Annotated in this window: 39 protein-coding genes (2 of these 39 running past the window's edge); 19 read left to right on the forward strand and 20 right to left on the reverse strand. The window is 43.3% G+C overall.

The window, feature by feature from the left end; translation table 11 throughout:
• The 4 genes from BSR11_RS13160 to sstT all read left to right on the forward strand — a co-directional run.
• Positions 1-294: the final stretch of a GGDEF domain-containing protein gene (locus tag BSR11_RS13160; RefSeq protein ID WP_072670802.1), read on the forward strand. The gene continues 1287 nt to the left of window position 1, outside the view; 294 of the gene's 1581 nt are visible here — the last part of the coding sequence; its start codon lies beyond the left edge, outside the window; it ends in the stop codon at positions 292-294.
• Between the two features lie 284 nt (positions 295-578).
• The gene (locus BSR11_RS13170; RefSeq protein ID WP_240004076.1) at positions 579-1232 is read left to right on the forward strand and encodes a flagellar brake protein; all 654 of its coding nucleotides are present in this window, start codon (positions 579-581) and stop codon (positions 1230-1232) included.
• A gap of 392 nt (positions 1233-1624) precedes the next feature.
• Positions 1625-2548 (forward strand): polyprenyl-phosphate transporter, encoded by a 924-nt coding sequence (locus BSR11_RS13175; RefSeq protein ID WP_072670804.1) that lies wholly within the window; start codon positions 1625-1627, stop codon positions 2546-2548.
• A 370-nt stretch (positions 2549-2918) separates the two neighbouring features.
• On the forward strand, positions 2919-4133 hold the full coding sequence (gene sstT / locus BSR11_RS13180; protein ID WP_072670805.1) for a serine/threonine transporter SstT: 1215 nt from the start codon (positions 2919-2921) through the stop codon (positions 4131-4133).
• Positions 4134-4270: 137 nt separating this feature from the next.
• Here the strand turns inward: sstT and BSR11_RS13185 are convergent, their stop codons facing one another.
• The 3 genes from BSR11_RS13185 to BSR11_RS13195 form a co-directional block, all read right to left on the reverse strand.
• The gene (locus tag BSR11_RS13185; protein WP_072670806.1) at positions 4271-5446 is read right to left on the reverse strand and encodes a tetratricopeptide repeat protein; all 1176 of its coding nucleotides are present in this window, start codon (positions 5444-5446) and stop codon (positions 4271-4273) included.
• A gap of 268 nt (positions 5447-5714) precedes the next feature.
• Complete coding sequence (locus BSR11_RS13190) at positions 5715-6536, reverse strand: MalM family protein (RefSeq protein WP_072671207.1); 822 nt, start codon at positions 6534-6536, stop codon at positions 5715-5717.
• A gap of 98 nt (positions 6537-6634) precedes the next feature.
• Positions 6635-7921, reverse strand: a complete 1287-nt coding sequence (locus BSR11_RS13195) for a maltoporin (RefSeq protein WP_072670807.1) — start codon at positions 7919-7921, stop codon at positions 6635-6637.
• Positions 7922-8367: 446 nt separating this feature from the next.
• Between BSR11_RS13195 and glgX the strand changes: the two genes are divergently transcribed.
• From glgX to BSR11_RS13210, 3 genes are all read left to right on the forward strand, one after another.
• Positions 8368-10341 (forward strand): glycogen debranching protein GlgX, encoded by a 1974-nt coding sequence (glgX, locus tag BSR11_RS13200; RefSeq protein WP_072670808.1) that lies wholly within the window; start codon positions 8368-8370, stop codon positions 10339-10341.
• Positions 10342-10508: 167 nt separating this feature from the next.
• The gene (locus BSR11_RS13205) at positions 10509-12371 is read left to right on the forward strand and encodes an ABC transporter ATP-binding protein (RefSeq protein WP_072670809.1); all 1863 of its coding nucleotides are present in this window, start codon (positions 10509-10511) and stop codon (positions 12369-12371) included.
• Between the two features lie 140 nt (positions 12372-12511).
• A complete protein-coding gene (locus BSR11_RS13210) occupies positions 12512-13216 on the forward strand; it encodes a DUF445 domain-containing protein (RefSeq protein ID WP_072670810.1) in 705 nt (234 codons plus the stop codon).
• Positions 13217-13254: 38 nt separating this feature from the next.
• On the opposite strand, the gene BSR11_RS13215 is transcribed toward BSR11_RS13210, so the two are convergent.
• The 3 genes from BSR11_RS13215 to BSR11_RS13225 form a co-directional block, all read right to left on the reverse strand.
• A complete protein-coding gene (locus tag BSR11_RS13215; RefSeq protein WP_083545001.1) occupies positions 13255-14007 on the reverse strand; it encodes a phosphatase PAP2 family protein in 753 nt (250 codons plus the stop codon).
• 172 nt (positions 14008-14179) lie between these two features.
• A complete protein-coding gene (locus BSR11_RS13220) occupies positions 14180-15010 on the reverse strand; it encodes an arginase family protein (protein ID WP_072670811.1) in 831 nt (276 codons plus the stop codon).
• A gap of 6 nt (positions 15011-15016) precedes the next feature.
• Entirely contained in the window at positions 15017-15751 is a 735-nt protein-coding gene (locus tag BSR11_RS13225; protein WP_004396815.1) for an IclR family transcriptional regulator, read from the reverse strand.
• Between the two features lie 251 nt (positions 15752-16002).
• On the opposite strand from BSR11_RS13225, the gene BSR11_RS13230 reads away from it, so the two are divergent.
• On the forward strand, positions 16003-17370 hold the full coding sequence (locus BSR11_RS13230) for a Na+/H+ antiporter NhaC family protein (RefSeq protein WP_072670812.1): 1368 nt from the start codon (positions 16003-16005) through the stop codon (positions 17368-17370).
• 112 nt (positions 17371-17482) lie between these two features.
• Here BSR11_RS13230 and BSR11_RS13235 read toward each other — a convergent pair whose 3' ends face one another.
• Both BSR11_RS13235 and BSR11_RS13240 read right to left on the reverse strand, forming a co-directional pair.
• Entirely contained in the window at positions 17483-19369 is a 1887-nt protein-coding gene (locus BSR11_RS13235) for a methyl-accepting chemotaxis protein (RefSeq protein WP_072670813.1), read from the reverse strand.
• A 306-nt stretch (positions 19370-19675) separates the two neighbouring features.
• On the reverse strand, positions 19676-22222 hold the full coding sequence (locus BSR11_RS13240) for a glycosyl hydrolase family 18 protein (RefSeq protein WP_072670814.1): 2547 nt from the start codon (positions 22220-22222) through the stop codon (positions 19676-19678).
• A gap of 371 nt (positions 22223-22593) precedes the next feature.
• Here BSR11_RS13240 and BSR11_RS13245 point away from each other — a divergent pair, with 371 nt between their 5' ends.
• Positions 22594-23217: a DUF2057 family protein gene (locus BSR11_RS13245; RefSeq protein ID WP_072670815.1), complete on the forward strand. Its 624-nt coding sequence runs from the start codon at positions 22594-22596 to the stop codon at positions 23215-23217.
• Positions 23218-23312: 95 nt separating this feature from the next.
• Here BSR11_RS13245 and BSR11_RS13250 read toward each other — a convergent pair whose 3' ends face one another.
• Positions 23313-24701: an SLC13 family permease gene (locus BSR11_RS13250; RefSeq protein WP_072670816.1), complete on the reverse strand. Its 1389-nt coding sequence runs from the start codon at positions 24699-24701 to the stop codon at positions 23313-23315.
• 288 nt (positions 24702-24989) lie between these two features.
• On the opposite strand from BSR11_RS13250, the gene BSR11_RS13255 reads away from it, so the two are divergent.
• Positions 24990-25946: an AEC family transporter gene (locus BSR11_RS13255; protein WP_072670817.1), complete on the forward strand. Its 957-nt coding sequence runs from the start codon at positions 24990-24992 to the stop codon at positions 25944-25946.
• A 271-nt stretch (positions 25947-26217) separates the two neighbouring features.
• Here the strand turns inward: BSR11_RS13255 and glgB are convergent, their stop codons facing one another.
• The 3 genes from glgB to BSR11_RS13275 all read right to left on the reverse strand — a co-directional run bounded on the left by glgB (position 26218) and on the right by BSR11_RS13275 (position 33446).
• Complete coding sequence (gene glgB, locus BSR11_RS13265; protein WP_306331145.1) at positions 26218-28416, reverse strand: 1,4-alpha-glucan branching protein GlgB; 2199 nt, start codon at positions 28414-28416, stop codon at positions 26218-26220.
• 297 nt (positions 28417-28713) lie between these two features.
• Positions 28714-30894 (reverse strand): 4-alpha-glucanotransferase, encoded by a 2181-nt coding sequence (gene malQ / locus BSR11_RS13270; protein ID WP_072670819.1) that lies wholly within the window; start codon positions 30892-30894, stop codon positions 28714-28716.
• Positions 30895-30992: 98 nt separating this feature from the next.
• The gene (locus BSR11_RS13275) at positions 30993-33446 is read right to left on the reverse strand and encodes a glycogen/starch/alpha-glucan phosphorylase (protein WP_072670820.1); all 2454 of its coding nucleotides are present in this window, start codon (positions 33444-33446) and stop codon (positions 30993-30995) included.
• 493 nt (positions 33447-33939) lie between these two features.
• Here BSR11_RS13275 and malT point away from each other — a divergent pair, with 493 nt between their 5' ends.
• Positions 33940-36648 carry an HTH-type transcriptional regulator MalT gene (gene malT / locus BSR11_RS13280; RefSeq protein ID WP_072670821.1) on the forward strand — a complete coding sequence of 903 codons (2709 nt, stop codon included), beginning with the start codon at positions 33940-33942 and terminating at the stop codon, positions 36646-36648.
• Positions 36649-36696: 48 nt separating this feature from the next.
• On the opposite strand, the gene BSR11_RS13285 is transcribed toward malT, so the two are convergent.
• Positions 36697-37053 carry a YibL family ribosome-associated protein gene (locus tag BSR11_RS13285; protein ID WP_072670822.1) on the reverse strand — a complete coding sequence of 119 codons (357 nt, stop codon included), beginning with the start codon at positions 37051-37053 and terminating at the stop codon, positions 36697-36699.
• A gap of 373 nt (positions 37054-37426) precedes the next feature.
• On the opposite strand from BSR11_RS13285, the gene BSR11_RS13290 reads away from it, so the two are divergent.
• Together BSR11_RS13290 and BSR11_RS13295 are read left to right on the forward strand one after the other, a co-directional pair.
• Positions 37427-39088 carry a methyl-accepting chemotaxis protein gene (locus BSR11_RS13290; RefSeq protein WP_072670823.1) on the forward strand — a complete coding sequence of 554 codons (1662 nt, stop codon included), beginning with the start codon at positions 37427-37429 and terminating at the stop codon, positions 39086-39088.
• Positions 39089-39508: 420 nt separating this feature from the next.
• Positions 39509-40756, forward strand: coding sequence for a GGDEF domain-containing response regulator (locus tag BSR11_RS13295; protein WP_072670824.1), 1248 nt, complete (start codon positions 39509-39511; stop codon positions 40754-40756).
• Between the two features lie 91 nt (positions 40757-40847).
• Here the strand turns inward: BSR11_RS13295 and BSR11_RS13300 are convergent, their stop codons facing one another.
• The 3 genes from BSR11_RS13300 to BSR11_RS13310 all read right to left on the reverse strand — a co-directional run bounded on the left by BSR11_RS13300 (position 40848) and on the right by BSR11_RS13310 (position 43538).
• Positions 40848-41156 (reverse strand): YkgJ family cysteine cluster protein, encoded by a 309-nt coding sequence (locus tag BSR11_RS13300; RefSeq protein ID WP_072671210.1) that lies wholly within the window; start codon positions 41154-41156, stop codon positions 40848-40850.
• Between the two features lie 130 nt (positions 41157-41286).
• Positions 41287-41994 carry an SDR family oxidoreductase gene (locus BSR11_RS13305; protein WP_072670825.1) on the reverse strand — a complete coding sequence of 236 codons (708 nt, stop codon included), beginning with the start codon at positions 41992-41994 and terminating at the stop codon, positions 41287-41289.
• Positions 41994-43538: a cryptochrome/photolyase family protein gene (locus BSR11_RS13310; protein WP_072670826.1), complete on the reverse strand. Its 1545-nt coding sequence runs from the start codon at positions 43536-43538 to the stop codon at positions 41994-41996. The genes BSR11_RS13305 and BSR11_RS13310 overlap by 1 nt, the downstream gene beginning before the upstream one ends.
• A gap of 231 nt (positions 43539-43769) precedes the next feature.
• On the opposite strand from BSR11_RS13310, the gene BSR11_RS13315 reads away from it, so the two are divergent.
• The gene (locus BSR11_RS13315; RefSeq protein ID WP_072670827.1) at positions 43770-45713 is read left to right on the forward strand and encodes a methyl-accepting chemotaxis protein; all 1944 of its coding nucleotides are present in this window, start codon (positions 43770-43772) and stop codon (positions 45711-45713) included.
• 81 nt (positions 45714-45794) lie between these two features.
• Here the strand turns inward: BSR11_RS13315 and BSR11_RS13320 are convergent, their stop codons facing one another.
• Both BSR11_RS13320 and BSR11_RS13325 read right to left on the reverse strand, forming a co-directional pair.
• Positions 45795-47108: an FAD-dependent oxidoreductase gene (locus BSR11_RS13320; RefSeq protein WP_072670828.1), complete on the reverse strand. Its 1314-nt coding sequence runs from the start codon at positions 47106-47108 to the stop codon at positions 45795-45797.
• Between the two features lie 334 nt (positions 47109-47442).
• Positions 47443-49482 carry a tRNA(Met) cytidine acetyltransferase TmcA gene (locus BSR11_RS13325; protein ID WP_072670829.1) on the reverse strand — a complete coding sequence of 680 codons (2040 nt, stop codon included), beginning with the start codon at positions 49480-49482 and terminating at the stop codon, positions 47443-47445.
• 224 nt (positions 49483-49706) lie between these two features.
• Here BSR11_RS13325 and BSR11_RS13330 point away from each other — a divergent pair, with 224 nt between their 5' ends.
• Positions 49707-50741, forward strand: a complete 1035-nt coding sequence (locus BSR11_RS13330; protein ID WP_072670830.1) for an ABC transporter substrate-binding protein — start codon at positions 49707-49709, stop codon at positions 50739-50741.
• Between the two features lie 78 nt (positions 50742-50819).
• On the opposite strand, the gene BSR11_RS13335 is transcribed toward BSR11_RS13330, so the two are convergent.
• Positions 50820-51791, reverse strand: coding sequence for a ParB/RepB/Spo0J family partition protein (locus BSR11_RS13335; RefSeq protein WP_072670831.1), 972 nt, complete (start codon positions 51789-51791; stop codon positions 50820-50822).
• 7 nt (positions 51792-51798) lie between these two features.
• Complete coding sequence (locus BSR11_RS13340) at positions 51799-53016, reverse strand: ParA family protein (RefSeq protein ID WP_040905504.1); 1218 nt, start codon at positions 53014-53016, stop codon at positions 51799-51801.
• A 1452-nt stretch (positions 53017-54468) separates the two neighbouring features.
• On the opposite strand from BSR11_RS13340, the gene BSR11_RS13345 reads away from it, so the two are divergent.
• The 4 genes from BSR11_RS13345 to BSR11_RS13360 form a co-directional block, all read left to right on the forward strand.
• Entirely contained in the window at positions 54469-56445 is a 1977-nt protein-coding gene (locus BSR11_RS13345) for a replication initiator protein RctB domain-containing protein (protein WP_072671211.1), read from the forward strand.
• Between the two features lie 327 nt (positions 56446-56772).
• Positions 56773-56976 (forward strand): hypothetical protein, encoded by a 204-nt coding sequence (locus BSR11_RS13350; protein WP_072670832.1) that lies wholly within the window; start codon positions 56773-56775, stop codon positions 56974-56976.
• A gap of 221 nt (positions 56977-57197) precedes the next feature.
• A complete protein-coding gene (locus BSR11_RS13355; protein WP_072670833.1) occupies positions 57198-57407 on the forward strand; it encodes a DUF3283 family protein in 210 nt (69 codons plus the stop codon).
• Positions 57408-57484: 77 nt separating this feature from the next.
• Positions 57485-57671, forward strand: partial view of a YebC/PmpR family DNA-binding transcriptional regulator gene (locus BSR11_RS13360; RefSeq protein WP_072670834.1) — the 5' end (the start) only. The gene runs 533 nt beyond the window's last position; the window shows 187 of its 720 coding nt (coding positions 1-187); its start codon is at positions 57485-57487; its stop codon lies beyond the right edge, outside the window.

Below are 57671 nucleotides of genomic sequence, written 5' to 3' on the forward strand. Positions count from 1 at the left end.
CTTGCCGACTATTTTAAGTTTCGTGGCGCCTCCTGTGTACGCTTTGGTGGGGAAGAGTTTTTAGTCATACTCGAGGGCTGCTCATTAGACCAAGTCATTATGCACGCCGATACCTTTCGTGAACGCATCGTCCATTATGATTGGCAAACCATATTAGGCGAACGAGGGCTTACCGTTAGTATTGGCGTCACCCTCCACCGCGAGGGTGAAAATACTCAACGCACTTTCTACCGCGCCGACAAAGCGCTTTATAGAGCGAAAGCCAATGGCCGCAATCAAGTTTGTAGTGAATAGCTAAACACAACAAACTTGATCTAAAACGCTTAATTTTTGCTTAAACTGCTTGGAAAAGGCCCCGAATCCACCTAGGATCGGGCCTTGAACATTTTTATAAATTTCACAAAAAGCGAATTCAGACCCCGTAAAAAATCGACAAAGCAACGATTGCACCCAAAAAGTCTGAACGCGGAGCATTTATGCATACAACGTCATTAATCAATCATGAAAAACTGGCTCACCCGAAACCACAATCAGCGGCCGATATCGTCACCACGGTCAACAGCATTGATGCTTTAGCGATGGTCGAACATGGCAGTGAGTTAACGTTGAGTATTACCACACCGGTAGGAACAAAATTTCTTTGCAAAACAGCGTTCATTGGTACTCATTCAGACACTTATTTACTGATTGAAACGCCTAAGATCTCAACCGATGACTTGAATTATTACTTCCAGCAAGGTTTTTGGATCCATATTCGCGCCATTTCGTCACGCGGTGAAGGTGCAAAAATTCATTTCCGCAGCCAACTGCTGCATACGATTCAAGATCCTTTAGCCCTCTTGGTGCTTTCTATCCCCAATACCATGCAGGTAACACAATTACGTCAAGAACCCCGTTATGAGGTTAAATTAGCAGCTCGTGTGATTTGTGAAAACCAACGTTCTGAATGTGAAGTGAGAGACTTATCGAAAAATGGTTGCCGTTTCATCACGCCGCCATTAAGCCGCCATTGGCAAGTTGGCGATCATGTCAGTATTGATATCTCGACTGAGCGGCAACATAGTCAAAGTTTTTCACCTCTAACTGGACGAATTTGTAATCTACAGCGCTCGATTCACCACGTTCGGTATGGTTTGAAATTTGACGAGTCAGGAAGAGAAAGTGCGAAAACACTGCTCGGACAGTTGAAATTCAATGGCACCAAACTGATGCTGACGACATTACCTCAATAAAGCATGTCGTTACTAAGGACAAAAAATAGCCAGTCGCAACACAGCGACTGGCTTGTATTGGGTGAACAAATTGTCGTTCACTAACAACGTCAGTTGATTAAAACGGTCCTCGGCTTAAGAAGGGCCGCAACAAATTATGCACTAGGTTTAATTATATTTAAAGTTGCAATCAGTGACTGGCGTTATATTTACTAATATTTTCATTCGGTTAATTGCAAAAAAGCATCATTAAACTCAGAAAAACAAGGTTTAGATCACACTCAAACACGATAGCGATGAAAGCATTACCGGTCCGTGATACATCGCCGTTAACAATAACAATAGTAGGATGGGCAAACGAATTTAACTATACTTCTCTGCCGCTCAATCTCCACCACCTTCAGGTCAGTATAATGAATTATCTCAGCACATTTTTAAAAGGGATCGCTATGGGAGCAGCGGATGTTGTTCCTGGTGTTTCTGGTGGCACCATCGCTTTTATCACTGGTATTTATGATACGTTACTAGAAAGTATTCGACGCATTAACCCTCACTTGATTCAACATTGGCGACAACATGGCTTTATCGCGACTTTTCGGCATATCAATGGCGGATTTTTATTGGTTTTATTCAGTGGCATTTTCACCAGCATACTTACCTTAGCGAAATTCATTTCTTGGCTCTTAAGCAGCCATCCTATTCCAACATGGTCGTTTTTTTTCGGATTAATTATGGTCTCGGTGTGGCATATGCTGCAGCAAATAGAAAAACGACAGGTTTCTCGTTTACTGGCTTTGGTCGTCGGTGGTGTCTTCGCTTATACCATCACCATGATTAACCCTATTCAACTCGATGTGACAACATTCAATGTCGTGCTAGCAGGCAGCATTGCGATTTGTGCAATGATTTTACCTGGCATTTCAGGCAGCTTTATTCTTCTATTACTCGGCATGTATACCCCGATCCTCAATGCCGTCAAGACGTTACAAATTGATATGCTGAGTTTATTTATGTTTGGCTGTATCCTAGGCATCACCAGCTTTTCCCATCTTTTATCATGGCTACTCAAACGTTATCGAGATGTCACTCTGACTTTTTTAACGGGTTTGATGATGGGGACACTACCTAAAATTTGGCCGTGGAAAGAAACGGTGACGTGGCGAACCAATTCCAGTGGCCAAGAAGTTCCGGTATTACAGCACAACCTATTGCCTTGGGATTACGAGCAACTCACCACTCAACCAGCACAATTAGGCATCGCCATACTATGCATGTTAAGTGCGGTGATCGTAGTCCTAGGACTCGAAAAAATTGCTCAGCAAGAAAAAAGTGATTGAAGTACGCTCGAAAATCCAAACTCTACGCAACACACCAAAAACAAATTCGACACAAGCCGACAACATAAAGCCAATGCAATTACTTTCATTTTACATTGATATTTTTCATGATTGTGAGTAATTAAACCTAGACAGCAGATATCGGGTGATTATCATTGGCTACCTTCATTGAATCATCACTGAAGTAAATAGCACGGATTGATTTTTCGAACAAAAGTCGCTGCAGCTAACAATGCCTTGAAACGGATGATGACAGCCCTATAGGTTCGTTTAAGCCTCTTATCCATCGTTAAACACCGATAAGAGACATCCATGGATTCCGTTTCAAGGTTCGATACTCTAATAATTACATTTAAACACAGGGATAATTATGCAAAGCAACTCTCTCCTTGCCCGTTTTGCTCGTGGAAATCTGGTATTACAAATTTTAGCTGGGATTGTGCTAGGTATTGCACTAGCTATTATTTCACCAGAAAGAGCAGAAAGTGCGAGCTTGATTGGTAATCTATTCGTCGGCGCACTTAAAGCCGTAGCACCGATTTTAGTTTTTATCTTGGTTGCCGCTTCAATTGCTAACCAAAAGAAAAACAAACACACTTATATGCGCCCGATTGTGGTGCTTTACCTTTTCGGTACCTTTGCGGCTGCATTAACGGCGGTTTTATTAAGCTTTATGTTCCCAACCACATTGACACTGGTTGCTGGAGCTGAAGGAGCAACACCACCTCAGGGCATTAGCGAAGTCATCCAAACGCTTTTGTACAAGTTAGTCGATAACCCAGTCAACGCGCTGATGTCTGCCAACTACATTGGTATTCTTGCGTGGGCGGTTGGCCTTGGCTTAGCACTGCATCATGCTTCTGCAACCACGAAATCCGTATTTGAAGATCTTAGCCATGGTGTATCGCAAATTGTTCGCTTTATTATCCGCTTAGCTCCATTTGGTATTTTTGGTCTTGTTGCATCCACCTTTGCCTCAACCGGGTTTGATGCACTCATCGGCTATGCTCAACTGCTGGCTGTCTTGCTAGGCGCAATGCTCTTTATTGCATTAATTGTCAACCCTGCCATCGTTTATGCAAAAACAAAAAGTAACCCTTACCCATTAATCTTCCAGTGTTTACGTGAAAGTGGAGTAACCGCCTTTTTCACCCGTTCAAGCGCAGCAAATATTCCTGTGAATATGGCACTGTGTGAGAAATTAAAGCTTGATGAAGATACTTATTCTGTTTCGATCCCCCTTGGTGCCACCATTAACATGGGTGGTGCGGCAATTACGATTACCGTATTAACGCTAGCAGCCGTTCATACCATGGGCATTGAAATAGATATTTTCACCGCATTATTACTGAGTGTTGTCGCAGCAATTTCAGCCTGTGGTGCTTCTGGTGTAGCGGGGGGGTCACTACTTTTGATACCACTTGCTTGTAGTTTATTTGGTATTTCGAATGATGTGGCAATGCAGGTGGTCGCTGTTGGCTTTATTATTGGCGTGATTCAAGACTCTGCTGAAACAGCACTGAACAGCTCAACCGATGTGGTGTTTACTGCTGCCGTTTGTCAGGCGAAACAAAACCAAGCTTAACCTCCTTAGAAAGATTGGCTACAAAACAAAAACGCCTCTTCCATTAAGAGGCGTTTTTACTGAATGAACCGTTATCGAACAAAAATAACCAATTTATCGCATTCGCTCGCTAGCCCTCTGTTTATAGGTTATCGAGATTAAGGGACTTTCGGTTTATCCATCGGCGATTTATCGATTGGGCTGTGTGAAAAGTCCAATGGTGCTGGTGCTGATTCTGTTTCAAGTTGATCAGTTAATACATTTACTTGAGAACCACCTTCATTTTTAGACTCTTCCACTCGCGCCTCTTGATCAATATCTTCACCTTTTTTAGGGATAGGTACCGAGCGCTTATAAAACTTATTCAGTGCACGAATAATACCGTGATTACTGACGGCATAAGTGGCGATTTTCCTTTGCAGTGGCTTGGCAAGAAATTGCAACTCAACAACCGAGTCGACGCCAATCTTAGTCCCCACCTGATCGCGTAAAGAAATCGCTGGCTTATGACCAAAGGCCGCCGACAAAAATAGCCATATATAAGCGACTTCATTACCATTCGCTCCCTGCTCTATCCATGCTTTACCAGCAAGATACATGGCCTCAGGATGACCTTTCTCTGCGGCCCGTTCTAACCAATAACAACCTTTGGCATGATCTCGTACCACACCCACACCATCGAGATAATTAAGACCGAGCTTGATCATGGCTTCTAAGCTATTGATCTCTGCCGCTCTTGAATACCAATAAAACGAATCTTGTGGTGATGGCGACAAATTATCTTTCGATACACACCAGTCCCCCATAAACAGCATCGCGTCAATGTGTTGGCTTTCTGCCGCCTCTTGAATGAGCTCAACGCCTTTGGCAACGTTAACTTCCGTTCCTCGGCCATAAATCAACGCCTCTCCAGTAGCGAGTTTTGCGGCCAAATCACCTTCAACCGCTCGAATAAATTGCTGCCAAAATTTGGTTTTTTCTTTAATTAACACATCTTCACGAATTTTCCCACAGACCCGCACTACGCCATACATACCATTAATATTGTCGAAATTAGCCGCGCGTTCATACCAAAAAAGCGCTTCTTTGAGGTTATTTCGTTCCGCTTCTTTAGCAAGGAACAGCATCGTCGGTACATGACCAGACTCCGCTTTAAAAAGCCGATCTTTTTTCTCCTGCTCACGCATTCGTTCTAGCGTTTTACGATACGCTTCTTCACGCGCTTTCTTCTCTGCTTCTAGGCGTTTTTTACGAATTGATAGTGAAATCATCCAGATAAAAATCAGGATGAGTGAAAGACCGGTAGCGCCAATAGCAATTCCAATGGTGTTCATGTAATAAAGTTCTTAATCCGTGTTTTGACTAATCATAGCGTGAAAAATAATGATGCTGGTGTATAAAGTACCTTAATAGTCATCAAACTGCTTGTTCTTCCTTACGATAACGATTAGGACATGAAGAAAGCGACACGTTGGTATTGACCATTAAACCAAGGCAGAATAACACATCCGATGATTAAATAAGAACATGCCGCATTTTTCAATGCGGCATGTTCATGGCTTAGAAATCAATCTCAGCATTACCCAAAGTAATCTTAAATACTCACTGGTTAGTTCTGCTATTAACCGCTTTAACAAATACCGCTTGTGCGCTATCGATACCCAAGGCTTTGGCTTCATCGAGTAAACCAAGTGCTTTAGGAATATCATTTGCAGCAACCGCTTGTTGGATAGCGGTGTGATAATACGTTGCAAGATCCTGACCTTGAGGACGATTGTCCGATTGCTTTACAAGGTGCTTCGAGACGAGATCATTTGCAGTAATATTCAGACGTAAGTGACCAAATAATGAATGTTTAGCATAAGGATCTGCAATATCTGGTGGCTGAGTGTGTCTAGCCAAAGCGTGAGCTTTTGCTGGGTGAAGTACTTGTGTTTTGCCTGCTAAATCGATAACAGTTGTATAAATAAGGATTTTTAGTTCTTTTCCTGTTGTCTCAGGTATGATGTTGAATGTTGTGACAAATTTATCGTTGTCGAGTAATTTAGCTGGATAATATTTAAAATCATGGAAGCTTTTCTTATAAAGCTCATTATCTTGACTATCAAATACAACTATCGTAGGTGCATATACTTGCAAGTCATTAGATACAAAACTCGATAGCGAAATATCCAAACTACCTCGATTCCCTGGAACAACAAACCCCGCAACAGGACCAACACTGGTACCGTCTAATAATATTTGACTAGTATTATCGAATAAAAATTCAACCTGAGTTGGAATCTCGATTGGATTCCAAAATAAACTATCGCGATGAGTGATAAAACTATCAGCACCTTGATGTTGCTGTAAATCTAACATTGGAACAGAAGAACAACCTGTTACTAATACTCCAAGCAATAATGGCGTTAACCAATTCCTTATCATTTGTAACCTCTATCTGTCTATTTAGAAGGAAAAGAACACAGCCAGAGAAGCTCTGGCTGTGTTGATTAGGACAGTAACCTAGTTTTTATTTCTCATTACCACCAAGCTTCGACCTGAACACCAAATTGGAATGAGTCATCTGACTTACCATTATCAAAGGTGTTGCTGTTATCAGCTTTATCACTGTTTAAATATGAAGCATAAAGACGAATTTCAGGACGAGCCCAGAAACTTGAACCAGCAGACCATGCTTGAGCAACCGTCAGCTTACCATATTTATCTTTATTGCCATCATTATCATCTACAGCATAACCAGCTTCAAAAATAGTCTTGTGATTTTCATCCCACTTATAAACTGGACGAATGACCGCAGACATCGCTTTCCATTTATCTTGACCATCCCACATTTCCTCACCAACTCCATACACTAGTTGATGACCTAATTCCCAGCTATCTCCGAGACCAACTACACCCCAGTTAATTAAACGATAACCGCTAGCGCCACTTTTCGCTTCAGCGCCATACCAGCTACCATCACCGTAGAAGGCAAAGGCTTTTGAATAACCTTCCGTACCGTATTGCAATACTGTTTTATTAAAACCATTCGCAAGACCTTGGGTTAACTCAGCCGTTAACATTACGCCATTTTTAGCATCTTTAGCCGCTTGTGATGCAGCATCAGTATCGTGAACGATAGCGTAGTTAACACCTATCTCTAAAGAGCCATTTTCCCAAACAGGAATTCCTGCATAACGAGCATCTAATGTATTAACATTTACCGCGCCGCCAGTATTACCAACGTCAGGAGTGGCACCGTCATCATTTCGGTCATTACGAACCCAAGCTAATGAAAGTTTACCAGGGCCAGCTTCAATCCCCTCAATACCAGCACCTGCACCAGAAATGTTCCAGTAATAAAAATCTGAGATATGAATGTCGTGGCGTTGGTAATAACGTTTACCAGCCCATAATGTCGCTTCAGGAGCAAAATCTAATACACCTTGAGCTCGTACATTAAATTGACGTAAGGCAAATTGTGCATCATCCGCACATTTTACTTCTGTTCCAGCTTGGGTTAGCCCACAGTTAGTACCCGTTCCTTCCCAATCATTTGAACCGTTAGAAGTCATCGCAAACATAGAATCAACGTAGAACGTCTTACCATTATTGTTATAAACTTCTTTGCCTAATTGAACCTCGCCGTAAATATCACCTTCATTACCAAGACGACCGATTTTATTTTTTTCAAACGTAACCTGTTGACCGCCATCAGCACTAACGCCAACACCAGCACGCATGTAACCATTAAAATCGACAGCAAAAGCAGAACCTGCTGCTAAAGAAGCAGCCACTGCGGCAGCAATTACACTTACTTTTTTCATTGTTAACTCCATTTAGGGTTTTCTTTTATGACTTTATTTTTATCCTCAACCATGACGTGACTCATAAAGGCAGAAATGAATAACGAAAAGTAGAGGTGAGACGGGATGAATCCCCCGTTGTTTCAGCTGTTGAGCAGGTTACTAAAAGTACATAAGGGTGACGTCCTCCACCCTAACTATATTTAGGGGGGATGAGAGAGGATGAGATATTTTACCGTATGGTATTTTTAATAGATTGATCACGAAATTAGGGGGGAGAGCAGTACCAAGCAAGACCATTAATTCATACAAAATGTATTAGTGATCACTGTTTCACAATAAGTTAACCGCAAAGATGAAATAAAATTACATAATAATATTTGTGACTAGGCGCTTGACCTTATGCTGACAAAGCCTTTTACTTAATGAGTCAGTGACTGAAAATAGAATAACAACGGTAACTTACCATGAAAGCCATGCTCTCTCAGCCGTACCCACTCGGCGCGACACTCGATAACGATGGATGCAATTTTGCTGTCTTCGCCCCCGCTAACAAAGATATGGTGTTAGCGCTTTTTCATGTCGACGGCAGTTACCAAACTCACCCTTTGGATCAAGAATATGCGGGTATTCAACATACCTATGTGGAAGGCATTAAAGCGGGACAACGTTACGGTTTTATTACTCAGGTCGAAGGGGAGCTATTTTATCTGTCCGATCCTTATGCTCAAGCTTTAGATGGCCCACTGACCTATCAGCCGCCGTTAACACCAAGCGGTAGTTTTGATTTGCCCAAATGTGTCGTGGTCGACGATCAATTTGACTGGCAAGGTGTGCAACGGCCTAAACGGCCACGTGATGAGATGGTTATTTTTGAAACCCATGTTAAAGGGCTGACTAAACTCAATCCTAATGTCCCTCAATCGCAACGCGGTACCTACTTAGGGTTAATCAGTGAACCCATGCTGACCTTTTATCGGCAGCAAAATATCAATACATTACAACTACTGCCTATCGCCGCCTGTATGCATGAGCCTCATCTACTTGAAATGGGCAAAGTCAATTACTGGGGCTATAACCCATATTTATTTATGGTGCCCGACCCACGTTACGCTAAAAGTGATGCGGTACAAGAGTTGAAAACCGTGATCCGCGAACTGCATAAGCAAGGCATCGAAGTGATCTTAGATGTCGTCTATAACCATACCGCTGAGGGGGGAGAAGGTGGTGCCGTTTTTAATTTGAAAGCCCTCGATCCCAATTACTATCTTAAGCATGGCTCAATGTACGCTAATTTCACCGGATGCGGCAATACGCTTAACCTCACTTATCAACCCACCTTAAATCTCGTTATGGATACTTTGCGCTATTGGGTCAATGAGTATCAGATTGATGGTTTTCGTTTCGATTTAGCCGCCACTTTGGGGCGTGATGGCGATAATTTTAGTCGTGAAGCGGCCTTCTTTAAAGCCGTGGCTCAAGACCCTGTTTTACAACAGGTGAAATTGATTGCCGAGCCATGGGATATTGGTCCAAATGGTTATCAAGTCGGTAATTTTCCTTTTGGCTGGAATGAAACCAACGATAAATTACGAGATATTTCACGAAGTTTTTGGCGTGGCGATCAAGGATTTTTAAAAGAGTTTGCCACACGAATCATGGGGTCACGCGATTTATACAGCGCCTCACAGTGGCCCTATAAATTAACCGTCAACTACATCACCTATCATGACGGCTTTACCCTACAAGATCTCGTTTCTTACAAACATAAGCACAATGAAGCCAATGGCGAACAGAATCGTGATGGTCATGGTGATAATCGCTCGGATAACTATGGCTTCGAAGGCGATACCGATAATATGGTCATTCGTACCATTCGTGAGCGACAAAAACGTAATTTTATGGCCAGTTTATTGTTTGCGTTTGGGATCCCCCATATTCTTACTGCGGATGTCGTCTCACATACTCAACAAGGTAATAATAATGCCTATTGTCAAGATAACGAGATCAGTTGGCTAAACTGGCAATTGACGGAACGTAAAGAGTATTTCAGACAATGGTTAGGTGAGATGGTTGCTGCTCGTCAGCGTTATATGGTGCCGTTTATTCGAGCCTTCAGTGGTGAAACACGCAATTCAAACCGCGTTTTTTGGCGACGCAATGATGGTACATTAATGGAGCAAGATGACTGGAATCAGCGCAACTCCGTGATACTGCATATTGGCATTGGTGATCATGGCCAAGAGCTCGCTTATTTGATTAATCAAACCAACGCTAATACTCGCTTTACACTGCCAGGAGAAACGGATCAAGAATGGTGCGTTATCTGTGATACGAATATGCGTACCGTACATCAAGACTCGGTAAAAGATGAAGTTGTTCTCCTACCCATGTCGATGGCAATTTTACACAGCCATCCACGGAAAAAATCACCTAAATAGCGTAAAACAAGTAGGTGTTCATCGATTTGGCCACCTACTTGCTGTCGATAATAGCGATTTTGATCTCCCACACCACTTCTGTTATAACAGCGCTTCCTCATTGATGTCCCCTATTTATTAGAAACGCTATTTCTCTCAAACTATAGAGCGTAGATTAAGGTTTTTGCATGTATAAACGATTTGAAAGTTTGACCGATGCTTTCCCCAAACAAGAGCCACAACGGCCACCCAATACCTTATGGGCCTTTTGCTTACACTACACCAAAGGTTTTGAAAAACCGTTGATCACTATGGCGCTATTAAGCACCTTGATCGCGGTCATTGAAGTCTCTCTATTTGGTTTTATGGGACACTTGGTCGACTGGCTATCCACCAGCCAGCCAGAGACGTTTCTCAGTGATAATCGCAATACACTGATCGGTCTAGGATTACTCCTTTTAGTGGGGATGCCGCTGCTCGTTTCGGTGTATTCACTATTAATTCATCAGACCATGTTGGGTAATTATCCGATGTCGATTCGCTGGCTCGCGCATCGTTATTTACTCAAACAAAGCCTATCTTTCTATCAGGATGAATTTTCCGGACGCATTGCCACAAAAGTGATGCAAAGCGCTTTAGCGGTACGCGAAACGGTCATGAAGACACTGGATGTTTTTGTCTACGTGATTGTTTATTTCTCAGCCATGCTGTTTATTTTAGCTCAAGCCGATTGGCGACTCATGCTGCCGATGTTGCTCTGGCTTGCCGCTTATATCGCGATTCAAGTGCACTACGTGCCGAAATTAAAAAAAATCTCTACTGAGCAAGCCGATGCTCGGTCGCTAATGACCGGACGAATTGTTGACAGTTATACCAATATCATGACCGTCAAACTGTTTTCTCATAGCCGACGTGAAACCGATTATGCCGAACAAGGCATGGAAGGGTTTCTCGATACGGTGCACCGCCAAATGCGCTTAGTCACTGGCTTTAATATTTGCGTCGAAATCGCCAATTATGTTTTGGTCTTTACGATTGCTGCTATGTCTATCTATTTATGGATGGGCAGTGCGATCACCGTTGGAGCGATTGCGATTGCCATTAGTTTAGCGCTGCGTATCAACGGCATGTCAAAATGGATAATGTGGGAGGTCGGTGCTCTATTTGAAAACATGGGTACCGTTGTCGATGGCATGAAAATGCTATCCAAACCAATTGCGATAGAAGATAGTCCTAATGCCCAAACTTTGCAGGTACGGGAAGGAAAAATCGAGTTCGAAAACGTCAGTTTTCATTATGGTGAAAATAAAGGGGTGATTAACCACCTCAACCTGACCATCAAACCTGGAGAAAAAGTTGGCCTCGTCGGTCGCTCCGGAGCTGGGAAATCAACTTTGGTTAATCTCTTGCTACGCTTTCACGATGTAGAAGGTGGCGCTATCAAAATCGACGGTCAAAATATTGCTGAAGTTACCCAAGACTCATTGCGCGCTGCCATTGGTATGGTGACGCAAGATACTTCTTTGCTCCATCGTTCGATTCGTGAAAATATCTTGTACAGCAACCCTAATGCTTCCGAAGAGGCGATGTTAAGGGCCACGCGTCAGGCGCATTCTCATGAGTTTATTGAAACCTTAACCGACCCATTTGGTAACATCGGTTATGATGCACAAGTTGGCGAACGCGGCGTTAAGCTCTCAGGTGGCCAGCGTCAGCGGATTGCCATATCACGTGTACTGCTCAAAGATGCGCCACTGTTGGTATTGGATGAAGCCACCTCGGCGCTCGATTCAGAAGTCGAAGCCGCCATTCAAGAAAGCCTCAATGAGCTAATGCAAAATAAAACCGTGATAGCGATTGCCCATCGGCTATCAACTATTGCCGCCATGGATCGCTTGATTGTATTAGATAAAGGACACATTGTTGAACAAGGCACTCATCAAGCGTTGATTGAACAAAATGGCATCTATGCACAGCTCTGGGCACATCAGACTGGCGGCTTTATTGGCAGTGAAGAAGATGATTTGGCATCATTGAACGATAAAAAGTAAGTACTTCCTATCATCATAGTTATCAATGTTGGCTGCCTCCCATGCAACCAACATTCATAGGACGCCAACTCAACAATATTAACTAATTTTTTCTGTTCCTTTCGTCCCTTTGGGACATTTCATTTTGGTGTAACGTTATCATGAACAACAAAAGCATTATGACCAACCTTATTGCCTTACTGGTATTAATCGGTGGTTATTACTTCTCTTATCCTGTGATGTTTAGTGCAGGATTATTCGCTTTTTCTGGTGCAGTAACCAACTGGCTAGCCATCCATATGCTATTTGAAAAAGTGCCTTTTCTTTATGGTTCAGGGGTTATCCCTGCGCGATTCGATGATTTTAAGAACGCGATTAAAAGCCTGATGATGGAGCAGTTTTTTACTGATGCGAATATTGAGCGTTTTCTCAATCAAGAAATGAGCAGTTCACAATCCATCAATCTTGAACCGGTAATTGCTCAGGTTGACTTTAATCCAGCGTTTGATTCCTTGGTTGAGGTCATCCAGCAATCTTCCTTTGGTGGAATGCTGGCTATGTTTGGTGGTGCCGAGGCACTGCAACCGCTTAGAGCTCCTTTTGTTGAAAAGATGCAAGCGTCCATGATCGACATCAGTCAAAGCGACTCCGTGAAAAACGCCTTAAAAGCCCAGCTTGAGTCTCCGGCGATGCTGGATGAAATCAAAACCAATATTGAGCAGATTATCGAACAGCGTTTACATGAGTTAACACCACAAATGGTTAAAGAGATCGTCCAGAAAATGATTAAGCAACATTTAGGCTGGCTCGTTGTATGGGGCGGGGTCTTTGGCGGTTTAATTGGTGTCGTGGCCGGTGCATTGTAGGCCTTCATACTCAAAAAAATGGGCGTAAAGCCCATTTTTTATTGTTTTTGATAACGTAAAAAAGACGGTAAATAGCGCCAAGCCCAAGGATACCGTTTCGGAACGAAGAGATACAAGGCACCAATTAACAAAACCGCTGCAAATAAATCTTCCGGCCGATGCATACCAACCCATAAGCGAGAAAAAGCGATAGCGCCACTCCAAGCTAATAATAGCAAAGCACTTAATCGATGTTTTTGCTCTAACCAAATACCGCCAAAAAACAGCAAACAGAGCGCAGCAAAAACGGTATGACCTGAAGGGAAAGAGTAATCTCGCTCTTGTTCCCACACCGCTAAACGTGCGGAAGATACTTTACCGTTCATTTGCTCCATCGCTAACGCTTGCTGCTGACTATCTAATCGATAAAAATGTTGCGGAGAAGGCAGAGTGAGTGATTGAGTCATCACTTCAGTGTAAGGACGAGGGCTTTGAGTCACGTGTTTGATGCCTGTTTTTAGGATCATCGCCAGAACTAAGAGCATTCCAAGTTGCATCGCTTTATCTAGCCATTGGCGTCGACACTCAGGCACGCGATACCAAGTCCAGCCAATCAGTACCACTAAAGTCAGCAAAAACCCTTCTTTACCAGCAGAGTGAGTGAGTAAGACCAGCCATTGGGTCAGACGATCATCGTCTAAAGCGAATAAGTTGACTTGTGTCCCGACAAGACTGATGGGGATTAATAGCAGCATGAGCGCTATAAATAGCATCAATCCAAATTTAGATTGAGTAATTGGTTGCTTCAACACGTTTACACCTCCACTTTGAGGCTAAGGAGTGTAAACGAGTTTTTATCCACTTCTATCAAACTCTATTCATTTCTTTGTCAATTTTTTAAAAACGCGATCTTCGACGGTTACACAATAATCAACGCCTAATCACGGTACTTGTTCTTAGACAAACCGTCATCACTTTAAACGCTCAACCAGCCATATCAACAGACAACCGATTCAACTCATCAATAATCGCTTTCGTCTCCTTAGAGTAGATCAACTTATCTTTCGCTCCGATTAACTGAATCATTTTTACTTTACCAGAGAGAACAAGCTGACGAAGCATACGCAGCACCATTTGGCAATCAATAACATGATGCTCATCTAATCGATTCAATGGGATCAATGAAGCAAGATCAATAGAAATCAGCAATTGGTCACAGTGCTCAATATAATGATTCAATTGGCTTTTGACCTGATTTCGTTGCCGAAAATGACATTCTTGATCGGTTAACCAATCACAACCTAAATCTTCTGCGTAATCTAAGGTTTGGCTATTTACTCGCTGGGCATCAATCCCTAAATAGAGTAACCGCGTCTGAGCATAACGAGATAATGCAAAATGATAAGCAGACCCAACTTGACGATCTAAGGTCTGTTTTAATTCAAATTCATGACCAATATGAATAATCCCGAGTTCATCATTATCGAGCGCTAACAGCGGTAAGGCATTGAGCAACAATTCATGGCAATTGCCCAATATCACCGGAATCGAATGCAAGGTAAAATGATGACTGAGCAAGTCACGAAAACGAGTATCGGCAGGATCATGCAAGACCAAATGGCCAGCATCAGCGTAATGGGCATGGATACCTTGTTGGTAAAGCCAATCGGCGGCAAATTCTAAACTTTGCTGAGCCAATTCAAATTCTACTTGAGACATCGGCTTTATCTGTTCGCACACAGTACAAAACGTAAAAGCAGACATCGACTGAGGCGCTGGACGGCTGAGACGGTAGCGTTTGAATAGACTAAGCATGATGAATTACCTTTCTGGTGGCAACGCTCGCGCGGCCTGTAATACATGTAAAATGATCCGTTGCCGATGGGTCTCGACACGATGAGCAGGTGCCATAACAGAAATGGCTCCGATCAATTTACTCCCTTTCATTACCGGAGCGCTGATCCCAGAGACCCCAGGATCAATTTCAGATGTGCTCACGGCATAACCATGGCGACGAATTTTCTCTAATTCGATTTGCCACTTTTCCATTTGATGATCTTCACCAAAATAGCGCAGTATTTTTTCACAGCGCTGAGATGGCATAAATGCCAACATCACTTTAGATGAGGCACCCCGAAGCAGGGGTTGACTTTGACCCTGGACGAAGCTGCATCGAAGTGCCTGCATACTCTCTTTTTGGCTGACACACAAAGCTCGGTATCCCACCGGAACCATGTAGGCCGCCATTTCACCAGTCTGTTTCTGTAAACGACTCAGTACGGCTTCCACCGCGTCTAAATTATGTTGGCTGGTCTCATAACTGTGCATGAGCAGCAGTGCTGCCGGGCCAATAATTAACGTTTTATCGTGTGGGCTTTCTTCTATTAAGTTCCATTCTTTAAGCAGTTTAAGATGTCGATATAAGCTACTCAATGGCACTTGCAGTTGATCGCTTAACGTTTTAGCCGAAACCGGTTCATGATTAACGGCAACTTGCATCAATAACTGCAGCGATTTCTCATTAACCTGACTGGTTGTTGTTTTTGCTTCATTCATGTTGTTCTTTTTAGCCTTTATTGCTTTATCGCTCAAACTTACATTCTTATATATCGAGAATTCTAAACGATTGAAAGCATTACTTTCTCAAAATATGGGAAAATTAGATTAAAAATTGCATTATCTTATCCATTCAATAGTGCAATGAAAGACATATAAGAATCTAGATGTTTAGATGGCTAAATTTGACAAACCTTACTGGAACGATTAGTCTGCGTCTCCTTGTTGCTGATAATCAAAGTTGTTGTTCCATGTCTTCAAATTCTTCTACTCCCGTTACCCCATCGGCGATCGCCTTACTCCCTTTGCTGGTATTTCTTGCGCTCTTTATTGGTGTCGGTACTTATCTCACGTTTCAAGGCGTTGAATTCGCGTTTTATCAACTCCCCGCTCCTATCGCTATTTTACCTGCCGTGATCATCGCGCTCTTGCTGAGTAAAGAATCTCTGAATCGCGCTATCGAGCAGTTTTTGCGTGGTGTTGGCCATCAAGATATTATTGCAATGTGTATGATTTACTTATTGGCCGGCGCCTTTGCCGCGGTAGCAAAAGCGTCTGGTGGCGTCGATGCAACGGTAAATCTGGGACTGTCAGCGATCCCAAGTGAAATGATTTTACCGGGGATTTTTCTTATTTCTGCTTTCATCGCTACTGCAATGGGCACTTCAATGGGCACCATTGCCGCCGTTGCGCCCGTGGCATTGGGCATTGCTCAATCGTCCGGTATGAGCCTCCCATTAACGGCGGGAGTCGTATTGAGCGGTGCGATGTTTGGCGACAACTTATCCATCATCTCAGACACCACCATCGCCGCTACGCGCTCACAAGGCTGTGAAATGCGCGATAAATTTCGTGAAAATATTCGCATTGCCCTCCCCGCGGCTATTTTCTCACTAATCGTATTTGCGTTTAGTAGTACAACCACACAAACCCCTGATACCTCAGCTATTGAATGGTTAAAAGTGCTGCCATACATGACGATTTTGGTTCTGGCAATCTCAGGGATCAATGTCTTTGTCGTCTTAACTGTAGGCATTGTATTAGCCGGCAGTGTCGGGCTTTGGCAAGGAGATAATTATAGCTTAGCCAATTTTGGACAAGATATTTACCGTGGCTTTGGCAACATGCAGGAGATCTTCTTATTATCGATGTTAATTGGCGGCCTAAGTGAGCTAATGCGTCGTCAAGGTGGGTTGGCCTTTTTAACTCAACTGGTCAGCCGTTGGATCCAGCGCTTAGCCAAAAAACAAACTCCAGCCGCCCAAAGCCGCGCCAGTGAGTTAGGGATCGCCGGTTTAGTCTCTATGGTCAATACCTGTACAGCCAACAATACCGTGGCTATCATTGTGTCAGGCGGAATCGCTCGTCAGTTAGCCGAAGAGCATGCGGTTACGCCGAAACGTTCGGCAAGTTTGTTGGATATTTTTTCGTGCGTGATGCAAGGTATCTTGCCATATGGGGCACAAGTACTCTTACTTGGTTCGATTTTCCAACTCTCTCCTTTAGAGATTGTTGCCCACTCTTATTACTGCTTTTCATTAGCCTTTGCGGCGATTGTGGCGATTTTATTTACCCGCCCATCCCGTCGTCGTTACTCACAAACGGTGACTCACCAATAAGTAAAAGCACGCGAGCGATAAAACGGCCCCTAAGTCTACACTGAGGGGCCGTTTTAATGATCGATTAGGTCATGCATGCCTTGCAAAGCAAAGCAAAGGCGGTAAGCGTCGATTAACTCACTTTAAACGTTGCCACTTTTGCACTCAACTCAGCGGCTTGCTGCTTCAACTGATTGGATTGACTCAAACTATCTTCAGCCCCCACCACTAGCTGCTCAGTCACATCTTTAATCGCCGTCACATTTTGAGTGATTTCACCCGTCACATGCGTTTGTTCCTCTGCTGCTGTGGCGATCTGAGTCGCCATATCACTGATCAAAGCAACAGCGGCATTAATTTCTTCTAATGCATGCGTTGCTTTATCAGCATCATCGACCGAATTATTCGCCAAACTTGAACTGCTTTCCATCAATGTAACGGCACGCTTGGTCGTCTCTTGCAGCGTATCAATGGTCGATTTTATCTCTTCTGTTGAGGTATGAGTGCGCTGTGATAATACTCGAACTTCATCAGCAACCACCGCAAAACCTCGCCCTTGATCGCCTGCTCGCGCCGCTTCAATCGCTGCATTTAACGCCAATAGGTTCGTTTGTTCAGCAATGCCTTGAATGGTCGCTAATACGGTTGAGATTTCTTGTGCATGTTGATTGAGAGCCGAAATAACCGAGCTGGCTTGTGATACCTCTTTAGCAAGATGATGAATCGACGACTTGGTATTAAGCACTAAAGTACGACCATTATTGGTGCTGGTCGCTGAGTTCATTGCCGCTTGAGCCGTTTGCTCAGCGTGAGAGGCAATTTCCTGCGTCGCTGATGCCATTTCAGTCACCGCTGTAGCAACCATGGTGATTTCTTGCTGTTGAAGACTTAATTCAGAAGCCGATTGGTTAGCTCGCTGAGCGCCATGCTCAGACTGCGCGGTTAATTGCTCAGATTGCTGACGAATATGACCAATCAGTTGCTGTAAACTTGCCACAAAGGTATTGAAGCTTTCCGCTAATTTTCCTACTTCATCGTTATTTTCAACCTGAATTCGCTGAGTTAAATCACCGCTACCATTGGCGATTTGCTCTAAGGCATGCGAAACATTGCTTAACGGACGGAACAAAATATTACACAACACATTAAATAAGACCGTACAAACAACGACAACTAAAAAGGTAACTAACAACTGCCCCCAGAGCGCATCAAAGAGAGGGGCAATCAACGATGAATAATTGATAACAATCACTGTACTTAGCGCTGTACCTTCAATCGCTCGTGCAAATAGTACATTCTCTTCACCATTGATCATCACTTTACTGTATTGACCAGACCGCTGTGCTGCTTGAATATCCCGAAAATTCAGTCCCAATTCACTGACATTTTTATTCAATAACTGAGTATTTGCATGAGTAAAAACATTGCCTTGTTGATTAGCAATAAACATATAACCAGAGCCGGGCAAAATGGTTTGCTTCATACTATTAAGAATATCAGTGATCTCCACATCGGCACCAAGTACTAATGTTTGACCATGTAAGTTGATCGCTTTACCAAGAGAGACCACGTTGGCTCCAGTCGCAGCGGCTACGGTAGGATTATCCATAAATACGGCATTGGGGTTAGCTTTAGCGTTAATGTACCATCCCCATTGACGAGGATCGTTATTGCCTGGTGGTAAAACGACACCATTGGCATTCTGTTGTGAGCCATCAGGATAGGCTAAAAATACATTGTCGAAATCCGCGGAGTGCTTAACTTGTTTAAGGTGGGTAACAATCGCCTCTGGTTTCACCTCCTGTGATAAAGAAGTCAGCGCACGCTCTTTAGAGACTAGCCAATCAGAAACGTATTGATTATAAGAAGAGGTCGCACTTTGCAAACGTTGTTCGATTTCGATATCCAATCGCCCGAGTGCAGCATTAAACGATACGGCCTCAACCAATACACCACCAACAATGATGGCAATACTGGCTGAGATAGCCAACTTATTCTTTAGTGAAAGGTTTTTAAACATACGCTATCCCCGTTATGACCTTGTCGTGCTTCGTGTGAGAAGCTCTTATTTATTTGTTTTCGGTAATCTTGCATTATAATTTTTAGGCTAGAAATAAATGAGAGACTCTCTACGAAATGGTTTATTCGCATCAAAAAATTATAGTTCATGATCGAGAAAGATTAACGATTTGGGTCGATTGTGTGAGTAAGGTAGAAAAACTGGGCATCCATGAGTCATGGCTATAACACAAAAAAACAGGCTCTTCCCTAAGGGAGAGCCTGTCAGTTAATCACTCAGTGATCCCGTTGAGAGATCAATAAGGCATTATTGAGTTGCACAGTCCGCAATGCCTACCTCTTTCCATACCCCCCAAGCACCTGACTGAGCGGGATCATCCCCTTGTGTCCACCATTTGGCTTCCCACACTTTACCAGCCCATGTTACTTGACTCCCGCCGACATAAACGGCAGAGACATTCCATAGATTATCGCACTGATCATTGTCGCCGGCCGCTAAAACAATAATCGATACTGACGCTGAACTACTCAGCTCTCCATCACTGACCGTTACCGTAAAGTTAAGCGTGGTATCAACGGAATAAGAACCCGCGGTAAAGCTCAGTTGACTGCCATTGATCTGTACTTCCAGTCCAGTTGGTACTTGCCAATCAAAGCTCAAAGTCTCTTGCTGCGCATCGTAAGACGCCGACGCATCCACCAATACTTGTTCACCAGCAGTGACTTCAGAAGGCGCAGAAACAATCGCTACAGGGGGCGTATTTTCCACACCACCATCTTCGGCTTTAACGGTAATTTGAACCGTCGCGGAACCACTTGCTCCCTCATTGTCTGTCACAGTAAGCTTAAAACGTAAAGTTTCGGTTTGAGTGACTTCACCAATCGAAAAGCTTGCCTGTGCTTGATCCGCATGACTGAGTTGCACGGTTGGCCCAGCAATTTGTTCCCATAGATAACGGGCAATCGTGCCATCGGTATCTCTGGAAGCGCTGCCATCTAAGGTTACGGTCGCTGGAGCGACAACGGTTTGCGCCATACCTGCATCAGCAATTGGTGCACGATTAACTGGCGGGTTCGATCCTTGAGCAAGCCCTTCATGCTTGGCATTAAGAATATCGCCGTTATCCGCATCAATTTCCCATGAGAATAAACCAGCTAAACCAAGCTGACGAACATAAGCCCCTTTGGCTTTAATCGAGCGCGGATCATCAAACGTAACCAATTCTCCTGTGGTGCGATTCCATACCCAAGGTGCTTCGGCTTGGGCATCATAACCGTATTCAAAGCCATTAATCCCTTGGTTATTATCACCAATCATGTACGCTTTAAGGCCTTTATAATCAATGACCCCATCTTCCCAGACTCCCTGAGCTGTTGAGCCCGTTAATTTGCCGGTCGCAACACCCGTCATCGGATCGGTAGGATCGGTCAACGAAGCAGGCATCACACCTTGCCAACCTCGACCATACATCGCAGCCCCAAGGACCAGCTTATTGGCTGGTACACCTTGGGCTAGCAATAATTGAATTGCGTTATCCGCGGTGTAAGCAGGGCCTTTATACGGTTCACCGTTTTCATCGATTCCCGTTCCATCACACTGACCTGGGCGCATAAAGTTACCGCAATACAGTGCCGTTTGATGGCCAGGAACGTTATTCCAACCACCATAAAAATCGTAGGTCATCGCAAAAATATAATCCATATATTGAATTGCCTGACCATAATCGACTTTTTCTATTTTATCGAAACCGACACCTATCGCAGAAGTGAGCTCGTAAGAGCGCCCCGTCTCCGCTTCAAGTTCATCCAACATCACTCGTAACTCTTGCATTAAGGCAATATAAGCTGGTCCATCATTGATCGGATCGCCTAAATCAGGGGCAGCGCCATTACCACCGGGGAATTCCCAATCGATATCGATGCCATCATAAAACTTCCATGTCTGTAAAAAACGTTTCATCGATGCCACGAACGTATCGCGTTTCGCTTTGTCCGTGAAATCATAGAAAGGATCGGATAGCGTCCATCCGCCAACCGATGGCAAGATTTTTAAGTCGGGATAACGCTGCTTAAGTGCCATTAACATCGCATAGTTACCCTTGATCGGTGAGCTATACTGATGCCCTGCTTGAGGAAAGCTTTTTTGGTATGCCGCCCAAGGATCGTGGATCACCACTTCGTAATCAGGGACTCCCTGACACGCCGTCATCAGGGCATTATAACTATTACCACCGACCGATTTGACCGACTCATTCGGACCACAAATAGGGATAAAACCATACAAGATATGCGTTAAGTTATGGGCTGGAATATTATCCACCGTATAATTACGACCATAAATGCCCCACTCAACGAAATAGGTACCAACGACAGTATCAGGGTCCAGTGAATAGGATTTATTATTCGGATCAACGTTCATGGTCAGAGGTTCAAGGTGTGAACCATCGGTATCAGCCAGAATTAACTCTGCTGGCGCACTGGTCGTACACCCAGAATCATCACAGGCTGCAACTTGGAGTTGATAACGGCCACCTTTATCATAGGTAAAGTTGGCGGTGGTTTGACTGCCACTGATCGGCCCAGAGGCCACTTCCACACCATCAAATAAAATTTTATAAGTATGCCCGCGTTCACCGCTCCATTGATTAAAGGTAATCGAAATAGGTGCTTGTTCTCGATACTGCACCATTTGGTGATAGCCCGCGGTCGTTTCCATTGCTAGCTGTATTTTAGAAAACTGCAGGTTATTTGAGCCATATACATCAATATTTGGTGCGCTTGGCGCTGCGATTACCGTGCTAGTGAACGACAAGGCAAAAGCCATCCCCGCCGAACACAGAATAGTACGCTTCATATCCGTCTCTCTTATGATTGGTTAAACATCTGAGACAGTATTTGATACTTGTGAGCGTTTGAAAAATGGAGTTCCAGAGTTTTCGAGGCACAACGAGCAATGAATGGGACAGATTCAACGTGTTACATGCTAAAGGCAATCTTCAGCCAAAAAAACGGATTTTTTATCCTATAGAGTAGAAAAACGGCTATTTTGGGCTATGCTCGCATCGTTTCATATTGAGGGTAGGTAAGCGTATATTGAAGCGAATCGAAAGATGATATTTTGATGAACGCTCAGTGATTACCGATGTGAAAACTTGCTTTTATCACGGACAAGCGGCACCCTGACAGTCTTCCCTTCTTCAAGAAGTAATCAATAGGATAAAATAGATGAATGCCATCAAGCCATTATCGTGTCTTTTTGCGATTGTTTTTAGTGCGGCTACCCTAGCTAAAGTCACCATTGATATTCCTGATAGTATTAATATGTTGGTGGTTAATGGAGAGAAACCTGCGGTTTCTGGCGGTTTTTTTTCTGCAAAAAAAACACTAACTTTAGAAGATGGACAACAACAGATCGTCTTTCGCTATCAACCTTATTTCACACAAGGTAATGATCGTATTCAAGTGGAAAGTGAAGTGATTGTTGCGACTTTTTCTGCGCAAGAGACCAATCTAACCTTTGATCTACCAACCTACCGTAACACCGTTGATGCGGAAAACAATATCCGCCATCTGACTTGGTCACTGCAAGATTCTAATGGGCAGTCTGTTGCTCTCCAGCAAGATCGACTGATCAAACCTGGAATGCAAATAGGGCGAAACTATCAACAAGAATTGTTGGAATACAATCGTACAGGAGGCCCCGCAGCCATCGTCACGACCACTTCAGCACCCGCCAACGTGAAAACTCCACAGGCGATCGATAATACCGCCGAAGAGATGCTGTATTTCTGGTACAACAAGGCTGATGCCGCCACTCAAGAAAAGTTCAAACGCTTTATTAATCAGTAACCATCGCGATATTCGCCCATAATAAAACCCCAAGTATTCAGAGATAAACTTGGGGTTTTATCGTTTTCAACAACAGAGACGATGCGCTGTCCCGATTAATTCCAGAATAACATCGCAATCGCTGATAAAATCACAATACAAGCGATGTTCAATGCCATTCCTACTCGCATCATTTCACTTTGCTTAATATGTCCTGTCGCAAAAACAATCGCATTCGGTGGCGTTGCTACAGGGAGCATGAAGGCACACGATGCCGCTATCGCAATCAACACCGACAGTATCACGGGTGAAACACCTAAAGCTTCAGCAACACCAGCAAACACCGGAATTAATAACGCGGCACTGGCCGTATTACTGGCAAACTCCGTTAAAAACACCACAAAAGCCGCTATCACGATAACAATCAGTAAAATATTTAAGTCTGAAATCATCGAGCTCAGTTCATTGGCTAGAAATACACTGGTTCCAGTCTGTCTGAGAATATTACTAAGACAGATACCACCACCAAACAGCAGTAATACACCCCAGTCGGCGGTTTTTTCAATATCTTTCCAGTGAACCACTCGTGCAAAACAGACCAGAACAATCGCGCCTAAGGCGACAATCGTATCAAAGCTTTTAAAACCGCCAAGAAGTTCATTCACCGGTTTACTGAATATCCACAATGAAACGGTCAGGGCGAAAATGGCCAAAGTCACTACTTTCCCTTTATCCCAACTCACCGTCTCGTGATTAAGCTCGAACTGGCCTTTTAGATCGGGTTTAAGCATCCAATAAAGCAGCAACATCGCAACAGGTAACATGACGATAGTTGTTGGTAAACCAAACTGCATCCACTCAGAGAAAGATAACCCGACTTGAGCCGCGGCAATCGCATTTGGAGGACTACCAACAATCGTTGCAATACCACCGATACTGGCACTATAAGCAATACCTAACAGCACAAATACATAAGTATTATGGCCTTTGTCTTGATCAACTTTACTTAAAATACCAAGCACTAAAGGCAGCATCATCGCCGCTGTGGCCGTATTACTGATCCACATTGACAGACCAGCCGTGACACCAAACAGCATGAACACCGCGACACTAAAGCGCCCACGTGCCAGTATTAACACTTTATCAGCAATGACTTTATCCAGCCCTTGACGATGCATCGCGGCCGCTAACGCAAATCCGCCTAAAAAGAGAAAGATGATCGAGTTAGCAAAACTATTCAATGCAGCCTGAGTTTCAAATACTCCAAATATCACCGCTAATATCGGCACTAAAATCGCAGTTACCGTGACATGCAACGCTTCGGTTAACCATAGCACAGCGATAAACGCTAAAATGCTCAATCCAAGGACGACATTAGGGGCAAAAGGTAAGGTATTCAGTAGGATAAAAAACAGGGCAATATCCGCTAACACAATCAAGCTGTTGCGGTTGAATAACCATTCTCGGGTATTGTTGGGCAATGGGACATTCTCGTTTCGATTCATTATTATTTTTCCTTATCGGGCCAAACGGCAGCCAACATGATCCCATAGATTCAAACGAGAGGATAATTATTATTGCGAAATTGTTAACCTTATCAAAACTATGGGCAACAATTTAACAGCTTGAAATGAATGCGCTTCTCAGCACGAAAATCATTAACAAAGTTTGCACAACAAAGCGTGACTTAAACAAAGGTTCCCCCTTAGCAAAAGAGAGATTTTATGGATTGGCTATTCTCGCTCTTGCTTATCTATGAAAGAATGAAAACTCTCTCCATTGGAAGGTCCATCATGCAAGCGCTCATCACTCAACTGCAATTTTCCGCCTCCATTACCGGCCCGATTTGTTTAATGTTACTGTTGGGGGTATTACTCAAGCGTGTGCAGTTGATTAACGATAATTTTATTGATGTCGCCTCAAAACTGGTTTTTCAAGTCACACTCCCGGCGATGCTTTTTCTCAGTATTGTCGGTGCCGAGCATGACTTCTCTTCCAGTCTGGCCTTGATTGTGTTTGGTCTCATTGCCAATTTTATTTTTTTCTTGTTTACCTGCTGGATGACTCAGCGACACTTTCATCATCCTCAAGATCAAGGCGTCATTATTCAAGGTGGCTTTCGAGCCAATACCGCAATCATAGGTTTGGCATATGTTGCTAATTTATACGGTAATAGTGGCGTCGCATTAGCCGCGATTTATGTCGCAACAACCACTGTCTTATATAATATTCAAGCAGTGATCGCCTTAACGCCAAAAGGCGAAGCACAAGGCACGAAGGCACTCACAACGATACTCAAAACATTGACGAAGAACCCGTTGATTATCGCTATCCTACTTGGGGTATTGTGTTATGCGATTGCGCTACCGATCCCTACCATGATCAGCGAAGCTGGACACTATTTTGCCAATATGACTCTGCCTCTTGCTTTGCTCTGCACTGGTGGCTCACTGAATATCCAATCACTAAAAAATGATTCCCGATCGACTTGGTTTGCAACTCGCTACAAACTGCTTTGGTCACCGCTGTTAATCACAAGCGCTGCATTATTGTTTGGCTTTCGGGGTATGGATGTTGGGATTATTCTATTAATGACTGGGGCACCAACTGCTGCCGCAAGCTATGTTATGGCCAGAGCGATGGGAGGAAATGCACCACTCGCCGCCAATATTATCGCCTTAACGACAGTGTTTTCTTTTATCAGTTGTACCTTAGGGATTTTCTTACTCTCAAGCTTGGCACTAATTTGATAAACATAATGTAAGGATGTTGAATGAGGCGGATTTTTTGCGAACTGCCTCTCAGTTGCAATTTGCAAATGCAATTATGAAACACGACGCTATAAAACTGCGAAAATCAGCTAATTTTGCTGATTTTGCCACCAAAAAATATTGGCACGGTAATTGTATTGTAATAAGTGACCCTTTTAAGCCGAGGGTCACCTAGCCAACTGACGTTGTTAGTGAATATTTTGTTCACAAATAGATAGCCAGCCGCCCAATTGCGACTGGCTTTTTTTTGCTAATTCAGTTTGTAAAATAGCGTCGCTAACGGTGGAATACGTAACCGCAATGATTGCGCTAACCCTTCGCTTGGCACACGATCGCTGTTGACGACCGATAAGACGTCAAAACCACTCCCGCCATACCGCTTTTCATCCGTATTCAATAGCAATTGATAAGTGGCCGAGACAGGAACACCTAAACGAAACGCTTCGTGCGGTACTGGCGTAAAATTGGTGATCACCAACACGCGCTCACCTGCACTATTGATCCGTTCATGAGCGATAATGCTCGCATCAGCCGCATCTTGTAGACGCCATTCAAACCCTTGAGGATCACAATCCAGTTCGTGCAGCGCACTGTGTGTACGATACAGCTGATTCAAATCGCGGACTAAGTTCTGTACCCCTTTATGACGCTCAAACTCCAACAAAAACCATTGCAGTTGATCATCGTGGTTCCACTCCCCCGTTTGTGCGAATTCAGCGCCCATAAAGTTAAGTTTCTTACCTGGTTGACCATACATGTAACCCAAATAGGCACGCATATTCGCGGTTTGCTGCCATTCATCACCGGGCATTTTGTAAATCAACGACTGTTTACCGTATACCACTTCATCGTGTGACAGCGATAAAACATAGTTTTCACTAAAGGCATAAATTAATGGGAAGGTTAAGGTATTGTGATGATATTTACGATGCACCGGATCTTCTTTGATATAAGAAAGGCTGTCGTGCATCCACCCCATATTCCACTTAAAGCCAAAACCTAACCCCCCAACAAAGGTTGGTGCAGAAACGCCAGGGAAAGCCGTTGACTCTTCAGCAATGGTCATGGCATTCGGGAAATGCTTGTACACCTCTTCATTCATCCATTTCAACATCGCGATCGCGTCGTAATTTTCACGTCCCCCATCAACATTTGGGATCCATTGATCATGACTGCGCGAGTAATCGAGATAAAGCATAGAAGCAACAGCATCGACTCGTATGCCATCAATATGGAACATCTCGAACCAATAGAGCGCGTTAGACACCAAGAAGCGCCGCACATGTTCACGGCCTAAATCATAAATATAGGAATTCCAATCTTGATGCCAGCCACGGCGAGGATCAGGATCGTGATACAGCGGCGTACCATCAAAATTCGCTAATCCATGGGAATCGGATGGAAAATGAGCTGGAACCCAATCGAGCACCACTCCAATTTGCGCCTGATGGCACTGATCGACAAAATATTTAAAATCATCCGGCGTACCATAACGACTGGTTGGGGCGAATAGTCCTATCGGTTGATATCCCCAAGACCCATAAAAGGGATGCTCAGAAACTGGCATTAACTCTACGTGGGTATAGCCCATATCCACCAAATAAGGTACTAGCTGATCAGCCAATTCACGATAAGTTAAAAAACGCCCGTCTTCACCGCGCTTCCAAGACCCCGGATGCAGCTCGTAAAAAGACAGTGCTTGTTTACGCTTTTCGGAAACAGGGCGCTGTTGCCATTGAGTATCTTGCCATTGATAGCGGCGATGATCGTAAGTCACAGAAGCTAAAGAAGGATACTGCTCAGCGTAGAAACCCCATGGATCAGCCTTATGAGGTAAGCCTTCCCCATGAGGACCTTTCAGTTCGAATTTATATTGTGTTCCTTCGGGTAAATTAGGAATGAATAACCCCCAGATCCCGTAATCAAGACGTTGCATCGGATGACGACGCCCATCCCAATGGTTAAAGGCACCGATTAAACTGCAAGCTGAAGCATGAGGCGCATAGACTAAAAAACGAGTGCCGCTGATCTGATGTCCATCACGCTCTAAGGTAACAAATTGTGCTCCCATATGATGGTACATCTGCTTGGGCGTATGCAGCTGTTCAAATTCAGCATATAAGGAATGATATTGGTAAGGGTCATCAATGATTTGCTCTGTGCCGGCCCAATCAACCGCCAGCTGGTAATGGGTAAACCGCAGATCATGATCGGATTTTAGGATAAACCCACCGAACTCATCACGCTCTAAGGCGATTCTTGGTTGCCCTTCTAAGATCAGCTCAACCTTATCTGCATTAGGAAGCCATACCCGCAATGCTCCTTGCTCTTGTGGAAGATAAGGGCCCAGAAAGGCAAAGGGATCGGCACATGCAGCATGCAATAATTGTTGATAGGTCTGCTGTAACTTAACGATTTTTTTCAGCGGTTTCTTTTTTACGGGGTTCAATATACTTACTCCTAACCAAGACTCTCAAAAGGAAAAACGCCCGCTAAGTGCGGGCTTGCTAGCATGGCATCCATGACCTTGAGTTTGACAGATCCGATTTGTGCTGTAGTAGACACTCGGAATTTATTCGATCACTTAGCCTGATACATCTTAACTAACCCGGTAAAAACATGGAGTGACCTAGCGTTTATTTCTTAACCTTAACCCCAAAAGATGCCCTATTATTGACATAAACAGCACATTGATGAGTGAACAACGCCAGTATCATCGCCGCCCAAAGGCGGCTACTCCGGTTTATTATTGGCTCGCTTTCGCGCGAATCTGGGTCAATTTAGTCGCAATACGATTAACATCGTCGCGGGCAAAGATCTCATCTAAGTTCATTGATAGCTTACGACGCCAGTTGGGGTACTCATTTACGGTACCTGGAATATTGACAGGCTTATCCATTTCCAACCAATCTTCGAGTTGAACACTGAGTAACGCGGAAGACCCAGCCGCAACGTGCAATTGCAATGCTTCACTTAAGTAAGAATCCATAGGAACTAACTGAGCATCACGTCCAATGCCTGCTGGTAAGTAACCGTGCCAATCAACCGAATTCAGAATGCCTTGTTTACACTTCAAACGATCCGTAAACAGCTCTTGCAGCTGCGCCTCATCAGGATACAAACCAATCTCGCGGCCCATTTTCAAATCATCACAGTGCCAAAAACCACGTAATGTTGGCATATCATGGGTACATAATGCCGCCATCGACTGCTCGGCATAATGAGTCGGAGAAATAAACCCGCCATCTTCTTTTGAGGTTTCAAAGAAAAAGACTTTGTAAGAGTGCACCCCAGCATCACGCAGCAATGCGACAATTTCATCAGGAACAGTGCCTAAATCTTCACCGATCACGCTACACTGGTGACGGTGTGATTCGAGCGCCAAAATAGCCAACATATCTTTCACTGGATAGTAAATGTAAGCACCTTGAGTGGCATTTTCACCTTTCGGGATCCACCATAAACGCAATAAACCCAGCACATGATCAATCCGTAACGCACCACAATGTTTCATATTGGCACGAAGCAACTTGATGTAAGCATCGTAAGCCGTGGCGTGTAAGGTTTGTGGATTAAGTGGCGGTAAGCCCCAATTTTGCCCCAAAGGACCTAGCACATCCGGTGGCGCGCCAATGCTGGCATCCAAAACTAAGCTGCCGTTATCTGCCCACGTTTCAGCGCCAGAGTCAGCGACTCCCACGGCGAGATCGCGATATAAACCAACCGCCATGCCTTTTTCATCGGCTAATGCTTGTACTTCATTGATTTGTGTATCGGCGACCCATTGTAAATACATGTAGAGATGAACACGTTCACGATGTTCTTCAATGTACTTTTGTACCGCCGCATTATCAAAATGACGATACTTTTCAGGGAAAACTGGCCATCCCCACACTTGGCTATCTTGCGCATGCAAATCCGTGTGCAGTGCATCGAACGCGGCTTGGTGAACAAGACTTTCGCCACCTTGCTCGACAAACGCTAAGAAGGCACGCGCGCGATCGGTATTATTATCCAGATGGCGGCGCTTAAACTCATTAAACAGTAACGGCAAGACACTCATTTTAAGCTCGGCCACTTCGGTATAATTAACCCAGTGAGTTTCACGAACTTTTTGCAAACGTTGCTGAAAATCCTGACTACCGACTTGTTGCTGAGCTTCAGCGCTGAGCGCAAACTCAGGTACCGAGCTCACATCGATATACAGGATATTTAGCCAGCGACGTGAAGAAGGGCTATATGGGCTTGCCCCTTCAGGGTTAGCCGGAAATAGCGAATGAATCGGGTTTAACCCTACAAAATCACCACCACGCGAAGCGATATCAGCCACCAACTGTTTAAGATCGCCAAAATCACCCATTCCCCAGTTGTGTTGGGTACGTAAGGTATAAAGTTGAATGCTTGGTCCCCAGAGCTTTTTACCTTGAAGCAAAGCTGGTTGCTTATAGCACGCTCGCGGCGCGATGATCAGCGTCATTGTGTACGGCGCTTTACGCCGCTTACGAGTAACCAATAAAGTGTGATATCCCCACGCCAAACCGCTTGGCAACGCAAACACTAAAGGGCCACCCTCTGCACGTTCATCACGAACTATTTGTGATTGAAGATAGCCTTCAAGTACTTCTCCCTGCTCAGTTTCTATCCGCCAATTAAATTCGCTTTCCCGAGCACTGACGCCTAGGTACAGCGGAACCTCAATGGCATCACCCTCTGAGATCACCAATACAGGATCCAAGACTTCTTTTTTATGTTTTTTCTGAGCTGACGCTAATAACGTTTGATCATTGGTTGTATCGTACCCCAAAGACGCCAAAAGACGACGGATAGTGTCGTCTGAAACGGTAGCCTCGTCTCCCCAAGCGCTGACATAGCTATCGGCAATTCTTGCCATCTCTGCGACTTGTTTTAATGCATTATGTTCTTTCATCGCTTTCTCCGAAGGGACTACTTACCCCTCAAAAATCATGTAGGGTGTATAAAAAGGGTTATCCAGCCAAGCAATGTCTTGGCTGGATAGTCGGTTAATTAACGCTTAACCGCTTTTAGTTTCCAAATATTATTCACATAGTCTCGGATACTACGGTCCGAGCTGAACTTACCCACCAACGCAGTATTCAAAATGGCTTTTTTCGCCCAGCCAGCTTGATCGCGATATTGCTTGTCCATCGCTTCATGCGCTTGAATGTAAGAAGCAAAATCAGCAAGTACGAGGTAAGGGTCTCCGCCATCGAGTAAACTGTCGTAGGTCGCGCGCAATTGCCCCGGAGCACCAGGAGTAAATTCCTCACCCAGCAGTAAATCCATCGATGCTTTCAACAATGGATCGGCTTGATAATAGTCGTAAGGGTTGTAGCCTCGTGCTTTCAACGATTCAACGCCATCGACATCCAAACCAAAGATGTAGATATTCTCATCACCAACTTCTTCACGAATTTCTACGTTTGCGCCATCCATTGTGCCTATGGTGAGCGCACCATTCAGTGCCATTTTCATATTACCGGTACCTGATGCTTCTTTACCCGCGGTAGAGATTTGCTCAGACACATCCGCTGCCGGAATAATGATTTCCGCCATGCTGACGCGATAATCGGGAATAAACACCACTTTCAGTTTGTGATTCACACGAGGATCGTTATTCACTTTCTCCGCAATCTTGTTCAGCGCATAAATAATTTCTTTAGCAAGGTGATAGCCCGGCGCCGCTTTCGCGGCAAAGAACACCACGCGTGGCTGCATATCAAATTTTGGATCGTTCAATAAACGATGATACAGCGAAAGAATGTGCAACATATTCAGATGCTGACGTTTGTATTCGTGTAAACGTTTGATCTGGACATCAAAGATAGCGTTAGTATCAAGCTCAATACCCATATTGTCGCTTACCCAGTCAGCCAAACGTTGTTTATTGGCTTTCTTAACGGCCATAAACTGCTTTTGGAACGCTTTATCATCGGCATACTTGGCAATGTCTTTGAGTTGATCCAAATCTGCTGGCCATTGATCACCGATCTTCTCAGTAATCAATGCGGTTAATCCCGGATTACAGAATTTTAACCAGCGGCGAGGAGTTACCCCATTCGTCACGTTTTGGATCTTACCAGGGTAAAGCTCAACGAACTCGGGGAAGAGATCCCGTTGTACTAACGCAGAGTGTAAGGCGGCCACGCCGTTGACGGCATAAGACCCGACAACACACAGATTAGCCATACGCACCATGCGATGAAAACCTTCTTGAATGATCGATAATTTTTGCTGTTTGGTTACATCACCAGGCCACTTAGCACGAACTTCTTGCAAAAAGCGATGGTTGATCTCATAAATGATCTCCATATGACGAGGCAACAAGCGTTGGATTAACGATTCACTCCACGTTTCTAAGGCTTCGGGTAATAACGTATGGTTGGTATAAGCAAACGTTTTTGAGCTGATGTCCCATGCCGCTTCCCAAGTCAAATCATGCTCATCAATAAGAATGCGCATTAATTCAGGAATGGCGATGGTTGGATGGGTATCATTTAACTGAATGGTTTCATATTTTGGTAGGTCTTGTAGCGAGAAACCCGCTGCTTGATGGCGACGCAAAATATCACGCACAGAAGCTGCACTGTGGAAATATTGTTGCATCAAACGTAGCGTTTTGCCTTTTTCATGGTTGTCATTGGGATAAAGCACTTTAGTGATATTGCCCGCATCAATCAACGCGTGCTGAGCTTCAAAGTAGTTACCATTATTAAAGCTCTCTAATGAGAAAGGAGCAATGGCACGGCACTCCCAAAGACGCAACGGGTAAACGGTCTCACTCTGGTAACCCACAATAGGCAGATCCCACGGCATCGCTTGTACCAACATGCCCGGTACCCAGCGGCGCTTCTCTTTACCTTGATCATGGTAGACTTCGACATGACCATAAAAGCCAATTTCTTGTTTAATGTCAGGACGAGCGACTTCCCATGGATAGCCCTCAATTCCACACCAAGCATCTGGCGCTTCTTTTTGATGTCCATCCTCAAACGATTGTTTAAACAAACCGTACTCATAATGCAAACCATAGCCAACTGTTGGATATTCTTGCGCAGCACACGAGTCCATAAAACAAGCAGCTAAACGACCTAAACCGCCATTACCTAATGAAGGATCGCGTTCTTCTTCTAATAAATCAGTCAGGTTCTGTCCAAGTTCACTCATTGCTTGGCCAACCTGCTCATACAAGCCCATGCTGATCAGGTTATTGCCTGTTAATCGCCCAATTAAGAATTCAAGTGAAAGGTAGTTAACACTTTTCGCGTTAACGATGCGTGGGTCTTGCTCTGTTTCAAGTAGATCAAACGTGGTCAATTCCGCTAGTGCTTGACCCATTGCTAAATACCATACTCGGCTAGAAGCGTGTTCAATCGTTGTCGCATAGGTAGCGGTAAGGTGGCGTTTAACGTTTGCTTGAAATAGCGCTTTATCAAAAGTTTTCTGTTGCGTAGGTTTCATTGAGAAATCTCACTTTTCGGTTTAATCCATCTGTGGCCTATCCTGCATTGCCTCTTCCAGCAAAACATCCTCCCACCGAAATGGCAAATTAGGATGAGAAGCAAGGGCGTAGATACACCGACAGCCTCGTAGAGGTGATCTGTCTCTCATCGATCAAACAGAGAAACAAACGATGAGTGATAACGATCACAGCAACGCGTTTAATCAGCATAGTGTTCCCGTTTTACAAAACTCGGTCAGCCAGATAAACATTTACTCAAAATGCAACAACGATCACATGAGTTTATTTTTTGTTGCTTAATTTGCAGTGAATCTCGTATGCAAAACAGTAATATCACGCTATTCAAAACCAGCAATAGGTGATAGATGTCACATAATTGGGGCGTAGTTAGTGAAGAACTGTGAATCTGGCAAGAAAGTCGTCTGGGATCAATAACAGTCTGCGGCAAGTTCCAGTAACATCCCTGTCATTAACGATGACGGGACAAATATCATGTGGATTCCATCGAAATTAACTCGCCCAGGACGGCTGCACAACGCGATTGTCCGTCCGCGCGTTTTAGAACTCCTACAAAAGGCCCCCTGTTATAAACTGGTCCTTTTCCGCTCACCTGCGGGTTATGGCAAAACAACTATGGCCGCACAATGGCTTGCCGATAAGCCGAATGTCGGCTGGTACAGTATTGATGAAAGTGATAATGATCCTTTTCGCTTCATGAATTACTTACTGCAAGCGATGAATAAAGCGACTCAACAAAGCTGCCCCAATGCACAAAAATTGGCAGAACGACGCCAATTTTCATCGCCCCATTCACTGTTCAGCGAAGTTTTTGCTGAGATTTCTCAGTTTGATCAAGAGTGCTTTGTCGTGCTGGATGATTATCATCTGATCAGTGATGATGAGATTCACGAAGCGATGCGCTTTTTCCTAAAACATATGCCCGATAATCTCACCTTAGTCGTCACGAGCCGTATGACACCGCCACTGGGCACTGCCAATCTGCGTGTACGTGATTTAATGATAGAGATAGGTAATGAGTTGCTGGCGTTTGATACTGAAGAGACCACGCGTTTTTTCAATCAGCGTGTTGTAGAAGGTATTGATGATGTCACCGCTCTCAACTTGCGTAATTATGTTGAAGGTTGGCCTTCAGCATTACAACTCATCGCTTTGCAAGCACAACATCAAAAGCGCACCTTAGCCCAATCCGTTGAATCGGTCGCTCATTTTAACCATGCCCATTTATGGGACTATTTAGTCGAAGAAGTGTTTGATTTACTTGATAAAGAAACACGTCACTTTCTGATGCAGTGTTCAGTATTGGATCACTTTAACGACAGCTTAGTCAGCGCCTTAACACAACGAGACGATGCCCTAAGTATGATTGAATCGCTCAATCGCTATGGTCTGTTTATCTATCCATTAGAAGGTGAGCACAACTGGTATCGCTTTCATAATTTGTTCGCTGAATTTCTCGCCCATCAACGGATGGCTCGGATCCCTCAGCAAGAGCAAGAATTACATCGCTCCGCCGCGCGCGCTTGGCTTGAAGCCTCTACCCCACATCAAGCCTTACGTCATGCTAACTTAGCGCAGGATACCGATCTTTTAGCGAGTATTTTGACTCAACATGGTTGGAAAATGTTCAACCAAGGTGAGCTTAATGTCCTTGAGTCGGCGATTAATCTCCTCGCGCCACAACAGCTTTATAAAGAACCAAAACTCTGTTTACTGCAAGCTTGGTTGGCACAAAGCCAACATCGCTACGATACCGTGGGGGCAATGCTTGAGCAGGCAGAAAAAGAGATGCAAGCACTGAACGTCGAACTCAGTAGTAAACAGCAAGGTGAGTTTAATGCGCTATTGGCTCAAGTCGCAATCAACAAAAATGAGCCCGAGAAAGCCTTAACCCTCGCTGAACTGGCATTAAGCCAATTAGACAGCACCGTGTATCGAAGCCGCATTGTTGCTACATCGGTTGTCGGAGAAGTGAACCACGTTCTTGGTCACCTCAGTCGTGCGCTATCAATGATGCAACAAACCGAAAAACTGGCGCGGCAATATCAAGTCTACCATCAAGCGCTCTGGGCCTTATTACAACAGAGCGAAATCTTAATTGCCCAAGGCTACGTACAAGCGGCTTTCGAAGTGCAAGATAACGCCTTCAAGCTGGTGGAAGAGCAGCATTTACACCAAGTTCCCTTACATGAGTTTTTATTGCGTATTCGCGCCCAAATTCTCTGGTGTTGGAATCGCTTAGATGAAGCAGAAGAGTGTGCCCACAAAGGATTAGAAGTGCTTGGTCAACATTCACCGAGTCAACATTTACACAGTTATTCGATGTTGGCTCGTATCGCCGTTGGCCGCGGAGAGCTGGATAAAGCTGGACGTTATATCGAGCAAGTCCATCACTTGATCAAGCAGTCACATTATCATGTCGACTGGACGGCGAACGCCTCATTATCTTTGTTGTTGTATTGGCAAGCTCGTGGGGATAAAGCCGCGATAGAGCATTGGTTGACCACTACCCATCGGCCAGAAAAAGCTTATAACCATTTCTTCCAACTGCAATGGCGCAATATTGCTCGCGCACAAATTTGCCTCGAACAGTATCCAGAAGCCAAGCAAACCTTAGCATTTTTACAACAGCAAGCGAGTGAGTACCAACTACTGACCGACTTAAATCGCAACTTAATTGTTGAAGCCACGCTCGCCTCGCTCGGCAATGATGATGAACTCGCGCGTGACAAACTCAAAGAAGCACTGCGTCTCACCAATCAAACGGGCATGGTGGGTAATTTTCTGATCGATGGACAAAAAATTGGTCATTTACTGGAAAAAATGGTTCACCGCGGAGAATTAGGCGATCTAGAGCGTCATCGTGCCCAGTTGTTGATTAAAGAGATTTCAACCTCTCAGCGTAGTCGCTCTATTCATTTTGATGAAGAATTTGTCGAAAAGCTGATTAACCATCCCAATATCCCTGAATTGGTTCGAACCAGTCCATTGACTCAACGTGAGTGGCAAGTGCTTGGGTTAATTTATTCAGGTTTTAGTAATGAGCAGATTGCTCAAGAGCTTGATGTGGCAGGAACGACCATCAAAACGCATATTCGTAACTTATATCAGAAGCTGAATATCGCCAACCGTAAAGAAGCGATGCACACCGCAGAAAATTTATTACAGTTAATGGGCTATTAATTGATGTTGAAGCCTCGGCCTACTGATCATAAGTAGGCCGAGCGCCGATTAAAATGGTTTAGGCGCAAAACCAGTCATCACTTCAACCCGCAAAGCTTTACCAATTTTAGTTGTAGGATGGACAATAATTAGTCCTTTAACCGATTTTTTCAGCTTTCCTAAATCGGCTTGCTCTTCTTTGGTCAACTCACGATAAAACGGCATATCTGCGAGCATTTTACGCTCTTTGTTTAGCTCATATTCGGCTTTATTCTTCAGACTATTAAGTTGTTTGGTCAACTGATCAACTTCATCCGTAAATTTGCTCACCATAGCGCTATCACCGCGAGTCTTAGCCGCTTCTAACTTATGGGAACAAGTATCAAGACGGCTGTGTAATTTTTGCAGATCGTTTTTTAAACTCATGGGGCTTAAGGCTCTTACCGATAAATGGGCACAGATTATAGCACAGGAGAAATGGAGTGTTGAAATACAAAAACATCGATTCGCTCGCTCAGGGTCTCTCACCGCAACGCGTAATAAACATTCATCAACCACAAAGTCAGACTTTTTCAGTAGTAAGATGCGCTTCCTTCTTCACTAACCATAAAAATGTGAGGCACCACATAGTAATCTTTCATTCACCGTTAAATATCTGCACTAATATTATGTTAATAGCCTGCATCGCTGACAATGATATCGATAAGATAACCAATCATTCTCACGCCACGAAATGATGAAGTAGGCAAAATGGTCTCAGTTGGTTTGAACTTAATAATCATGAAAGATGGAAAACACCATGAATCTAACCATACGCCAGCGCCTCTATATCTTGTCGCTTGTGCCTTTATTACTGATTGCCTTAAGTATGATCTATTCAACCTTCGCAGAAACGCGCAGTTTGACTCAAGGGCAGATGAATAATACTCGCCTTGCGATGATGGAGATGAAAAAAACCGAGCTGAAATCTTATTTGGAGATTTCGCGTACCGCAATCGAGCCATTACTGCGTCGTCAAGCGCCTTTAGAAGAGGCACTGACGATTTTGCGAGAGATTCGCTTTGGGCTTGACGGTTATATTTTTGGTTATGACAGTAAAGGGACTCGCCTTCTCCTTGGTCAGAGTAAAGCGGGACTAGGCGATAATTTCATCAACATGACCGATGCCCAAGGTAACTTTTTAATTCGAGATATCATTAATAACGCGAGAAAAGATGAATTCTCAGTTTACTATTTTCCAAAACCCGGTGAATCGGTACCTTTACCTAAGCTCAGCTACTCGATTTATATTCCTCAATGGGATTTAACCATAGGTACTGGGTTTTATACCGATGACGTCGATGCAGAAATTGCTGCCATGGAAAAACGAGCCCAGCAGCAACTGACTCAAAGCCTTTGGACATTAACCACGATTGCCACTGTTATTGTCATTATTGTCGGAGTCATGGCGCTGTTCTTAAACCGCAGCATTATGCGCCCACTGGATATGCTGGATGACTCGATTCGCTCTTTTGCCAGTGGCGATGCCGATCTCACCGCTCGGATGGAAAGCTTCACCATTCCAGAGTTTGCCCGCCTAAGCAGTAATTTCAATGCTTTTGTAGCCAGCCTGCAAGGGATTATCCAACGCGTCCATCAACTCGGACAACAAGTGGTTGCAGAAACCGATACCATGACGCAACGAGCCGCTCAAGTGGATATCATTGCTACAGGGCAGCGCGAAGAGACCGAGCAGGTCGCCACCGCGATGACTGAAATGACAACGACCGCTCAAGAAATCTCGAATAATGCCAATCAAGCAGCCAATTCGGCAAGACAAGCCGAAGACAATGCCCAAGAAGCGCATAAGATTGTCGAATCTGCGGCTCGATCAGTACAAGCCTTAGCTAAAGAGGTTGCCGAGGCCAGTACCGTAATTTCTAAACTCGAAGGCGATGTCAAAAATATTTCCAGCTCTTTAGTGGTTATTCAAGATATTGCTGAACAAACCAATTTACTGGCATTGAACGCTGCAATTGAAGCCGCACGAGCAGGCGATCAAGGCAGAGGCTTTGCCGTTGTGGCGGATGAAGTTCGTAAATTAGCCAGCCGTACTCAAGACAGTACGGAAGATATCCATAATATGATTCAGCAGTTAAAGTCTGCTTCAGACAACGCCGTGAAAGCGATGGATTCAAGTCAACATCGCAGCACATCAACCGTCAAAGAAGCCAGCGAAGCAGCAAAAGCTCTGGAAAGTATTCAACAATCTATCGGTGTTATCATGGATATGAACTCATTAATTGCCACCGCGACTGAAGAACAAAGTATTGTTGGCCAAGAAATCTCCGAACGAATTGTGATCATTTCTGACCAAAGTAGTCAGTCTGCCGATCTGGCTAATGAAAATAAAGCCAGCAGTCAAGATCTTAATGGCCGTGCGCATGAGTTATATAACTTAGTTGGACGGTTTAAAGTTTAAGGTGTTTACAGTGTAAATTACAGATTCTGGGCCATAACGGAGTCATAAGCAGTCAGCGATAGCCAAGCGATCTGGGCTAGCTGAGAGGTAAACCGTGAATGAATCTCCAATCACCTTGATAAGCGAGGTGATTGGATTCAGAGTCTTTGCTCAAAACGGAAACCGCTTCATAAAGAATACCGAACTTAATAATTAAACGTTACAACTGTCGAGTTGAGAAAGAGAAAGAGAAAGAGAAAGAGAAAGAGAAAGAGAAAGAGAAAGAGAAAGAGAAAGAGAAAGAGAAAGAGAAAGAGAACAATAACAAACAAATAACGAGCCTACTCTTATAGATAGCGTTGGCGACTTTCAATTAATGGCTCAGGTAACACCCGATAAATATGGGAACAGCGTCCGATTAGAACCATTGGGAGTATTACTGTGCAACATTCCGTACTCATCGTTGAAGACAGTCGAGCTTATCGAAATTACTTAACTGCCCTTCTTTCAAAGCTAGAGGTGGATTTACTGATTGCCGATGACTATCAATCGGCTCGTCGTTTACTCGATGCCCCAGAATCAACCAATATACTCTGTGCGGTATTGGATTACTGCTTACCTGATGCACAAGACGGAGAAATCGTCGATCTGCTGATCGAAAAGAATATCCCTAGCATTGTCCTCACCGCTCATGTAAATGATGATATTCGTCAACGACTTGTCAACAAAGGGATTCTCGATTATATCCTTAAAGACAGCGTAGCATCTGTCGCTTATTTAGCGCCGCTCATTAATCGTTTGATTAGCAACCTAGCCCATACCGCTTTAGTGGTTGATGATTCAGTGATGGTACGGCGTCATATGTGTCAATTATTACAGCGTTGCTACATTCATTGCTTAGAAGCAGAGAATGGTCAACAAGGCTTAGAGATACTGAAACATAATCCGCAAATCACGCTAGTGATTGTCGATCATGATATGCCCATTAAAAATGGCGTCACGATGATCCAAGAAACCCTAGCTTTGTATCCACGTCATAAATTTATGCTGCTTGGGGTTTCGGCAAGTAATGATCGCTCAATTACCTCACAGTTCCTGAAAGCGGGAGCAAACGACTTTTTGCATAAACCCTTCAATCAAGATGAGTTCTATTGTCGGGTCAATAATTTATTAAATTTAAAAGATTCCAACGACCGGATGTTTTATCTTGCTAATAAAGATGCGTTGACTGGATTGTGGAATCGACGCTTCTTTTTTGATCATATCTATACCACGAAAAACCTGATCAGTATTGCGATGCTCGACTTGGATCATTTTAAAAAAGTGAATGACTTATACGGTCATGCGATGGGAGATGAAGTTTTGCAATCGGTCGCTCAGTGCATGCAAAATCTTTTTAATCATGAAGATAACGAACTGATAGCACGTTTTGGTGGCGAAGAATTTTGTCTCTATTCTAAACAAGAGTTTCCGATAGTCATTGAGAAGCTCGAACAACTCATCAAGCAGGTCGCGAGTTTATCCTTTAGCCATAATCAACACTCCTTCTCAGTCACGATCAGTGTTGGTCTATTTTGTGGCTATCAAGATATTTCAACCTTGGTGAATCGAGCAGATGATATGTTGTATGAAGCCAAGCGACGAGGTAGAAATCAATTGATCTACAAACCAACCAACTTAGATACCTAAATGAAGCGAGGTAATAATCAACCATCACTGACATGGAAACAACCCAGCCAATCTATTCGCTCGTCAAAACAACCCGAGGTAAACCTAAGCATCAAAGAAATAAAGCTCTTTCTTCTCTGCACTCATATTCGCCCATTTCAAAGGCGCGACAAACCCAAGGGCGCAATTCATAAATAGTACACATAAAGGTTTCACGATCGAGCGCCGAACACCACCCGTCATCCAAACGACGCATCGTTTCTCCACCCCATTGATCCACCGCGACGTGCTGCTTAGGAACCCCTGTATCGCTAATGAGCATCACTTCTAATCGGCAGCAACAAGCCTGACAAGTTGCACAGGTGATTGGCGAAGAGGGTTCAGATTGAAATTGAGTCTGGACAGGGATTGATTTAGTCATAAAGTTCAATAATAACGGCGATGAGCGCATCATACGCCAACTCAGAGAAGATAGCGAAATCTCCGTTTTTTATTTGATTATCATCAAACGTTAAGGCTTCGCTCCGCATCATAAAATGGACAAAACGTAATTACCAAGGTAAGCGCTCTCCGTTATACGCCAAAAACTGTCCCGTTTGCTGCGAGGTCGCTTGGCTGATTAACTCGACGAGCAGCGCTGCAGACTGCTGTGGCGTTAATAGTTTATCGACAGGGACATTGGCTTGAAAAGGCTTAGACAACGGTGTATCCGTGGTCCCAGGATGTAGTGCCAATACTACACCTTGTTTGATCGTACGTTGCCACTCAATAGAGAGAGTTTTCAGCAGCATATTTAACGCCGCTTTCGAAGCCCGATAGCTATACCAACCGCCAAGACGATTATCACTAATACTGCCCACTTTCGCGGAAATGGTCACAAACTTGGCAGCAGTGCTCGCTTTCATTAGTGGTGAAAAATATTTGGCCAATAACAGCGTAGGTAAGGTATTAACAGCAATATTTTGCATGAAAAAATCGCCATCCAGTGCTTGCAAATTTTTTTCAGGACCATGATCTTGAGCGTGAAGCATACCAACGGCGTTAATTAACCAGTCAATTGTCGAAAAACGCTGGCTGAACATAGCAACACCAGACTCTTGGGTGACATCCAACTGAAACCAAGTCACCCGTTGAGAAGTGAAATCTGGACGTTGTCGATGATAAGTGGCATGAATATTTGCTTCAGGTAAAGCCGTCAATAACTGCTTTACGATGGCCAAACCGATGCCACCATTTGCGCCAACCACCAAAATATCCATTATAGCTCCTCAAGATGACTCAAGTAATATTCCGCCGTCTGCAAGATATCAGCACGTTGCTGATCAGTCATGTTATCCCATGAGCGATACAACATTCCGATACGGGGATTGACTGCTAAGCGATCACGCTGCTGGTGCATAAATCGCCAATAAAGACTATTAAACGGGCAGGAACCCTTGCCACTGCGCGCCTTATTATCATAGATGCAGTTCTTACAATAATCGCTCATTTTATTGATATAAGAACCGCTGGCCGCATACGGTTTAGTCCCGACGATCCCACCATCGGCAAATAAAGCCATTCCTCGCGTATTTGGCATCTCTACCCACTCAATGGCATCGATGTAGACACCTAAATACCAAGCATCGACTTCATCGGGATTGATTCCAGTTAATAAACAGAAGTTTCCCGTCACCATCAGACGCTGAATGTGGTGTGCATAAGCAAAATCGAGTGATTGACCAATCGCTCGCTGCATACAATGCATTTTGGTTTTTGCCGTCCAAAAATAATCAGGTAACCGACGCGTAGCCTGTAATACATTGATCTGAGCATAATGCGGCATGTTCGCCCAATAAATACCACGTATATATTCACGCCAGCCTAAAATTTGGCGAACAAAACCTTCCACTTGAGCAAGATCGATCTGGCTCTCACGCTGATAAGCCGTAACCGCTGCATCAATCACTTCTTTAGGGTGTAGAAGCTTACTATTAAGGGCAAAAGACAATCGGCTATGATAAAGACTCCATTGCGCAGGATGCAGATGGGTCATCGCATCCTGAAATTGGCCAAAGCGTGGTAAACATACACGGCAGAAGTGAGCAAGCAGTGTCAAACTCTGCGCACGATTAACTGGCCAAAACAAATCTCCCTCTAGGTGTCCAATCGTTTGTATTCCATGTCGATTTAGCCGCTCAAGGATTTGCGCCGGATTATTTTTGAATAGTAAAGGTTCGGGTAGCTGAGCAATATCTTGTGCTTTTAATTTATTACGGTTACTGGCATCAAAATTCCATTGCCCAGCAAGCGGTTTCCCCTCTTCGACTAAAACCGCAAAACGTTGCCGCATTCGCCGATAAAAGTGTTCCATCGTTTTATGCTTCCCTTTAGGGAAGTATTGCTCAATCTCATCAAACGGTAGTAAAAAATGCTCGCTATCGACACAATCAATGACCGTATTAGCAAGCCGTAAGTTCGCCAGTTGAGCGAGCAAACGATATTCATCAGGACGCTGATATTGAAAAGAGATAGCTCCCGTCAGTTGCACGTAGTGCGTAATCAATTGTGGTAGCTCAGCAAAACCCTGTGTCTCATCGAGGGTCAGATAGAGTACCTGATGGCCTTCTTCCTGTCTCGCTTGAGCAAATTCTTGCATCGCTAAAAAGAACGCTACGGTCTTTTGAATATGATGAGTCACATAACGACTTTCTTGATGAAGCTCAGCAATGATATACAGCACATCATCATCAACCTGCTTAAACCAAGCGTGTTGAGCATTAAGCTGATCGCCTAATAGTAAACGAACCGTTTTGAAATTCATGTCGGGATCAGATCCTTGATTCAAAGAGAAATAGAGACAACAAAATCTTTACGCGGATACCATCAATAAGATCATTCACTGCTGTTAGATTAACTTTTTATGATTAAAAATAGTCGCGCCATCAAAACGTTACTAAATTGTTAAGCATATTTATGCTCATTTATTACTCACTTTATTAAACAGACACTATTATCTATAGGTTGGTTAATAATAATAAATGAGGCTTATGTTATGTATTGGAAAACGCTATCAATTCGTCGCAGAATTAACTGGGTTCTATCTATCATACTGGTGACTTGTACATTGATTGCCATGGGGCAACAGGCCATGCGCACAGCAAATGATCAGTTGAATGAACTTAAATCACACACTCTACCGAGTCAATTACGTGGGCTCGCGTTTGAAATCAGTAATCAGCTACAACCGGCGATCACTGGATCAAATTTTCTTGCTCATCATTCAGGTTTACTGGACTGGAGCGCTGAACAAAGATCCATTCGTAATCCCGCGGTAGCTCATCAGGCATTAGAAAATGCGATGACTCGGCTCGGAGCAGACAATGCGTTTGCCGTGTTAGACAGCGCAGAAGGAAAATATATTTTTACTTATGATGGTCAACATCGAGCCACTCGCCTTAGCGACTATCCATTTAAAGATTTCTATCCCAACTTTCTCGGTAAAAACAAGGCCATTGAATTGAACATGAACCAAGACCAGGTCGGTGGTCAATACGTTATTTTTATTAATTATCGCAGTACACAAGTCAATCCTCAAACCAATCAACCTTACGTGGTCGCAGGATTAGGCTTTAACGTCAGTAGCTTAGTTAGCATGATCGAAGGTTTTAGGATAGGCTCTAACGGTCGAGCTATGTTGGCCTCAAGCGACGGTAAAATCCAAGTCGCTCCTAAAGACTCTGTATTAGCCAGTCATACCAGTGGACAACTGCAGCAAGCCATCAGTGCAGGAAAAGCGGCTCCCATTATTACTGAGCTCACCGTTAATCAACACGCCTATTTAATCGGATCTTATTGGTTAGCAGACTTAGACCGCTTTGTGGTTGTTGAAATACCGAAGTCTCAAATCATCTCACCAATCATCGATCAATTTATTCAATCACTTCTATTTACGCTAATTTTTATCGCCGTAGCCTTAGTTATCATGCATTTTGTGGTCACCGCATTAACTAAGCCTATCCAACAACTAAGCAGCGAGATTGATCATATTGCTCAACATCTTGATTTAAATCACAAAGTTAATATTTTTGATGGTGCTGAGGTCGCGAATTTATCGCAAAAAATTAATCTTTTTATTGAGCGCTTCCGAGACTCATTAAGCTCCGTCAACCAGACGGTAGCAGAATCACAAGTGGCTTTTTTACAATTAAAGCATAACGCCAAAGAGACCAATCAAGCGACAGAGGAACAGCGTAGCGCCTTAGGAACGATTTCTCAAGCCAGCCAACATATTACAGAACGTACAGAAGAAGCCACGAGACTTGCTAACCATGCAGGGGAGCTTTCCGCCCAAGGCAATAGCTCATTACAAAATGCACTCTCTGCGATGCACAGCAGTCTTACCCACATAGAACAACTGGGTTCAAATATGGCCACGAGCCAACAAAGTTTGCAACAACTCAATAATCATATTGAAAATATTCTCCGCGTTCTCGAAGTGATTAGCTCTATTTCCGAGCAAACCAACTTATTAGCGTTAAACGCAGCGATTGAAGCAGCAAGAGCAGGAGAACATGGTCGAGGGTTTGCGGTAGTCGCCGATGAAGTACGTTCGCTTTCCCAGCGCACCAGTGAGTCTACCACCGAAATCCAAGACATTATCAATAAGCTTAGATCGGCATCGAATTCAGTAACCACACAAATTGAAGTCGTACATGAAAATAGCCAGCACAGTTTAACCACTCATCATCAGGCAGTAAAAGATGTGCAAGCATTAAATACGACTCTACAAGCACTTTTCTCAATGAACCAACAAATCGCTCAAGGTGCTGAAGAACAAAGTGCAGCGGTAGTAGAAATTAATCAAAGCATAGAAAATTTAAACGAACAAAGTAGCCGCACCGAACAACTGACTCAGCAAGGTGAACACTCAGTGATCGGCGTAGAAAAACAGATGACTCATTTAGCTGCTAAGATTAATCAGTTTAAAGGAATATGATGGGTTGATTTTTGCTTATGATTACTCGCTACGTTTTATAAAAAGTGGACGTAGCGAGTGTTTTCTATTGTCAAAAATATGCTACATCGGTGTATAACCACGCAGCATCATATCGTAAATCGGTTTAATCACAGATTCTTTTACTTTCCAAGCAAAGCGACTGCTTTTCAGAGGGTCAACGACTTGAAACGGTAATGCTGTCATCGGTTGAAGAGTGAAGTCAAACTCCCACAGCATTGCATGCCCCACATCTAAGATCATTGGGCATGACGTATAACCATCCCATTTTGCCATTAATGGTTCATCTTTTATTAGTGCTGTTAGGTTTTCTGTCACTACAGGAATTTGTGTTTTGACAGACGCCGCTGTCTTACCTATTGGCGTCCCTACATTATCTCCCAAGCCAAAAATATTGCTGTAACGCTTATGCTGCATCGTATACTGATCAACCTCTAGATAGCCCTTAAATTGCTCGTTATCGGCTAATGGTGATTCTCTGATGGTTTTGATAGCCGTCATAGGAGGAGCAACATGAATAAAATCCCAATCAACGGTATATGACGATTGATCGGCTAGTTGGAATGTGGCTTGTTTTTTACTGGTATCGACTGACGTTAAGGTATGCTGAAAATGTGAGTCAATAGCACGTTGCTGCCAAATCTCTCGTATCCGTTGATCAAACACTTTAACCGAAAAAAGGAAATTCTCTGCCGTAAAATAGTCAAAAGAAAAATTGTCCCGATGGCCAGCTTTAGCGACAAAAGACTCCACCAAATTGGTCGCTTTTAGCGGCGCTCCAGCACATTTCATCGCTCCCTGAGGTCGAGTAAAAACAGCTTTACCACCTTGACCATGAGCAAATGCTTGAGCTTGTTGATGACTCACAATTCCCGCCTGCGGACTGTAATAGATACTGGTAATTCCGTTTTGACCAATTTCTTGCGGATCAAACCCTTCAATGAGGTCATAACGAAGTTCAACACCCGTCGCAACAATCAAATAGTCATAATTGACCAGCAACCCCGTTTCAGTCACCACTTGATTCTGATCTGGCCGATACTCGACAACTGAATCCTCAATCCATCGTACACTCGCATCAATAAAGCGTTCATTGGCACTAATCACATCACTGACTTGTGTATAAACTCCGGCAAGTAACAATGTTTGGCCCGGTTGATACCAGTGAAAACCACGTGGCTCTATCACGGTTATCGTCGCACCGTCCAAATGATGCCCCAATTGGTTAGCAATACCTATTCCAGCGGCACCCCCCCCCACAATAACGATGTTGGCTTGAGTTTTGGTTTTATTTATCTGCCGATAACCGACGCCCACGGCGCCCACCGCCCCCACCCCAACACCCGCTTTAAGAAACGTCCTTCGTGAAATAGCCATAGTGACTCCTAACGTGTTTTTGCTTAACAAGCAACGAGTCGATTTCGTTTATTATCGAGCAAAATCATCGAGCATAATTTCAGGCTCAAAGTATTTAACGGCATAATCAGTACTGTCATATCAATCATGATCGACCATGAACATGATTAAACCACAGCGCGTTAAGTAAACTGAGCGTCTAATGATTACAAGGTTGAGTCCTTTGTAGAAAGAGAATATAAGCAACCCCTTATAAAGATAGTCAGTGTTTGCTCTTCATACCAATAGAGATTGATTTAATTCGTAGACTCAGTCACAAGCTTTTCGGTTTACAGTGTAAATCTCAACGCTCGTTTTACTGATGGCTCAGTTTACACTGTAAATCACGCAATAACTGAGCGAGGTTCTGACGTAAGACTTGCTCAGTTTGTTTGCGACCAGTGTAGCCATGTAAGGAAGCACACTCAGTCCAGGATCGCTGCTGAATGACTTTTTCAATCAGTAATTCATCGAGCACTATCGTTGGCTTACTCGCCGAATGAATCAAAAGCTTTTCAATCCAAACGGCAACACTCTCATAATTAGCTCCCCCCAAACTGTAACGAGCCAGCAGTTCGAACGGTAACTGACTCAGTGACTCACTCTCAGCTTCGCATAATAACAAGCGAACCGTATTAGCGGCTAAGCGCTGTAAGCTCTCTTTCAATTCATAAAGTAAGTGTATTTGAAACTGCCAACGAGCCCGAGAAAGCCATTCTACCTGTTGGCCATAAACCATAAGTAAAGAAAAACAGCCACTCGCTTGATCACGTTGTGAACCTAACTTGATACTATGAAAACCATTACGCTGCCAAAAATGGATAAGCTCGGCAGTAGCACCAAAGCTTGTCGCAATATAATCACAAGAGTGGTGCTCAATAAACTGAGACAGTAGTTGACTGCCAATACCCATATTTTGTCGTTGCGGATGAACCGCTATTCGCATCACTCGCCAGCACAGCTGCTGCGCAGCTTCCGTGATTCCCACTTGATTGGCTAATGTAATTGGAACAAGATGTCCTCGAGGACGACGCTGCCCCAACTGAATAGACTCAATTAACTCTTGGTCCAATCCGCCTTCTTGTACGGCTAATAGACACCCAACCAGACACTGCTGATGGCTAGCAACGTAGAGCGTTAGTTTTTCGTCACTCAATAAATGAAAGAGATCATTCGGCGAGGTTTGATAATGGGCATTAACTAATAAACCAAACACCTCTTTTAATAACGTTGGTGATGCCAATAACTCAGCTTTCGATACACTAAAATAGTCGATACTATCCAGAGTCAGTTCCGCTAAATCCGAGCGTAAATCATAATTAAGGAGAAAGGTCTCTCGATGCCAAGCCTCTAGAGGGTCTTGCGCAGCCCAACGAATAGGTTGGTGCAAATGTTGAAAATGAGTTTGTGGTCGATGTTGCGCTAACCAATCTTGGAATTTTAAGGTAAAGCCTCGGCCACATCCTTCATAACCATGAATAGTGGTAGAAAATACCGCTCGATTATAACGCTCAACAAAACGATATAAAAACGGTAGCGGCAGCGCTGCAGCCTCATCGACCAACAATAAATCACAGTCACACTCATGTTGCTCCAGCTCATCGGGAGCAACAAATCGTAATTGAGAGGCTTGATAATCAATTTTATCTTTACTTATCTTGGCACCAGGTAAACCTTGCGCTGCAAAATAAAATACTGGAGAAATCGCCGACAAGCGTGGAGCCGTAATAATGATCTTGATCGATCGCGATTGCATTAACTTGGCGGCAGCGATACCTAAAGCGCTACTTTTACCTCTACCACGATCAGCGGTGAGCAATAGTGGGCGCTTACGATGTCCAGTGATGACCCGGAGAATCGCGTCAACCGCTAATTCTTGCTCACTGGTATCACAGAAAACCGAAACAGTGGATGATATCGGAAGCGCAGGAATATGACTTGCAGACACAACCAGTAACTGCTCTAGTCCTCGCGTAAGCCAACAATTATCAGCAGCCGTAGGACTGACCCTGTGACCGATAATAAACAGCAGGCCACCACCAATCAATGTGCCTAATGCCGCGCTGAAACTATTCGCATCAAACCCTTGGCTAAAGTCAGCAATCATGACATGGCATTCTTGACCTAAAAGGCGTTGTCCTTGGTTATACGCCAACGTGGAAGCGGTGAAAAATGGCTCCCCACCTAATTGCACCACCACAAGATTTTCATCTAATGTGCTTAGCCATGTTTGAAGCAGAGGTCGGCTCCATGATAACTCGCCAGAAAGATAAACAGCAAAACGGTGATTACGCTGCTGTGCACAGTGTTGAAGAGATTGGAAGTAGTTAAGATAATCAGTTGTTAAAGTCGTCATACAAGATCACCGTTCATCATTATCAGGCAATGGTAGCACAAAGCTGACATGGATACGGAGTAGGCGTGTTGCCGATGAATAATATCGATGAACAATAATACTATCGACAAGGTTAAAAAAATTGTTCTTAACGATAAATTATATTTGCTTTATTGAAACAGAGATTTAACTAATTATGCACCTGAACACCAGCATTGGGCTGGACTTTAAGGAACGAAAATGCAATGAAATCTTTCATCAAAGGATTGGTCCTCGCAGCCGTCATTACCTCCACTCAAGTGAGTGCACAAGCACAAAGACTGAATGTTTACGCTTGGGGTGGCTACCTGCCAGAAAAATCACTCAAACAGTTTGAAGCTCAAGAAGGGGTTTCGATCCATTATTCAACCTTCGAGAATAATGAATCCATGTACACCAGACTCAAACTTCTTAAAGGCAGCGGATATGATGTAGTTTTTGCCTCCGCTTATTTTATTGAAAAAATGGCTCGTGAAGGGCTATTGAGCGAATTGGATCATGCACAAATTCCAAACATGAAAGATGCTATGCCATCGTTATTAGGTCAAGCGCATGATCCAAAAAACCAGTATTCTTTGCCCTACATCTGGGGGATTACTGGCCTTAGCTACAACGCTGCTTATTTGCCTAACGGAATTTCTCGCTGGGCCGATCTGTGGGACCCGAAATATGTCCGTCAAGTCATGCTGATTGATGATATGCGTGATGTATTTGGTATGGCACTGAAACTCAATGGATTTAGTATCAATACCCAAAACGAAGCAGAAATAGAAAAGGCTTATCAATCATTGGTTGCCTTAAAACGTAATGTGTTGCTGTATAACTCTGATGCGCCGCATGTACCTTATGTTTCTGGCGAAGTCGCCCTAGGCATGCAGTGGAATGGCAACGCTTTCCAAGGCCAAGAAGAGCTACCAGAGCTCACCTTCGTGATGCCTGAAGAAGGTGCTGTACTATGGATGGATAACTTTACCATTCCTTCCGGTAGTAATAATAAAGCACTAGCGCATAAATTTATTAATTTTATGTATCAAGCTGAGAATCAAGCCGAAATCGTAAATAGTTTAGGCTATGCATCGGCAACCCAATCAGGAAGAGCTTTATTAGCGGACGAATTACGTAACAATCCATCGATTTTCCCTTCTGATGAAGAGATGCAAAAAGGCGAATTTATTAACGATGTTGGCCCAGAAGCCCTCGTTATTTATGAACGCTACTGGCAGCGTCTGCGTAATCAATAACCGTCCATGCACTTAAATAAAAAAAGACAGCCCATAAGATGGGCTGTCTTTTTTATGTTCAAAGAAAACGATACCGAGTTAGCTAAGTTTCTTTTCGAGAAAGTCTAAAATCTCTTGAGCCAATTGATCATCAACTTTTTGGATATTCAGCGTTAATAGCGGCCCCTTACGTTGATAATTTACTCGGCCTTTGACTAGCTCAATTTTATTATTCAGCGTTTTTTTCGGTGGCGAAAGTTGCTCTATCCAAGATTCTATCGTTTCTGTGACCTCTTTGGTGATCCGAGTAACCCCTTGAGACTGACAGTGTTGCCAAACAAAGCCGTTGGCTTGCTGGCATTTATCCAACAACTCTTTTTGCTGATCAGGTGTTAATTCATTAAATTGCTTATGTAATTTAACGATGGTCGGTCGACCAAGTTCAACCACATTTGGGTAAGCTTGTAACAGGGCTAGAGGTAGTGAAGCCGCCTTTAGCGCTCCACTGACTAATGCCTCACTGCACTGAAACATCTTGGCCAATGCTTTTTGATCTTCTGCTGCTCCACTATCAAGCTGAGCTTGCATTTCTTTGCCTTTTTCATACAGAGATAAGGGCTTATGTGCATTCGCTACATCAGACAAAAATTTAGCATGATCGCTAGTGATATTATTGGCGACATAAACTAAAAAATCTTGCTTGGCAATCAAACACGATTTACGACGGCGGCTACCATCTAGGATCTCAATTTGTCCATTCTCAAGCCGGCGACCGACAGCTGGATATTGCTGCCCACGCTCACGTAACGTATTGAGAATATCAGCCAACGCATGTTCATTAAGGAATGATTGCTCACGCGCATTTTGAGTGAAAACAGAAGTGCGACTATCAATTTCTGAAGCCGGTATACGAATAAGTTCAAAAGTTACCATCGCTTCACCGGCAACGGTTAACTCAATGATCTGCGCTTGAGCTTTAGCGGCGGCTTGTGCCTCTTGCGGGGTAGAGGCCCGTCTTTTATCGGCTTTACCGAACAATTTAGCGTTCAGATCAGATGTTTTTATGGCCATGAATTACTTACCCCTGATTTAAAGAAAGCCAATGTGAATGCAAAACACGCTCTAGCTCAAGTGCGCTTTTTTGCACCGCGTCTTGCGCTGTGGCTAAGGTTTTTTTACCGCCCTCAAAATCACTCGTCGTTAAATCAAACACGGTACTGTAGGTATCGGCACAAGTTTCAAAAGCACGGCTGCGTGGAATAGTAGCCATCATCACTTGCTCGCCTAATAAATAGTTCATCTCAGTTAATACAGAAACTTGCTTTTTATTATCGTCTTCAAACATCGTTGGCATTAAACGAACAAACTCTAGCCCTTTCCAATCATCTGGAAACATTTCATAAACCGTTGGCAAATGCTGGAAAAAATTCACGGTTGATGCCCAGTCAAGACGTTTTGCCGCACAAGGGATCAGTAATGCATTTGATGCGTACATAGCGTTCCACACCAAAGGATCAACGTGTGGCCCAGTATCAATCATGATAATGTCAAATTCATCAGCAATTTTATCAATCAGCTTCTCTTTCAATAAACGAACAATGTCTAACGATTGATTTTTAGACAGTGATTGCCAAGCTTCAGCGTTAAACATCGCGTCTTCAGGGAAAGCTGAAATGGTTTTTAAATTAGGGTATTGAGTGGGCAGTAACACATTTTTTTTCAAAAATGCCGTGTCTATCTCGGTTCCTTCCGGAAAATTATCGAGCATAATATCAACCGCAGAATAGATATTACTGTGTTCTGCCAAACTAATTTGAGGATTCAAAAACAGACGTAAAGACCCTTGAGGATCTAAGTCAATCAGGCAAATACGATAACGTTTATCCAAATTTAACGCTAAACAAGCGGCTAAATGAACCGCTGTCATCGATTTACCCGTTCCGCCTTTTTGGTTTTGAACATTAATGATCCAAGGCTTATTCTCGGTATTTTTCTTGCGCTGATGAAATTTCAATACACCAGCGGCATCCATAAGCATGTGTGCCTCGGCTAATGAAATCGAGTAGTGGTTTGCATTATTTTTAGTAAATTGATGGCCTGCCGCTTCTAACTTGGCAATCGCCTCATCGAGTTTACGTCGAGTTAAGCCCGAACGAGTTTCCATTAATGCTTTTGACATCGGAGGGAAATGTTCATCTCTACGCTCTTCTAATACAATCTCTATTCGATCTGCTTGCACCTGCTGAGTTTGCTCGGCAAGCCTGTAGAGATTTTCTATCGTTTGTTCTCTTTTCATAGCCATTCTCATCATCTGTTATTAAGCACCATTGTACAGCAATATACACACGATACAATAAAAAGGTGAACATACAATTCAGGACAACAATCACAATAAATAGAACTTTTATCACCAATAAAAAAACAAATGACAAAATGCTGACAAAACTTTCGCTTTATTACTAAGAATTGTGGCCACAAAAAACAAAATCATAAAAATGTCACAGCGTCACTTATTTACAATGTAAACTCTATTTATCGACATAGAAGGGAAGTTAATTATCAATCAATAAAATCCAGCAAAGAAATAATCTCCACTGGATCATTGATGCTATCGCTGGCTACAACATAAATCCTACCTTAAAGCAATCACAACATACATCACATCATCGGAACGATTATTCACTATCGATAAATTACGGTTGATGTCATTTCAACCATAACATCACATAAACACAACGGCCGTAATTCAATGATCATCTCACTTACGACGAAGGTAAACGTTCCTTTTGCGTCATATAAAACGTCAGCTTTTTCCCGTAGATATACGATGATACTCCAAAATAAATGAACACCGCTTAAATACTATTAAGTTGATTAAGTAGGGGCAGGGAACCTAATCCGGAAGCATGATCATGGGTTAACTGATGATCATGCTTCTGAGGTAAATCCTACCTATAGGAAAGATGATCAAGGGGAAAAATCAACTAATGGTGTTAATTTTGATCCATTAATCCTAAGATCCAAATCCGGAAAGATGATCAAGTGCAGAATAATCACCGGAAGCATGATGAAAAACGATTAATTTACGGAAGATGTCAATTACAATCAGGCTTTATCCAACATCTCTCTTTCATCATTACCAATAAAATCAGCAATAGAAACAATACAAAATCATCATCACTAACATGATCATGCTTTCGGAACACCAGAAAATAAACCAATAAACAGCGAACGTAAAAATGATAGCCCAAGATGGTATAACCGAATACAAAATTGTCGGCCAATACAGTCAAAGATCAACAAATATCGATTTGGTGATCATGCTTCCTAGTATTTTTAGCTGTTAATAAACCGTATGTTTAAGAAAAGAAGCAGCAATGCTCAGCCGCTTGTGGATAACCTGTAGAGAAACCGTGATCATTGATCCGTTATAACAATGATCATTGATTCGCAAGCAACATGATCATACTTCGAGAAAAAGATGATCATGCTTTCAAATCATCATTGATCATCGTTACGTTTACTCCATGATCATGCTTCTTAAGTGTTAAACTTTTATCTAATAAAATACAATGGGTTAGCTGGATAAAACCGTTCAGATCATATGATCAACTTAATCAATATAGATCAGAATAATCAAAAAGATCAGTTATTTAAAAAACTGAAATTTTCCTTTATTTATGATCTTTTTTTGATTATGCTCTTGGAACTATGGCGATATTACGGCTTGTGTGATACGGAACGAATCATGGCATCAGAAGAAAAATTGTTAATCAAAGCACCACGAAGCCACAAAGATGGACATCTTTTTGTCGTCTCAGAAACCGCGGTAGATTGGATCGAACAATATCAACATTTCAAAGGTGTCACTAAAAGTATCATTGAATTGTTAAACTTAATCTCTCTAAGAGGTTTTCGCAGTAAAGATGGACTGGTATCGACAACAGAATTGATCGAAGCGACAGATGGTCAGCTAACCAGGGCTGCCATTCAGCAAAGATTACGCGCTGCTGTTGCGATAGGACTGTTTAAACAAATCCCTGTACGCTTTGAAGAAGGGTTAGCAGGCAAAACGATGCTGCATCAATTTGTTAATCCTAACCAGTTGATCTCTGTACTCGGTTCCACAAGTCTTATCACTGAATCGGTTAAACAAAGTGAAAAACGCAAACGCTCAAAAGCACTGGCACAAACGCAAGTAAATCAACGTTTGTTACACGAGCATGGCCTTAATACACCTCCAGCGATGAAAGATGAAGCTGAGCAGTTTGTTGTTTCTCCGACTAATTGGGCAGGGATTATTGATCAAGCGTTAGCTCCACCACGCACACGTAAAAGTTATCAAAAATCGATGGTGTCAATTTCTGGTACTCGTGCTGTTATCGAAACACGCTCATCAAAAAATATTATGACCGTTGATGATCTCATGACGTTATTTGCCCTGTTTACATTGACGGTACAATACCATGATCATCACCAAGAAGATTATCAGCTCAACGCGAAATACGTCCCTAATAAAACCCCGCTGTACATCACTGACATTTTATCGTTAAGAGGCAAAAAAGACAGCGGCCCAGCGCGTGATTCGATCCGAGATAGCATTGATAGAATTGAATTTACCGATTTTCAGTTACATGAACTAACCGGACGTTGGCTCAGTGAGAATATGCCTGAAGGCTTTAAAAGTGATCGTTTTCGCTTTTTAGCTCGAACGATCACCGCGTCCGAAGAAGCCCCAACAGAAGGCAGTGATGGTGAGATCCGTATTAAGCCAAACCTGTATATTCTGGTATGGGAGCCATCATTTTTTGAAGAGTTAATGACGAAAGATTATTTCTTTCTGTTTCCACCAGAAATTCTTAAACAACATACATTAGTCTTCCAACTCTATTCTTATTTTCGTAGCAGAATGTCACGTCGCCATACTGATACGATGATGCTCAGTGAGCTTAATCAGAAATTAGCTCGCAATATTGAATGGCGACGATTTTCGATGGATCTGATCCGTGAACTAAGACGATTATCCAACGATCAAAATAAGATCGGTGATTTTAACGTTAATTTATGGGGTTACCATTTAACGATTAGTGAGTTAATTGAACAGGATAAAGTACTGGATTATCAAGTGGCTATTAAATGTGATGTTGAAGAAGTGCTACGTTATTCCCGCGCGAAAACCACCAACGCGGGTAAGCGCAATATGGCGCCAACGTTACCTAATCCATTACGAAATGAAATGGTTTCCAAACAAAGACTTCAAGAATTGTCGGAAATTATTGATGGTGAATTTGAACCAATACAGCGTAAACCCTCAACGCCTCGTGGCCGATTGGGCCGACGCGTGAAGTTACGTAAGCATCTGGTTGAGATTAACGCTGATGAAATTACTATCACCCTCTCTAAATATACCTCTGCAGAAGCGCTAGAACGAAGTATAACGGCTTTAGCTGCCATGACCGGCCATGCCCCTTCATCTATTCGTGAAGAGTGCCAGGAATTGATTGATAAGCTTGATTGGCTAAAAGTGGATGATTGTGTCGTACCTTACAGTACCTTAAGTAAGGTCATTGAGTTGTATAATACTCAGCACCGTAATAAGCACCTCTCTATTGAGCGATTGATCTCGGGTTTAGCCGTTCGTCGTAAGGTATGTAAATTGGTCTACGAAGAGCATATTGACGATAGCGTATTCCGAGCATTAGACGAAGTGGCCATCGGGATTTGATGCACCGCGATTATCGCAAAGGCTGTTATAACATCAACATAACCGCAAAACTTGCTTGATCATGCTTTCAGCCTTGTTGATGATTGCCTATTTAACGAACTGATCGCCGAAAATATTTTTCGGCGCTAGTTGATTTAGTGAATTTTTTACCGATAATCCGCTCGATGTACTTCTATACTCAGGGTGAGCAAAAAATAATTGAGTCATTTATCGATTATGATAAATGACCCCTTGCTTAAGTCACACTCTTGCTAAAATCTGCTTAACAAGGTTTTGGCCTTTTGTTACAGATAACTCGTTCCTAGCATGGTTTGTTCGGAGGTTGCAATGTCTATAAATTCAATTGACCATGATGAAATGACTAACATCGCCAATAAATGGGATGTGGATGTTACGGAAGAAGCAGAGATGCAGCGTCCTAATAAAACGCTCAAATCTGCACAAGCTCGTCGACGTATTGAAATGCTGCGCGATATTCGTGAAAGTGGTTTAACCATTGAGGAAGCCAAAGAGTTAGGTCTTCTTCATTAACTCAATGATAGATATGGCGTTTGCAGAGTCACCAGTTGTCCTCTGCAAATGGTTTGCGGTTAAAGTGTATAAAACCGTCAATAAAGTAGGGTAGCGGATGCTGCCCTTTATTTTTGATGGTTTCTTAGCGTAAAGCGCTCCAAAGCGCGATTTTGACTCTTAATTTTTATCATTCCTATGCTATATTTCGCATCACGTTTTTACTGATTGTGGGTTTACTAATGTCTTTTAACCTTGCGTTGTTGGATGCAGAGCAGAAAAATAAAATAGAGCTTGATAAACAGGCTTCTTTTCTGGTTTGGCAGATCAAGCAGGCTAAATGTGGGCCGGAAGAGATCACTAAGCAGCTAACCAAGCTAGTTTCTGAACAAGAGAAAACTTGGTTTCAACAATCAGTAGATAAGTACAAACGAGTAATGGGCGTAGCGTAGCGTTCATGATTACACAGCCAAGATCACTCTTGATTGCTGCAACCATCGCATTTAATTGAATAAGAGAGAAGATCCCGATGGGAAGAAGTTTTGAAGTGCGCAAAGCCTCGATGGCGAAAACTCAAGGCGCAAAAATTAAAGTTTATTCGAAATACGGTAAAGAAATTTACATGTGTGCAAAAAATGGCGGCACAGATCCAGATATGAACTTATCTCTACGCCACCTGATCTCTAAAGCGAAAAGAGATCAAGTTCCTGCTCACG

It is taken from the genome of Vibrio injensis (assembly GCF_001895205.1).
Classification (GTDB): Bacteria; Pseudomonadota; Gammaproteobacteria; order Enterobacterales; family Vibrionaceae; genus Vibrio; species Vibrio injensis.

Coding starts and splice junctions, on each gene's coding strand:
- BSR11_RS13170 (WP_240004076.1), top strand. CDS start 579: ATGGTCGAACATGGCAGTGAGTTAACGTTGAGTATTACCACACCGGTA.
- BSR11_RS13175 (WP_072670804.1), top strand. CDS start 1,625: ATGAATTATCTCAGCACATTTTTAAAAGGGATCGCTATGGGAGCAGCG.
- sstT (WP_072670805.1), top strand. CDS start 2,919: ATGCAAAGCAACTCTCTCCTTGCCCGTTTTGCTCGTGGAAATCTGGTA.
- BSR11_RS13185 (WP_072670806.1), bottom strand. CDS start 5,446: ATGAACACCATTGGAATTGCTATTGGCGCTACCGGTCTTTCACTCATC.
- BSR11_RS13195 (WP_072670807.1), bottom strand. CDS start 7,921: ATGAAAAAAGTAAGTGTAATTGCTGCCGCAGTGGCTGCTTCTTTAGCA.
- glgX (WP_072670808.1), top strand. CDS start 8,368: ATGAAAGCCATGCTCTCTCAGCCGTACCCACTCGGCGCGACACTCGAT.
- BSR11_RS13205 (WP_072670809.1), top strand. CDS start 10,509: ATGTATAAACGATTTGAAAGTTTGACCGATGCTTTCCCCAAACAAGAG.
- BSR11_RS13210 (WP_072670810.1), top strand. CDS start 12,512: ATGAACAACAAAAGCATTATGACCAACCTTATTGCCTTACTGGTATTA.
- BSR11_RS13220 (WP_072670811.1), bottom strand. CDS start 15,010: ATGCTTAGTCTATTCAAACGCTACCGTCTCAGCCGTCCAGCGCCTCAG.
- BSR11_RS13225 (WP_004396815.1), bottom strand. CDS start 15,751: ATGAATGAAGCAAAAACAACAACCAGTCAGGTTAATGAGAAATCGCTG.
- BSR11_RS13230 (WP_072670812.1), top strand. CDS start 16,003: ATGTCTTCAAATTCTTCTACTCCCGTTACCCCATCGGCGATCGCCTTA.
- BSR11_RS13235 (WP_072670813.1), bottom strand. CDS start 19,369: ATGTTTAAAAACCTTTCACTAAAGAATAAGTTGGCTATCTCAGCCAGT.
- BSR11_RS13240 (WP_072670814.1), bottom strand. CDS start 22,222: ATGAAGCGTACTATTCTGTGTTCGGCGGGGATGGCTTTTGCCTTGTCG.
- BSR11_RS13245 (WP_072670815.1), top strand. CDS start 22,594: ATGAATGCCATCAAGCCATTATCGTGTCTTTTTGCGATTGTTTTTAGT.
- BSR11_RS13250 (WP_072670816.1), bottom strand. CDS start 24,701: ATGAATCGAAACGAGAATGTCCCATTGCCCAACAATACCCGAGAATGG.
- BSR11_RS13255 (WP_072670817.1), top strand. CDS start 24,990: ATGCAAGCGCTCATCACTCAACTGCAATTTTCCGCCTCCATTACCGGC.
- malQ (WP_072670819.1), bottom strand. CDS start 30,894: ATGAAAGAACATAATGCATTAAAACAAGTCGCAGAGATGGCAAGAATT.
- BSR11_RS13275 (WP_072670820.1), bottom strand. CDS start 33,446: ATGAAACCTACGCAACAGAAAACTTTTGATAAAGCGCTATTTCAAGCA.
- malT (WP_072670821.1), top strand. CDS start 33,940: ATGTGGATTCCATCGAAATTAACTCGCCCAGGACGGCTGCACAACGCG.
- BSR11_RS13285 (WP_072670822.1), bottom strand. CDS start 37,053: ATGAGTTTAAAAAACGATCTGCAAAAATTACACAGCCGTCTTGATACT.
- BSR11_RS13290 (WP_072670823.1), top strand. CDS start 37,427: ATGAATCTAACCATACGCCAGCGCCTCTATATCTTGTCGCTTGTGCCT.
- BSR11_RS13300 (WP_072671210.1), bottom strand. CDS start 41,156: ATGACTAAATCAATCCCTGTCCAGACTCAATTTCAATCTGAACCCTCT.
- BSR11_RS13305 (WP_072670825.1), bottom strand. CDS start 41,994: ATGGATATTTTGGTGGTTGGCGCAAATGGTGGCATCGGTTTGGCCATC.
- BSR11_RS13310 (WP_072670826.1), bottom strand. CDS start 43,538: ATGAATTTCAAAACGGTTCGTTTACTATTAGGCGATCAGCTTAATGCT.
- BSR11_RS13315 (WP_072670827.1), top strand. CDS start 43,770: ATGTATTGGAAAACGCTATCAATTCGTCGCAGAATTAACTGGGTTCTA.
- BSR11_RS13320 (WP_072670828.1), bottom strand. CDS start 47,108: ATGGCTATTTCACGAAGGACGTTTCTTAAAGCGGGTGTTGGGGTGGGG.
- BSR11_RS13325 (WP_072670829.1), bottom strand. CDS start 49,482: ATGACGACTTTAACAACTGATTATCTTAACTACTTCCAATCTCTTCAA.
- BSR11_RS13330 (WP_072670830.1), top strand. CDS start 49,707: ATGAAATCTTTCATCAAAGGATTGGTCCTCGCAGCCGTCATTACCTCC.
- BSR11_RS13335 (WP_072670831.1), bottom strand. CDS start 51,791: ATGGCCATAAAAACATCTGATCTGAACGCTAAATTGTTCGGTAAAGCC.
- BSR11_RS13340 (WP_040905504.1), bottom strand. CDS start 53,016: ATGAAAAGAGAACAAACGATAGAAAATCTCTACAGGCTTGCCGAGCAA.
- BSR11_RS13345 (WP_072671211.1), top strand. CDS start 54,469: ATGGCATCAGAAGAAAAATTGTTAATCAAAGCACCACGAAGCCACAAA.
- BSR11_RS13350 (WP_072670832.1), top strand. CDS start 56,773: ATGTCTATAAATTCAATTGACCATGATGAAATGACTAACATCGCCAAT.
- BSR11_RS13355 (WP_072670833.1), top strand. CDS start 57,198: ATGTCTTTTAACCTTGCGTTGTTGGATGCAGAGCAGAAAAATAAAATA.